The following is a 51,384-nucleotide window of genomic DNA, read 5'->3' as shown; positions in this document are numbered from 1 at the left end:
CTTCGGCGCCCTGAGCCCCGCCTCCAACCCCAGCCGCGCGCAGCGCAGCATGGCGTCCGGATCATCGAACACGTCCTCCGGCGCGCGGCGATAGTTCATCGAACTCACCCGCCCGTCATCGAAGGTGAAGGTGAAGCGATCCGCCCCTTGCGCGTCCCAGACGGAATCGCTGACCGCATCCGCCTTGAACCGCAGCACGCCGTCCGATGTCAGGATCGCGAACACCTGCCCGTCGAGGTACAGCGTCGCCCCGCCCATCATCGCGCGCTTCGTCAGCGTGCCCAGCGGCGCGGTGCATTCCGCGATCCAGTCGATCAGACCCTGGTCGATCGCCATCAGTGCCCGCTCGTCAGCTTTAGGCCGGCGATACACGCGACCGCGCCCAGGATCAGCAACAGCCGCACCGGCGTCGCGGCCTCCCCGAACCAGACGATCCCGATCACCACCGTCCCCAGTGCGCCGATCCCCGTCCACACCGCATAGGCCGTCCCCATCGGGATCGACCGCGAGGCGAGTTCGAGCAGCGCCATCGACAGGGTGACGCTGACCAGGAAGCCGATCGTCCACGGCACGTTGCGAAAGCCATCGGCGAAGCGCAGGCAGGTGGTGAAGCCGACCTCGAACAATCCGCCCAGGATCAGCCAGCCCCAGGCCATCAAGCGCGCCCCGCCAGTCGCGGCAGCGCGTCGCCCGACACGCGATACGTCCGCCACTCGTCCATCGGCACCGCGCCCTTCGAGCGGTAGAAGCGAATCGCATTCTCGTTCCAGTCGAGCACCGCCCATTCGAACCGGGTACATCCGCGATCGACGGCGATGCCGGCGAGATGGGTGAGCAGCGCCGCCCCGACGCCCTTCCCCCGCGCCTCGGGCGTCACGTACAAATCCTCCAGGTACAGCCCGCGCCACCCGGTCCAGGTCGAGAAATTGAAAAAATACAACGCCATCCCCGCCGGCGCGCCATCTACTTCGGCGATGACGGCATAGGCGGCGGGCTGGTCGCCGAAGAGCGCGTCGTCGAGCAGCGCCTCGGTGGCGACGACCTTGTCGGCGGCGCGTTCGAACTCGGCGAGCTCGCGGACGAAGCGCAGGATGGTGGGCACGTCGTCACGGGCGGCGGGGCGGAGGTGAATGGTCATGGTGTCACCTTACGGGTTGTGCGGCGAAACACGACCCCCACCCCGTTCGTGCTGAGCTTGTCGAAGCACCGTTCTTCGTGCCGCGAGCCGTGTCCGGGCGTATCGCAGTACGGTGCTTCGACAAGCTCAGCACGAACGGGTCTTGGGTTGACCTACACCACCACCGGCTTCGACCGCGCCGCGATCAGCGATCCGGCGACGATCGCCACCGCCCCCGCAACCGTCCACGGCGACAGCGTCTCGTCGAACACCAGCCAGCCGAGGATCGCCGCCCAAATGAACGAGGTATATTCGGTCGGGGCAAGATAGCTGGCCGGACCATGGCGATAGGCCCAGCCGAGCAGCAGCAGCGACGCGGTCGCCAGCACAGCGGCACCGCCGATCGCCGGCCAGTGCCCGGCGGCGGGGACGCTGGCGAACCACGGCGCGGCCGGCAACAGGCAGGCGCCGACGATGACGCTCTGCCAGAACGCGACCTCGACCGGTTCGGCCACCTGCGCCTGCGCGCGCATCAGCACGATGTTGAAGGCATAGCAGACCGCGCTCGCCAGGACCGCGATCGTCCCCGCGAAAGCCTCCGCGCCCATCTCCGCACGCGCCTGGCCAGTCAGGATCAGCGCGACCCCGACCGCGGCACAGGCGCAGGCGACGACCGATCCGCGCGGCACCCGCTCCTTCAGGATCAGCGCGGCGAGGAACAGCGACAGGATCGGCGCGATGAAGGCAAGCGCGATCGCCTGCGCCATCGGCACGCGCGCCAGCCCCCAGAAGAACCCGAGCGCCATTACCGTCGACACCAGCCCGCGGATCAGATGCAAGCGCATCGCCGCTCGCGACGGCCACGGGCTGCGCAGGCCGGCGTAGAGCACGCCCGACACGAGGATGCCGGCAAGGCTGCGCCAGACCATCGTGGTGTAGACGCCGAGCGCGATGACGAGGCCCTTCATGACCGCATCCATGCCGGAAAAGACGAGGATGCCGAGCGCAGCGACGCCGAAGGCCAGCGGTAGCGCCACGGGTCGTGTGTCGATGATTTCGCCCTCCCCGCTCGTCATGGCGGCGGCTATAGCAGCGCCATGCCCGCACGCCACCCGACGATCGGCAATCGCCTCGCCCCGCCGCGCTTTCTCGCCTTTTGCGGCATCGCGCTGGTTGCAGTGCCGATCGCGATCGCACAGACCAGCTGGTCGACGGGAACGATGATCGGCTTCGACATCGCGGCGGCGATCTTCCTCGGCTCGATCGTGCCCCTGCTTCGGACCGCCGACCCGGCTGCGATCCGCGCGTCGGCGGCGCGCAACGACGCCAACCGACCGATGCTACTGGCGATCACCGCCGCGACGTCGCTCGCGATTCTGGCCGCGGTGGTCGGGGAACTGATCGCCAAGGGTGCGCTGCCGGCGATCAAGATCGCGCTGGTGCTGGCGACGCTGGCGCTGTCATGGCTGTTCGCCAACACCGTCTATGCGCTGCACTATGCACACCTGTTCTACAGTCGCGACGAGGACGACGGCGGCGACGAGGGCGGGCTGGATTTCCCCGGCTGCCTGGAGCCCGACTATTCGGACTTCCTCTACTTCGCCTTCACGCTCGGCATGACCTTCCAGACCAGCGACGTCAGCATCACCGACCGCAGCGTGCGGCGGACGGTGACGGTCCACAGCCTGGCGGCGTTCGTATTCAACCTGGGCATCGTGGCGTTCACGATCAACGTGCTGGGGGGTGGCTAAGCCGCCGCGATCCGCTATATTCCTTGGTAGTACCGGAGACTATCGATGGCGACTTCGCTCAAGATCGACGACACGACCAAGGATCGTATCCGCCGCCTAGCCGACGCCCGGGAACGCACGCCGCACTGGATCATGCGGGAAGCGATCCGCGAGTATCTGGATCGTGAGGAAGCCCGCGAAAGCTTCCTTACCGATGCAATGACGGCCTGGGAGGCGTATCGTGAGACCGGCCGCCACCTGTCCGGAGAGGATGCGCTGGCCTGGCTCGCAACCTGGGGCACGCCCGACGAGCGACCTGCGCCAAAGTGCCGCGACTGATCCTGTCCGAGCGCGCGGTCGCCGATGTCGAGCGATGCCGCATGTTTCTGGCTGAGCGTGATAGCGCTGCGTCGGCCCGCGCGGCAGCGGCCATCAGCGACGCGTTTCGTAAACTTGGGTCGACGCCCGCGATCGGTCGTCCCGTTCGCGCCCATCCGCCGTTTCGCGAATTGGTGATCGCCTTCGGCACTACCGGCTATGTCGCACTCTACGCATACGACACCGACCGCGACGCGGTCGTCATCCTCGCGTTACGGCATCAGCGAGAAGCGGGTTACTGAACCGGCGGCTGCGACAGAATGCCGACCTTGGCGAACGTGAACCCCTGACCTTGGATTCGATATACGATACCGCCGATGCAGCGGTACGTCAGGTTCTCATCGGCGATGATCTCGATCACATATCGCTTCGGATCGTATCGAGACAGAAGAGCCGCAACAGCCTTCTCGTCGCGCGGGTCAGCACTGTCTTTGCCGATCCTCATCGTGCAGACGTCGCCAGATTGGCGCAATTCGATGCGAATGATCCACGTTGGCTGTGCAGCCAGTATCAGCGTGATCGCAGCCGCAATCACGCCGCCCGCGCCGTCGCCCCGCCCGCCTCGATCTCCGCCGCCTTCGCCTCGACCAGCTTGACGATATGGTCGAGCATGTCGGCGCTCTCGACCGTGTGATCGGTGACGCCCGACAGATAGACCATGTGCTTGCCGTTGCCGCCGCCGGTCAGGCCGATGTCGGTTTCGCGCGCTTCGCCGGGGCCGTTGACGACGCAGCCGAGGACGGAGAGCGACATCGGCGTGCGGATATGCTGGAGCCGTTCCTCCAGCGCCTGGACGGTGCGGATGACGTCGAAGCCCTGGCGCGCGCAGGACGGGCACGACACGACGCGGACGCCGCGGTTGCGGATGCCGAGTGACTTCAGGATCTCGAAGCCGACGCGGACCTCTTCCTCCGGCTCGGCCGACAGCGACACGCGGATAGTGTCGCCGATGCCGAACCACAGCAGGCTGCCGATGCCGATCGCCGACTTGACCGTCCCGCCGACGAAGCCGCCCGCCTCGGTGATGCCCAGGTGCAGCGGGCAGTCGACCGCCTCGGCGAGTTGCTGGTACGCCGCGACCGCGAGGAACAGGTCGCTCGCCTTCACCGCGACCTTGAATTCGTGGAAATCGTGATCCTGTAGCAGCTTGATATGGTCGAGCGCGCTTTCGACCAGCGCCTCCGGACAGGGCTCGCCGTACTTCTCCAGCAAGTCCTTCTCCAGGCTGCCGGCGTTCACCCCGATGCGGATCGCGCAGCCGTTGGCCTTCGCCGCGCGGACGACCTCGCCGACGCGGTCCGACGATCCGATATTGCCCGGATTGATGCGCAGGCACGCCGCCCCCGCGTCGGCCGCTTCCAGCGCGCGCTTGTAGTGGAAATGGATGTCAGCGACGATCGGCACGCGGGCGGCGCGGACGATCCCCTTCAGCGCGGCCGTGCTCTCGACGTCGGGACAGCTCACACGGATGATGTCGACGCCCGCGTCCTCGCAGCGGCGGATCTGGTCGATCGTCGCGCGGGCGTCGTCGGTCGGCGTGTTGGTCATCGTCTGCACGGTGACCGGCGCGTCGCCGCCGACGGGGACGTTGCCGACCATGATCTGGCGGCTGGGACGGCGCACGATATCGCGCCAGGGGCGAACGGACATGGGGACGGATTCCTGTGGGGGTCGGAGATCATATAGCGGCGTGCGGCTGGGAGGGGAACCGCCGCCATGCACACGCACAATCAGCAACCGTTCGTGTCGAGTAGGGATCGAGCTTGTCGAGAGCCCGTATCGAGACAGGCTTTCTCGATACGCCGTCTCGACGTCGCTCGACGGCTACTTGAAACGAACGGTGGGTGGTTGGCAGAGGTGGCCCGCCCCCGACAAACCCGCTACCGCGCGGCGATGGCGCGACATTATGGCATGGACTGGCTGCGGATCGGGGCGTTCGCGCTGTTGATCCTCTACCATATCGCGATGGTGTTCGTGCCGTGGCCCTATCATGTGAAGGCGGTGCGGACGGTCGATTGGGTGACGGTGCCGATGGCGCTGACCAGCCCGTGGCGGCTGACGTTGCTGTTTCTCGTCTCCGGCTATGCCAGCCGGGCGATCGTCACGCGGTCGCCGGGGCTGTGGCGCTTCGTGCGGTCTCGTACCAGCCGCCTGCTCGTCCCCCTCGCCTTCGGCGTCGTGGTGATCGTACCGCCGCAGGCCTGGGTCGAGTTGGTGACCCAGCACGGCTATACCGGCGGCTATCTGCATTTCTGGGCGACCGAATTCTTCGACTTCGACACGCTGGCAGGAATCGCCCTCCCGACGTGGAACCACCTGTGGTTCGTCGGCTACTTATGGCTCTACACCCTCGCACTAGCACTGCTGCTCAGCCTGCCGCGGCCGAAGGCGGTGCAGGCCGGGTTCGACCGGCTGTTCGGCGGCGTTGCCGTCCTGTGGCTGCCGATCCTGTATCTGCTGCTCGCACAGGTCTTCGTCTTCCGGCGCTGGGCCGATACCCACGACGTGCTGCACGACGGGATCGCGCATTTGGGGTTCTTCCCTGCCTTCCTGTTCGGCTTCCTGCTGGCCGCCGCGCCCAACACGATGGCGGCACTGGTGCGCTGGCGCTGGGTGTCGCTGGCGCTGGCGGCGGTCGGTTATGCGATCGTCGGCGGGGTCGCCTGGGTCTGGCCCGGCGTCAGCTCGCCGCCGTCGTGGATCGCGGAACAGACATTATGGGCGCGACAGCTGCAATGCTGGGCGACGATCGCCGCGCTGATCGGCATCGCCGAGGCGCATCTGAACCGCGACCACCCGTGGCGTGCGACACTGGCCGAAGGGGTGTTCCCCTTCTACCTCGTCCATCAGACGATCATCGTGCTGGTCGGCTATTGGCTACGGCCGACCGGCTGGCCGTTGTGGAGCCAGTTCCTGATCCTGGTCGCGGCAACCTGTGTCGGATGCGGGGCTTTCTATCGCATCGGCCGCGAAGTCGCGCCGCTGCGGCCGCTGATCGGGCTGCGTCCGCGCCCGCGCTTTGCTAGCACCACGCCGCATACTACCCTGTAAGAATCGGAGTTCGAACGATGACCGCTTCCCCCGCGACCGGCTGGACGCTCGTCATTCACGGCGGTGCCGGGATCATCGAACGCGGGCGGCTGACCGATCAGGCCGATGCTGCCGCCCGCGCCGGGCTGAACGCCGCCCTCGACGCCGGACAGGCGGTGCTCGCCGAAGGTGGCAGCGCGGTCGATGCGGTCGAGGCGGCGGTGCGGGTGCTGGAGGACGACCCCGCCTTCAACGCTGGGCGCGGGGCGGTCTTCACCTATGAAGGGACCAACGAACTCGACGCGGCGATCATGGACGGCAGCACCCGCGCGGCAGGCGCAGTGGCGGGCGTGCGGGCGACCAGGAATCCCGTCAGCCTCGCCCGCGCGGTGATGGAGGACAGCCCGCACGTCCTGCTGGCGGGCAAGGGCGCCGACGCCTTCTCGCTGGACCGCGGGCTGGAGCAGGTCGGCCCCGAATGGTTCGCCCTCCCTGAGCGCCGCGAGCAGCTGGAGATGATGAAGGCCAGCGCAGGCGACGCCTTCGACGTCGACATGAAATACGGCACGGTCGGCGCGGTGGCGCGTGATGCGGCCGGCCATGTCGCAGCGGCGACCTCGACCGGCGGCGTCACCGGCAAGCGCTGGGGTCGGGTCGGCGATTCGCCACTGATCGGCGCAGGCACCTTCGCCGACGACCGCGCCGGCGCGATCAGCGCGACGGGTTCAGGCGAATTCTTCATCCGCACCGGCGTCGGGCATGAGATCTGCGCACGCGTCCGCTTCCTGGGCGAAACGCTGCGCCAGGCGGGCGACACCGTAATGGCCGAGACTCAGGCGCTGGGCGGCACCGGCGGCGTGATCCTGGCCGGGCCGACCGGGGAGATCGGCTGGAGCTTCACGACCCCCGGCATGTACCGCGCGCGCACCTCGGCGACGGGCGAGCGGGTCGTGGCGATCTACGGCGACGAGGGGTGATCACAACCGTCGACTGACCTGCGCGATACGTCCCAGATCGGGAACAGGTCGATTCGACCGAAATTACGAATTCTGCTAAGAACTAATTATTGGAAAACAGTCCCTGGGGAGGGTTTCTTGATCAAGTTCGCAGCCATTTCCGCTCTTGCACTGCTGGCATCGACGCCGGTCGCGCAGGCCGCTTCCATCGTGTCGGGCAACACCGTGTCGCTCGACCGCACCAACGCACTGACCTGGACGACCAGCTTCGCCGGGACCGACGGCGCAGCGGCCGTCCTGACGTTCAACTACACCGGCGCCAACGCCGCCGGCACGGCGTGGAACTTCACCTATTCGGTCGACAATACGTCGGTCAGCCCTAGCTTGGCGGCACGGTTGGGCGTGTTCGGCTTCGATACGTCGGGCACACCCGCGTCGGTCGTCGTCGGCGCGAACAATTCGTTCGGTGCGAGTGCAGGCGGCAACTTCAACGGCCTTGGCAACCGCGATGTCTGTTTCTTCACGGGTTCGAACTGCAACGGGTCGGGCAATAGCGGCGTGACGGTGTCGGACATGCCGGTGTCGGGCGCGTTCACGCTGAACTACGCGACGGGCCAGACGAACCTGACGGTCGATAACTTCGCGGCCCGCTGGCAGGCTGCCGGTGCCAACAATAACCTGTCGCTGTCCGCGACCGGGACGATCACCTCCGCGGTGCCGGAACCGGCCACCTGGGCGATGATGATGCTGGGCTTCGGCGTCGTCGGCTACGGCATGCGCCGCCGCACGGCGGTTCGGTTCGCCACGGCCTGACATTTCAGGGCCTTGGCTGAAAGGGCGTCGACGGGGGGTCGGCGCCCTTTTTTGCGTCGGAAGGACCGGCGACGCCCCTTTCCCCGCCGGTCACCCCGCGCTACGCCGGTCGCCATGATCCGCAAGCTGTCCGCACTCGTCGCGCTTCTGGCGACGCTCTTCGCCGCACCGGCGCAGGCCTATTGGGAATATGGCCACGAAAGCGTCGCGGCGGTCGCCTGGGCGAATGTGACGCCGGCGACCCGTGCGAAAGTTGCAGCGCTGTTGCGGCAACAGAAACTGCTCGAGACGCCGACCTGCCCTGCGGGGACGATCGAGCAGGCGAGCGTTTGGGCCGACTGCGTCAAGCCGCTGGGCGAGCGGTTCAGCTACGCCTATTCCTGGCACTATCAGAATGTGAACATCTGCAAGCCGTTCGACCTGAAATCGGCCTGCAAGGACGGCAATTGCGTGTCGGCGCAGATCGAGCGCGACGTGAAGCTGCTGAAGGACTCCAAGGTGCCGGAGCGCGAGAAGCTGATGGCGCTGGTCTTCCTGGTGCATTTCGTCGGCGACCTGCACCAGCCGCTCCATGCCGGCGATCGGGGCGATCTGGGCGGCAATCGCGCGAAGGCGGATTATGGGATGTACGGTCCCGAACGGCTGAACCTTCATTCGATCTGGGACGGCTATCTGGCCGAGCGCGCGATCTCCACTCCGCCGCCGATCGTGAAGGCCTACCCGGCCGCCGAACGCGCGGCGATCCAGGCCGGGACGGTCGAGGACTGGAGCCGCGACAGCTGGCAGGTCGCCAAGGATGCGGTCTATGCGACCGCGATGGGCGACCCGTGCGGACCGGTGCCGGCGCGCGCGAAGCTGGACGACGCGACCATCGCCAAGCTGGTCGAGCCTGCACGCCAGCAGGTGGCGAAGGGCGGACTGCGGCTCGCGCGATTGCTGGACGAGGCGTTTGCAACGCAACCGGCCGTCGCCGCCCAATAACCAACCCGTCATTCCCGCGGAGGCGGGGATGAATTCTGGCTGGCGGTGGTGAGTCTCACTCCGTTCAGCGACTATTGATCCCCGCCTCCGCGGGGATGACGATGATTCGAGAGGGCAGGCTTCACCGCCTCGACCACCGCTTCGACCACCTCCGGCGCGATCGGCAGCGACGAGTCCGCATAGCTGCGCTGGTTGGCCAGGCGATCCCCACCGACCTGCTTCAGCACATGGTTAACCCCCGGCAACACGGTCAACCGCGCCTTCGGGTTCGCCGCGGCGATCCGCTTCGCATCATCATCGACCGAGACCTGAAGGTCGGCATCCCCCTGCACGACCACGACCGGCACCTTCGCGGTCGCCGCGAGCTGCGCCGGATCGAGCGCGATCACGCCGGTCAGATATTTCTGCACCCCGAGCGGGAACATGCCGTTCAGCGGCACCGGCAACGTCGCCGGATCGACCGTCTTCCCCGCCTCTACCGCATCGAGCATGCCAAGGGCCGCATCGAGGATCGGCGCGTTCGCGGGGTTCGCCCGGAATTGCCCGCGCATTACCGCGCCCAGCGGGCGCCCGGGCGACGCAAGCAAGACGACGCCACAAATCCCGTCCGCGCTCTGAGCCGCCTGAAGCGCGACGACCCCGCCCTCGCTATGCCCGACCAGCCAGGCGCAGGCGGTGCCGCTGCGCTTCGCCGCCAGCCGCGCCCAGGCGCGCGCGTCGTCGGCATAGCCTGCCATCGTCGCGTCGTTCGGATCGGCGACGGCCGCGCGACTGCCGAACATGCCCCGCTTGTCGATGCGGATCGACGACACGCCCTTCGCCGCCAGCGCATCGGCCAGCATCCGGTACGAGCCGGCCGTGATTCCCAGCGGGCTGTTGCCGTCGCGATCGGTCGGGCCGGAACCGGGAATGATGATAACCGCCGGCCCCTTCCCCTCCGCCAGCGTCAACGTACCGGCAAGCGGTCCCTGCGGCCCCGGTACCGCGACTTGTTCGACCTGCGGCGCGGCTGCCGCCAGAAGCATCGCCGTCAGCATCATCGTCTCGCTCCCGATTTCATGATCTTATAACCCCGCTTGTACGCCACCAAAGGCCGAAGCGCGGCGATCTGCCCCTAGCGCGCGTAACTCTCCAGGAAACCGCACCGACTGCAGCGCCACGTCTCGACGCTCAGCTTCGTTCGGCCCTTCAGCTTCAGGCCGGTCCAGAAGCTCGTCACCGGCTCGCCCTCGACCCATTGCGCGGTCTGATACTGGTGGCTGGCGTTCTGCTCGACCAGAAAGCCGCGGGTCATCGAGCCCTGGCACCTTGGACAGCCTTGCGGTTTCATCTCAATCCTCCTTCGGCGGGCGGCCGCGGCGGGCCTGTACCGGCGCATCCAGTTTGACGCCGCGCCGGGCCAGCGCCTCGCGCAGCAGGCATTCGATCTGGGCGTTGGCGCTCCGCAGATCAGCCGACGCCGACCGCTCGATCGCGGCATAGAGCGCGGGATCGAGGCGGAGCGGGAACGCCTTTTTCGGAGGAGCGGCCACGGCTGCGTCGCGCTTACTGGTACAGCGTACCCGTATTGACGACCGGCTGGGCATCGCGGTCGCCGCACAGCACGACCATCAGGTTGCTCACCATCGTCGCACGGCGTTCGTCGTCGAGCTCGACCACGCCCTTCGCCGACAACTGATCGAGCGCCAACTCGACCATGCCGACCGCGCCCTCGACCAGGGTTACACGCGCCGCGACGACAGCCTGCGCCTGCTGGCGCCGCAGCATCGCACCGGCGATCTCCTGCGCATAGGCGAGATGCGTGAAGCCGCATTCGTCGACGGTGATGCCGGCGACGCGCAGCCGGGCGATCAGTTCGGCCTGAAGCTCCGCACCGATCTGGTCATGGTTGCCGCGCAGCGTGACTTCCTGATGCTCGAAATCGTCGTAAGGGTAACGCGAGCCGATGGTCCGCACCGCCGCCTCGATCTGAACGTTCACGAACGCCTTGTAATCGTCGACGTCGAACAGCGCCTGTGCCGTGTCGGTAACGCGCCACACGACCTGCGCCGCCATCTCGATCGGGTTACCGCGCAGGTCGTTGACCTTGATCTTGTCGGAGATGATGTTGTTGGCGCGGACCGACACCTTCTGGCGCGCGAGCCACGGCAGAACCCAGCGCAGCCCCTCGGTCCGGTCGGTGCCCTTGTACGCGCCGAACAGCGTGATCGCCGCGGCCTGATTGGGCTGGAGCATGTAGAAGCCGCAGGCGACGAAGACGGTCACGATCGCGAGGATCGCGGGGGCTATCGAGAAGACGGGTGCCAGCCCTTCGTTCGCGAGCTGAAACACGAAGAACACGCCGGCCGCGAGGCTCGCGAGAGCGACCAGCAGCATCGGATAGCCGCTGGTCGTTCGCGCGACGACTTCGCTGCTATGGGTGAGCGTGCGGCTCGCACGTGACGACTCGATCATCCCTGCCTCCCTTTAATGTGATATCACATTTATATCGGGATTTCGGGAAGTCAAGGGACGACCAAAAGCCCTCTCCCTTTGGGGAGAGGGTTTGGGAGAGGGGGCGGTGTCTCACCGAGACCGGTGCTAGCGGCACTGCCCCTCTCCCAACCCTCTCCCCGAGGGGGAGAGGGCTTTTGAAGTCAATTCACCGTGACGGTCACCGCGCGGCGGTTCTGGGCGTAGCTCGCCTCGTCCGAGCCGAGCGCGGCCGGGCGTTCCTTGCCGTAGCTGATCGTGCTGATCCGGCTGGCGCTGATCCCGCGCGCGGCGAGATAGTTCTTCGCCGCATTCGCCCGGCGGTCGCCGAGAGCGAGATTGTATTCGCGCGTGCCGCGCTCGTCGGCATGGCCTTCGATCGTGATACGCACGTTCGGATAGCGCGCCAGCCACTGCGCCTGCGTGTCGAGGATCGTGCGCGCCTCCGCGTCGATATCGAACATGTCGAGCCCGAACAGCACGGTGTTGCTGCTGACCGAACGCAGGAAGTCGGCCTGGCTGCCCGGCACGATCGCGCCGCCGACGTCGCCGGTCGGCGCGGTTCCGGCGTTGGGATCGGTCGTCTGACCGCTGTCGACCGGCGCCGGCGGCAGGACAGGGGGCTTCTTCTTGGCGCAGCCGGCGAGGGCGACGGCAAAGGCGGCGGTCAGGACCAGCGCGGTCCGCTTTGTTGCCATGACTTGGGTCTCCTTTGGGTTGATCGGTCTTGGCGGAAAATTCAGGCTCCCACACCATCCGTTCGTGCTGAGCGAAGTCGAAGCACCTGGGCCTCACGCCCCCTTCGACTGCCTGCCTGCGGCAGTCGCTCAGGACAGGCTTCGACTTCGCTCAGGGCGAACGGTGGGTAAGCGAGGCTCACGGACGCAACGGACCCCATGACGGATCGCTCCCATCGAGCGGCGTCGGGATACGGCGTTCGTTGACGCCGGTCAGGTCGACCGACCAGACGTCGGCCTTGCCTGAGCCTTGCGCCGCGCGGAAGAAGGTCAGCACGCGGCCGTTGGGCGACCAGCTCGGGCCTTCGTCGCCCCAGCTTTCGGTCAACAACTTCTCGCCCCCGCCCGATGGCGACATGATGCCGATACGGAAGCGGCCACCGTCCATCTTGGTGAACGCGATCAGGTCGCCGCGCGGGCTCCAGCTCGGCGTCGCATAGCGCCCGCCGCCGAAGCTGATCCGCTGCGGGTTGGAGCCATCGGCGTTCATCACATAGAGCTGCTGCGATCCGCCGCGGTCGCTTTCGAACACGATCTTCGACCCGTCGGGCGAATAGCTGCCGCCGGTGTCGATCCCGGCCGAATTGGTCAGCCGCTGCGGACTGCCGCCGCCGGCGGGCACGCGGTAGATATTGGTCGTGCCGCCCTGCGCCATCGAGAACAATATCCACTGGCCGTTGGGCGAAAAGCGCGGCGCGAAAGTCGTCGACACGCCGCTGACCACCCGGCGCGGCCGGCCGGAGCCGAGGTCGAGCACGTAGATCGACGGCACCTTCTCGTCATAGCTCATATAGACGATCGACTGCTGGTTCGGCGCGAACCGCGGGGTCAGCACGATCGCCTGGCCGTTGGTCAGGAAACGGTGGTTGGCGCCGTCCTGATCCATGATTGCCAGACGCTTGATGCGCTTGCCCTTCGGCCCCGTCTCCGAAACATAGACGACTCGGCTGTCGAAATATGGCCCCTCGCCCGACAGGCGCTGATAGACGGTGTCGGCGCATTTGTGCGCGGCGCGGCGCCAGTCGGCGGGCGACACGACGAAGCCCTGCCGGGTCAGTTCGGTCTTGGCGAACACGTCGTACAGATAGCAGCCGACCGTCAGCGTCCCGTCGCCGTTCGCACGGACGAAGCCCTGGACCAGCGCCTGCGCGCCGGTGCCGCCCCAATAGGGGAAGTCGGGCGCAGTGACCTGATCGAAACCGACCGGCCGGAGCTGATCCGGCGCGAGCGGCTTGAACAGGCCGGAATTGCGCAGGTCGTTGGTCATGACCTCCGCCATCTGCCGGCCGAGCTGGTCGGTCGTGCCCGCCGCAGTCGATTGCGGGTTCGGCGTCGGCATCGGCGGGACGGCGATCGGCATCGGCTGGCCGACGCTGGCCCCGCCGGTCACGTCGACCTCGACCTGCGCGGCGGCGGGCGTGGTGAGGCTCGCGCCGAGTGCCAGTAATACTGCCGTCACCCCGGACTTGATCCGGGGTCCAGAGCCACGGGCGACACCGCTCTTGGCTCTGGATACCGGATCAAGTCCGGCATGACGAAAGAAGGTTGGTCGCATGATGCTCATCCCGGCAGCCGGTAGTTGATGATGATGTCCTTCCACCCGCCTTCATATAGTTCGGCGGGCAGCTTGTACGGCGCGCACTGGATCACAGCCGCACCGGCGAGTTCGCCGACGCGCTGGGCATAGCGGCGGTTCTCGTCGTCGACGCCGGTCTGGCCCGACACGACCGGGCGGCTCGCGAGCGAACCGTCGGGGTTCATGCGCAGGCGCAGCTTGGTGCGGATCTGGTTTGCGCCCGGCCCCGGATTGGGGATGCGGTTGGCGCATGGCTGGACCTGTCGCGCGATCGCGTCACCGAGGCCGGCGACCGCCTGCGCGCTGACGTTGGCCACGCGCGGCGTCTGGGCCGTGCCCTTCTCGCTCGACTGGGCCAGGCTCTTGCGGAAATCGTCGCCCAGGATCGACCCGCGCGGGCGCGCCGCCTTGGACGCAGCCGCGCTGCCGGGACGTTCGGGCGCGACGTCGGGACGGGCGAGGCCGGGTCGCGCCGGGCGTGGGGCGGCCTTGGGCTGTGCCGGCGCGGGGGCGGGCTTCGCCGCGGCCTTGGGCTGCGGCTTAGCGGGTTCGGCCTTGGGCGGCGTCGGCTTCGGCGGCGCCTTGACCGGGGCAGGCTTGGGGGCGGGCGCGGGAGCAGCCTTCGCCGGGGTCGGCTTAGGAGGTGCCGGCTTGGGCGCAGGTGGCACCGGCGCCGGGGGAGGCTGTACGGGCACCGGCTCCGCGACCGTCTCCGCCGGCGCGGGCGCGCTATCCTCGACTGGGCCGACCTCTAGCGCTTCCGCCGGTGCGGGCGCTTCGGTCGTCGCGGGGGCGGCGCTCTCCAGCGCGACCTCGTCGACCAGCGAGATGTCGATCGGCTTGGATTCGAGCTTCAGCGGATTGGGCGTGCTAAGAAACCCGACCGAGAGCAGGCCGAACAGCGCGACATGCCCCGCCGCCGCAATCCCCAGTCCGTATTTCTCGGCGCGATCCATCAGTTCTGGTCACCCACGTTGGTGACCAGCGCGACGCGGTTCAGCCCGGCGCGGTTGAGCTCACCCATCACGCGCATGACCCGACCATAGTCGAGGCCCTTGTCGGCGCGCAGCAGGATCTGCGGCGGTCGCTCGGGCGTCCCGGACCCCGCGATCTGCGCCAGCCGATCGTCGAGCGTGCCGGTCACTTCATCCTTGTCGATGAAGATGCGGCCCTGCGCGTCGATCGCCATGTCGACCGGCTTCTGCTCCTGATCGAGCGGCTTGGCGCGGCTGTCGGGCAGGTTCACCGGCACGCCCGCGGTCAGCAGCGGTGCGGTCACCATGAAGATGATAAGCAGCACGAGCATGACGTCGACCAGCGGCGTGACATTGATGTCCGCCATCGGCGCGCGGCGGCCCTTGCCGCGCTGCGAGGGAAGGTTGACGGCCATATCTTACATCCTCCCCTGCAAGGGGAGGTGGGGCGCGTCAGCGCGACGGAGGGGTGTCACGCTATCCGGAGAGGTCGATACCCCTCCGTCAGCGCGGCGAGCTGCCACCTCCCCTTGCAGGGGAGGATTGGTGCGAAGCCCTCTCACCGATCCGAATCCAGCTGGCGCGAAAGGGTCGAATGGAATCCGTCCGCGAACCGGTTCAGCCGTGCCTCGATCCGGTTGATGCCGTGGCTGAAGCGATTGTAGGCGATGACCGCCGGGATCGCCGCGAACAGCCCGATCGCGGTGGCGAACAGCGCCTCCGCAATGCCGGGCGCCACGACCGCGAGCGATGAATTCTGCTGGCTGGCGATCGCCGTAAACGACCGCATGATGCCCCACACCGTCCCGAACAGCCCGACGAACGGCGCCACCGATCCCACCGTGGCGAGCACGTTCAGCCGGTCGCTCAGCTTGTCGATCTCCGCCGCCGTCGCCGCGCCCATTGTCGTCGCCAGGCGCTCGCGCGTGCCGTCGCGGTCGATCGCCTTGCCCGATGTCGACCGCCGCCATTCGGCGACGCCGGCGGCGAAGACCTTCGCCATCGGCAGGTCGCTCTCGCGCTCGGCACGGTGGAAGGCGTCGATGTCGGCCGCGGTGCGATAGCTTTCCTCGAACCGCACGGTCTCCTTGCGCACCGTGCCCAGCCGCCGCCAGAACATCACGATGATCGCCCAGGTCCAGATGCTGGCGGCGAGCAGCCCGAGCATCACCGCCTTCACCACCCAGTCAGCCTGCAGAAACAGCGCGACGGGCGACAGCGTCGCGGCATCGGCGTTGGCGATAAGCTCCATAATCGTCCTATTCCCCCTGCCAGATCAGGCGTTCGAAAATACAGGCCCACCCGTCCGGCTGGCGGCGCGGACGGCCAGAGGGGGCAACGAACGCCGCCTCCACCGTCGCGTCGGTCAATTGGACCGTGTCCCGCATGACTCTCTGATGAATGACGACCGATGCCGCACGCACCTGGATCAGGCGCGAGACGACCGTCAGCGTGTCGTCGAGCCGGGCCGGCGCCGAGTAGCGGATCGCGAGGTCGCGGATCGCATAGGCCCCCTCGCCCGCCTCATGTGCGGCGCGCTGGTCGATCCCCGCCGCCCGCAGCATCGCCGAGCGCGCGCGCTCCATGTAGCGCAGGTAATTGGCGTGGTAGACGACGCCCGACAGATCGGTGTCCTCGAAATAGACCCGAACCGGAAACAGGTGCTCGCGGTCCGCAAAGCGGCCCTCCAGCGGCATCGGTTCCAGTGTGGCGTCCATGCCACAGGCTGTTAACCCCGTTCAGGAGTCGGCGGAACCCCGGAAGTGGCCGACGGGCAGAGTTTCGCCGAATGGCGGCCTGCCCTCCTTCCAGGCAGAGAAGTCGCATATGGTGCGCATGCGCGGCTGATTGGGATTCGAACACTATCCGTTGCTAAGCGGGGAGTGTCGGATGGATCCTGTGATGGAGGGTTCGGCAAGGTGGCCGATCCGCGAGCTGACTTCGCGCGGCATGATTTCAAGAGGTGATCTTCGTGGCGCTGGCGCTGCCCAGCCTGCCAGCCCGTCAACCTCGCCACCGGCGCCGACTATGCGCTGGCCCTGTCTGCAAGGGAGGATTCAGAGTGAGGCTTGCACGGCTTTCCCGTGACGCTAGGGTCTGCGCCCATGAGAGCCCTTGCCCTAGCCCTGCTTCCGCTGGCGGTCGCCTGCGCGCCGGCCGCCGACCGCCCCGCGACACCGACCGCCGTCGCCGATACCCAGGCCCCCGGCATGGTCAGCGCCGCCGATCCGCGCGCGGTCGCGGCGGGCGTCGAGATATTGAAAGCCGGCGGCAACGCGACCGATGCCGCGATCGCGACGATGCTCGCGCTCGGCGTCGTCGAGCCGCAGAGTTCGGGCCTGGGCGGCGGCAGTTTCTGGGTACGGCACCGCGTCGGCGGGCGGCTCGATACGATCGACGCGCGCGAGACGGCTCCGATGGCGGCCGGCCCACGCCTGTTCTACACCGCCGACGGCCAGCCGATGGACCACCGCGAAGCCGTCCCGGGCGGCAAGTCGGTCGGCGTGCCGGGCGCGTTGCGCGGCATGGCGCTGGCACACCGCTCGGGCGGCAAGCTACCCTGGGCGCGGCTGTTCCAGCCGGCGATCCGGCTGGCGAAGGACGGATGGCAATTGTCGCCGCGCTTCGTCGACGGTCTTGCCAAGAACGGCACGCATATCACGCCGGAGCTGCGCGCGATCTTCTCGCCCGGCGGAACCGCACTCCCCGCCGGCAGCACCGTGCGCAACCCGGACCAGGCCGCATTCCTCGAACGCCTCGCGGCGCGCGGGGCGGACAGTTTCTATGTCGGCCCCGATGCGCAGAAGCTGGTGACGACCGTCCGCACCGCGGTGCGCAACCTGTCGCAGATGACGACCGGCGACGTCGCCAGCTATGCGGCCAAGCCCCGTGATCCGGTGTGCGTGCCGTACCGCAGCTACCGCATCTGCGGCATGGGTCCGCCCTCGTCGGGCGGCATCACCGTGCTGATGATCCTGAAGCAGCTCGAACGCTTCGACCTGAAGGCGCTGGGCAAGGATTCGCCCACCGCCTGGCATCTGTTCGCCGAAAGCTCGCGCCTCGCCTATGCCGACCGCAACCTCTACATCGGCGATCCCGATTATGTGCAGGTGCCGGTCGCGGGGATGCTCGATCCGGCGTACCTTGCCAGCCGCTCGGCGCTGATCTCGCCGACCACGACGCTGGCGAGCGTCACCGCCGGCACGCCGCCCGGTGCCCCGCAACGCGTTCGCGCCGAGCCGGCCGAGACGCCCGGCACCACCAGCCTGTCGGTCGCCGACCGCATGGGGAACGTCGTCGCCGTCACGACCACGATCGAGGGCGTCTATGGCAGCGGCCTGACGGTCAACGGCATCGTGCTGAACAACGAACTGACCGATTTCGACACGGTGCCGGTCAAGGACGGCTATCTCGTCGCCAACCGCGTGGAGGGCGGCAAGCGCCCGCGCAGCTCGATGGCGCCGACGATCGTCTATGACGCATCCGGCCGCGTCCGTCTGTCGGTCGGTGCTGCCGGCGGTCCGACGATCATCGCGCAGATCGCCAAGGCGATCATGGGCGTGATCGATTTCGACCTGTCGGCGCAGGACGCGATCGCGATGGGCCTGCTCTATGCGCCGGGCCTAAACGCCACCGCCGAGGCCGGGACCGAACGCGCCGCGATGGTCCCCGCGCTTCAGGCGCTGGGCGAGCGTGTCACGGTCGGCGGTCTGGGCCTGAAGGCCAATGCCGTCGAATGGGTCGGCGGCCGCTGGGTCGGCGGGGCGGACCCGCGCAGCGAAGGCGTCGCCGGCGACGAGACGGGATATGTTACGAAGATCAAGCGGTTCGGGAAGGACCCGAGCCGTCCGCCGGAGTGACATGCCGTTCGTGTCGAGTAGGGTTCGAGCGTGTCGAGAACCCATATCGAGACAGAATGCTCGATACGCCGCCTCGACTTCGCTCGACGGCTACTCGAAACGAACGGTGACATAAGATCGCATCGGCCCAAGCCGAGCCCAGGAGAGACCATGCCCGCCGCCGCCCGCCTACTCGAACATTTCCCCAATCTGGTGACGATGTTCTTCACCCGCGCCGCCGAAAAGGGTGACGCCCCGTTCCTGTGGGGCAAGTCGGGCGGCACATGGCATTCGACCAGTTGGGCGGAGGCCGCGCGGCAGGTGGCGGCGCTCGCCACGGCGCTGAAGGCCTCGGGCCTGCGCGCGGGCGACCGGGTGATGCTGGTCAGCGAGAACCGTCCGGAATGGGCGATCTCCGACCTCGCGATCATGGCCGCGGGCTGCGTGACGGTACCGACCTACATCACCAATACCGAACGCGATCACCAGCATATCCTGGAGAATTCGGGCGCCTGCGCGGTGATCGTGTCGACGCAGAAGCTGGCGAAGGTGCTGATGCCCGCGGTGCTGCGGTCGCAGGCGCGGATCGTCATCGGCTTCGATGACATGAAGCTCGGCCAGCCCGGCTCGATCGACTTCTACGACTGGCGCGCGCTCATCGCCGAACATGCGACCGATCCGGCCGAGACGGCGAAGGCCGCGACGATGCAGCGCAGCGATCTCGCCTGCATCATCTACACCAGCGGCACCGGCGGCGCGCCGCGCGGGGTGATGCAGCACCACGGCGCGATCCTGCACAATGTCGCAGGCGCCGCGCGGGTCGTGTCCGAGGATTTCGGCTGGGACGACGAAGTGTTCCTGTCGTTCCTGCCGCTGAGCCACGCATACGAACACACCGGCGGGCAATTCCTGCCGATCGGGCTGGGTGCGGAAATCTATTACAGCGAAGGCCTCGACAAGCTCGCGTCCAATATCGAGGAGGTCCGCCCGACGCTGATGGTCGTCGTGCCGCGCCTGTTCGAAGTGCTGCGCACCCGCATCACCAAGGCGATCGAGAAACAGGGCAAGCTCAGCAACTATCTGCTCGACCGCGCGATCAAGATCGGCGGCAAGCGGGCGGCGGGCAAGCCGGGCTCGCCGCTCGACCTGCCGATGAAACTGGTGCTGGAGACGCTGTTCAAGCCGAAGATCGGCAAGAAGTTCGGCGGCCGCATGAAGGCGATGGTCTCGGGCGGCGCGCCGCTTAATCCGGAAGTCGGCGTGTTCTTCGAATCGCTCGGCCTCACCTTCCTCCAGGGCTATGGCCAGACTGAGGCGGCGCCGGTCATCAGCTGCAACCGCCCCGCCGCGGGGCTGAAGCACGACACCGTCGGCCCGCCGCTGGCCGATACCGAAGTCCGCATCGCCGAAGACGGCGAAATCCTGGTCCGCGGCGAACTGGTCATGCACGGGTACTGGCGCAACGAGGACGAAACCGCGCGGGTGCTGAAAGACGGGTGGCTCCACACCGGCGACATCGGGGTGATCGACGCGCAGGGCCGCATCAAGATCACCGACCGCAAGAAGGACATCATCGTCACCGACAAGGGCGATAATGTCGCTCCGCAGAAGATCGAGGGGATGCTGACCCTTCAGAACGAGATCGTGCAGGCGATGGTGTCGGGCGACCGCAAGCCGTACGTGACCGCGGTCATCGTCCCCGACCCCGAATGGACGCAGGAATATTGCGCCAAGTCCGGGGCCGGCTGCAATTTCGCGAAGCTGAAGGAAGACCGCGATTTCAAGGCCGCCATCGGCGCCGCGGTCGAGCGGGTCAACAAGGACCTGTCCCAGATCGAACGCATCCGCCGCTTCATCCTGGCCGACGAACCCTTCACGATTGAGAACCAGCAGCTGACGCCGAGCCTGAAGATTCGCCGGCATGTGCTGCGCGAGGTCTATGGCGAGCGGCTGGACGCGTTGTACAAGGGGTAGAGCGTCGCGCGGCTGATCGGGTTCACACTCTACCGTTCGTGCTGACTACCGTTCGTGCTGAGCGAACGGATCAGGTCATAGGCTTGGTGTACTAACCACCAACATCGTCATCCCCGTGGAGGCGGGGATCAATAGTCGCTGAACGTCGTGAGACTCACGAAGGGTAGCCAGTATTTATCCCCGCCTCCGCGGGGATGACGGTTGAGAGTCCAGTCTATCTACCGCAACAACCGCGCCACATCGACGATCCGCACATCGTGCATCTGGTCGAGATACGCATCCAGATACGGCTTGTGCGACGCGCCGACGATGACCAGCGTCCGCATGCCCGGCTTCACGCCCATCAGGTCGCGGATGTTGGCGGCCATTCGCAGATTGCGGACCTCCCAATAGGTCAGATAGCCGCGACCGAAGCCCTGCGGTGACGGCTCCTCCAGCGCGGCGCCGAAGTCGCTGGTATAGGCCATGCCGCCCATGTCGGGCGCATTGTAACGGCGGTACATCGCCATCAGCTTGTCCGGCGTATCGACCTGCGCCTGCAACGCCTCGAAGATCGCCATGCGGCGCTTCGTCATCGGGTTGTCCCACGCCTTGCTGATCGCCGCCTCATAGGCCTTGGGGTCGGTGTCGCCGTCCGGCCGGTCGGCGGTGTGATCGTCCATCGGCCACAGGCGCTCATGCCCAAGCCGCGCGGCCAGCGGCGCCGCCAGCAGCGTCGTTTCGTTGCGGCGGACGCGATACTTCTCGAGTCCCTCGACCAGCGCCGTGTTTAGCCCGTCGCCCGCCACCCGCTCGGCAGGGGCGAGCCGCAGCCACTGCACCAGCGCCGAGTCGCGCTCGCCCGCCGCTAGGAACGTCGCTGCCAGCTTGCGCCGCTGCGCCGGGGTCGGGTTGGCGGGCCATGCCGCCAGCATCGCCTCCGCCGCCGCGTTGGCGGCCGGCACGTCGAGCCCGGTCGCCGCCGCCGCCGCGGAGACGTCCGGACAATAGCTCTTGATCGAATCGGCGTAGCGCGACGGATAGCGCCGCATCGTGTCGCATTGCAGGCCGGACAGCGTCTCGACCGCGATCGCCTGCGGCTTCCACGCCGCCATGCGGTCGATCAGGACGCCGAGCGTCGCGGGATCGAAGCTCTTGGGCATGCCCGACAAATGCGTCGTGCCGAGCACTGCGACTTCGTTCGGCACGCCGTGCTTCGGCCCCTTGTGCGCCCGCGGGTCGAACCGCTGCGCCTGGGCCGTGCCCGCCAGCGCCACTGCCGCCAGGATCACGCCGACCGCCAAACCCCGACCCCACGCCGCCATCGTAACCTCCCATATAGTGCCTTGTCTATGCAATACACCTTGATCGAGCGCAAGCGGCGGATCATTGTGCACCGCAGCGTGTTGAGGGGTCGACCCGCCGGCCCGCCCTGCCTAGAGCCATTCGACATCATGATGACCACGCTTTCCCCCGACCAACCGAACGTCAACCGCGCGCCCATTCCCTTCGCGGAGTTCGTCGCGCTCGTCGCCGCCCTCATGGCGCTGACGGCGCTTGGCATCGATTCGATGCTGCCCGCCCTGCCGGCGATCGCGGCCGACCTTGGCGTATTGGAGGACAATCAGCGCCAGTTCGTCGTCACCGCCTTCATGATCGGCTTCGCCTTCGCGATGCTCGTCTATGGCCCGGCGACCGACCGGTTCGGGCGACGGCCGGTGCTGGTGGTGGCGCTGGTCGGCTATGTGCTGACCAATCTGCTGGCGGCGATCTCGGGCAGCTTCGTCCTGCTGCTCGCCGCGCGTGCTGCGTCGGGCGCGATGGTGGCTGGTGCCCGCACAGTCACGGTAGCGCTGGTCCGCGACTGCTATGCCGGGCGCGCAATGGCACGCGTCATGAGCCTCGCCTTCATCTTCTTCATGGCCGCCCCGGTGCTTGCGCCGACCTTCGGCCAGCTGATCCTGCTGGTCGGCAGCTGGCGCTGGATCTTCGGCGCGATCGCCGGCGTCACGCTCGTCATCCTGCTGTGGTTCCTCGCGCGGATGCCCGAGACGCTGGCGGAGGAGGATCGCAAGCCGTTCACGCTCGGTTCGCTCGGCACCGGCTTCTCGCGCATTGTGAAGGATCGCTATGCGCTCGGCTACACGCTCGCCGCGACCGCGCTCCAGGGCGCGCTGTTCGGCTTCATCGGCTCGATCCAGCAGATCGTGTTCGACGTGTTCAAGGTCCCGAACCTGCTCGCGCTCGTCTTCGCCTCGGTCGCGGGAACGATGGCGATCGGGTCGTTCCTCAATTCGCGGATCGTCATGAAGATGGGGACGCGCCTCATCTCGCACACCGCGCTGCTGGGCTTCATCGTCTTCGCCGCGCTGCATCTCGGCATCGCGCTGTCGGGGACGGAGACGCTGACGAACTTCATCATCGTCCAGGCGCTGATGATGATGTGCTTCGGCCTCGCCACGTCCAATTTCTCGGCGATGGCGATGGAGAACGTCGGCGACATCGCCGGCACCGCCGCGAGCATCCAGGGCTTCGTCTCGACATTGGGCGCGGCGCTGATCGGTGCGTACGTCGGCCAGCATTACGACGGCACGACCATCCCGCTCTACACCGGCTTTACGGCTATGGGCGTGTCCGCGCTGGTCATCGTGCTGCTGGCCGAGCGCGGGCGGCTGTTCCGTCCGGCCCATGATTCTTCGCCTCGTCGCGAAGTGGTGGAACAGGGCTGAGCCACCGCCGTTCGAACCTTCACAGGTTTTGATCGGAGAGACGACGATGGGCGGTCACCAGGTACAGGCGCAGGGCGCGGGCGACGACGGGTTCGACGAAGACGGCTTCGACGAAAGCCAGCGCGCCGAAATCCTGGAAGCGACCCGCGACGGGCCGAGCGACGGCACGATCCTGACCGATCTCGCCCCCGACCTGGGCGACGATCCGCTCGACGACGACGATACCGACGATCTCGAAATGCTGTCGGACGAGGTCGGTGAGGAAGACGAGGACGCGGACGCCGACGAGGACGACCTGTCGGAGGACGCGCTTCAGGAGGATTTTGAGGACGACGCCGAGGATATGGACGAGGAACTGGACGATGGCGCCGACACCGCACTGCGTCCATAAGCCTTGACCGCGGACGCGGGGTAGGCGCAGCATTTCGCTATGCCCCGCGACGCGAGAGTCGATAGCTACATCGCTGCACGCGCCCCCTTCGCGCAGCCGATCCTCGCGTGGCTGCGAGACCGTGTCCACGCCGCAGTCCCCGATATCGACGAATCGATCAAATGGGGCATGCCGGCGTTCCTGCTGGGTGGCCGCCCCTTCGCCAACATGGCGGCGTTCACGGCCCATGCGACCTTCGGCTTCTGGAACCGCGCCGACGCGCCCGCCGGCCGGGAGGGCGAGGCGATGGGCCAGATGGGGCGGATCGAATCGCTCGCCGACCTGCCCGACGCCGCAACGTTCGAGGCGATGGTCCGCGACCGTGCCTCTGCCACGCCGGCCAAGCGCGCCGTCAAGCCGCCCAAGCCCGAAGCAGTCGTACCGGACGCGTTGACGACCGCGCTTGCGCAGGACGATGCCGCCCGCGCCACCTTCGATGCGTTTCCCCCAAGCGCCCGTCGCGACTATTGCGATTGGGTGGCCGAGGCGAAGCGCCCCGAGACGCAGGCCAAACGCGTGGCGCAGACCGTGGAATGGCTGCGCGAAGGCAAGCGACGCAACTGGAAGTATGAAAGCTGCTGATTCGAACGGGAGACTGACGATGCAGACTCTGGCGCTTCTTCTGATGCTGGCCGCGCCGGGCGGCGAGACGATCGTGGCGCAACCGTCCGTCCCGCCGCATTGCAGCCCGACGGCCGACAAGACCCGTGGTGCGAAGGCCCCCAATTCGATGAAGCTCGGCGACCAGCCCCCCGCGGCGCAGGTTCTGACGGTGTTCCGTCGCGATGCGAGCGGGTGTCCGAAGCCGGTCGTGCTGCGCGAGGGGATCGGGGCGAATCCGGAAAAGGCGCGGCCGATCCAGGGTGGCGGGGCGTTGCTGCCGGTGCGTTGAGGTCGTCGGAAGAAGAAGACCCTCACCCTTCCGCGGCTCCACCGCTCCCTCCCTCTCCCGCGAAGGCGGGAGAGGGACCGACAAACCCCTCTCGCGCCTTCGCGGGAGAGGGAGGGGCCCGCCGCAAAGCGGTGGGAGGGTGAGGGTCTTCTTCTTACCTAGCCCCAACACCCTTTCCCCTTCCCCCACATCGGCTTATAGCGCGCGGCAATCTCATGACCGCTGCCGACACCCCGCTGACCCTGCCCGCCGAATGGCGCGACTTCCTGGCGCTGACCAAGCCGCGGGTGATGACGCTCGTCGTCTTCACAGGGCTTTGTGGCATGCTCGCCGCGCCGGTCGCGATCGATCCGGTGCTCGGCTTCACCGCCATCCTGTGCATCGCGCTCGGCGCAGGCGCCGCGGGTGCGCTCAACCAGTGGTATGAGGCGGACATCGACGCGGTGATGAAGCGCACGCAGGGCCGCCCCCTGCCCGCCGGACGGATGGACCGTCAGGCCGCGCTGCACTTCGGCGTCGGGCTGGCGATCTTCTCGGTCGTGCTGATGGGGCTGGCGGTGAACTATGCCGCCGCCGGCATCCTGACGATCTCGATCCTGTTCTACGTGCTGGTCTACACCGTCTGGCTGAAGCGCCGGACGCCGCAGAACATCGTAATCGGCGGTGCCGCCGGCGCCTTCCCGCCGCTGATCGGCTGGGCGGCGGCGACGGGGCAGGTCGCGCTTTTGCCGCTTCTGCTGTTCGCGACCGTGTTCCTGTGGACGCCGCCGCATTTCTGGGCGCTCGCGCTGTTTATCCGCATGGATTACGCCAATGCCGGCGTGCCGATGCTGCCGGTCGTCGCGGGCGAGCGGGCGACGCGGACCCAGATTGGGCTCTACACCATCCCGATGGCGCTCGCCGCGGTCGCCCCCTGGCCGCTGGGGCTGACCGGCCCCATCTATGGCGTGAGTGCGGTGGTGCTGACCGCGATCTTCGGCGCGATGGCGTTGCAGGTCGCGACGCGCACGACCGCGGACGGCGACAAGATGCAGCCGGAAAAGCGGCTGTTCAAATACAGCCTCGCGTATCTCGCGCTCATTTTCGCGGCCGAGGTCGCAGACAGGTGGATGGCATGACCCCCAACGAAGAAAGCGAAGTCCGTCGCCGGCAGAAGAGCCGTTCGATCGTGATGGCCGTGCTGCTCGGCGCGTTCGTGATCCTGATGTTCGCGATCACCATTTCCAAGATCAAGGCCGGGATGCACCCCTGATGCAGCGCACGCATCGCACCGCGCTGATCGCCGCGCTCGGCGTCTGCGGCATGACCGGCCTCGGCTTCGCAAGCGTGCCGCTCTACAACATGTTCTGCGAAGCGACCGGCCTGAACGGCACGACCAACCGCGCCAATGCCGCTCCGGGCGCGTCGGGCGGCAAGATCACCGTCGCGTTCGACAGCAACGTCAGCCCGAAGCTCGCCTGGGCCTTCAAGCCCGAGGTCGAACAGACCAAGGTCGACATCGGCGCCCGCGACATGGAATTCTTCAGTGCGACGAACAAGTCCGACAAGCCGATCACCGGCACCGCGACCTACAATGTGTCGCCGGCGCAGGCGGGGAAATATTTCACCAAGATCGAATGCTTCTGCTTCACCGAACAGACGCTGAAGCCGGGCGAGACGGTCCGCATGCCGGTCATCTTCTTCGTCGACCCGAAGATCAAGGACGACCCCGACGCGCGGGACATCGACACGATCACGCTCAGCTACACCTTCTATCCGGTCGAGAACGGCAAGACGAAGGGCTGAACCCTATTTCGTCATGCCGGACTTGATCCGGCATCCAGGGCGATACGCGGCGCCGGGTTTTAAAGAAGAAGGCTGTTCATGTGCCCTGCGGGCACAAGGCGCAAAGGCGCTAAGAGCTCAGCCCGCTTGGCTGCGTAGCAGCCCTACCATCGACCGCCAGAGGTGTCTTCCGATCGCGAGCGTCAGGCACGACACCTTCGCGCCTTCGCGCCTTCCGCCCCGCAGGGGCGCCCGAACATCCTTCTTCCTTACCCCCTTCTTCCTTCGTTTCTGCCACCTTGCCCTCAGCGCGCCTCCGCCCTAGAGCATCCCGCAAACACGTCGAACAGGGACGCCCTCATGGCCGGTGCCAAGAATCACGATTATCATATTCTGCCCCCCAGCCCCTGGCCGCTGATGGGGTCGCTGACCGCCGGTCTGCTGGCGGTGGGTGGCCTGCTGTGGATGAAGGGGCATCACTTCGGCCCGGCCGTCTTCGGTCTCGGCTTCGCCGGCGTGCTGGCGACGATGTATTTCTGGTGGGCCGACGTCATCCGCGAGGCGAATGCCGGTGACCATACGCCGGTCGTCCAGCTGCACCTGCGCTACGGGATGATCCTGTTCATCGCCTCCGAAGTCATGTTCTTCGTCGGCTGGTTCTGGGCGTTCTTCGACTTCTCGCTGTTCCCGGCGATGGTCGGGTACACGCCGGGCGCGCATGGCGAGGCGGGATCGGTCGAGCTGTTGACCGAAGGCGTGGCGACCTGGCCGCCCAAGGGCCTGGAGGTCATCAACGCCTTCGAACTGCCGCTGCTCAACACCTTCATCCTGCTGCTGTCGGGAACGACCGTCACCTGGGCGCACCATGCGCTGATCCACGGCGACCGCGAGGGGCTGAAGAAGGGTCTGTGGTGCACGATCCTGCTGGGCGCGGTGTTCAGCTGCATCCAGGCGTATGAGTACATGCACGCGCCCTTCCCCTTCAAGGGTCTGAACTACGGCGCGTCGTTCTTCATGGCGACCGGCTTCCACGGCGTGCACGTTCTGATCGGCACGATCTTCCTCGCCGTCTGCCTGATCCGCGCGTACAAGGGCGACTTCACGCCGCGCCAGCACTTCGGCTTCGAAGCCGCCGCCTGGTACTGGCACTTCGTCGACGTCGTGTGGCTGTTCCTCTTCGTCTCGATCTACGTCTGGGGCAGCTGGGGTGCGCCGGTCCACGGCGGCTGATCACGGCATGACCGCGCCCGGCCTTGCCGAGGCGGCTGTAAAGGGTCTGTGTCCCCGCTGTGGGGCGCGGACCCTTTTCGCAGGCGCCGTCCGCTTCGCCCCCCGCTGCTCGTCGTGCGGGCTCGACTTCGCCAGCTTCAACGTCGGCGACGGCCCCGCCGCCTTCCTGACATTGGGAGTCGGCGGACTCGTAACGCTGCTCGCCGTGCTGCTCGAACTCGGCGCCGAACCCCCGTTCTGGGTTCACCTGCTGCTGTGGCCCGCGCTGACGCTGGCGTGCGTGCTCGGCGGCTTGCGCCTGGCCAAGGCGGCGTTGATCGCCGCAGAATATGCCCAGGCCGCGCGTGAAGGCCGGCTGGTGAAGGACGACGAATGAAGCGCTGGCCCGTGATCCCCACCCTCGTCGTCGCGATCGCCATCGTGGCGATGATCGGCCTCGGCTTCTGGCAGCTTGCGCGCCGCCAGGAAAAGGAGGCAGCACTCGTCCAGCTTGCCGCCAATGTCGATCGGCCGCCGGTCCTGTTCCCGGCGGGCGGCACCGGCGACGACCTGTTGTTCCGCAAGTCGGCGATCGACTGCCTGTCCGTCACCGACATCGCGCGCCAGAGCGGACGCACCGCCGGCGGCACGCCGGGCTGGCGCGTCATCGCCGCCTGCCGCACGCCGACCGCGGGCATCGTGGCGGTCCAGTTGGGCATCGCGAGCGACTTCAACACCGCCCCCGCCTTCTCGGGCGGCCCGGTGACGGGATACCTCAGCTATGCCCCCGATTCGCAGCCGCTGATTACCGACCTGTTCAATCGCAGTCCCAAGCGCCTGATGCTCATCTCCGACGCTCCGCCGATCGGCCTCACCGCCAATCCGGGGCCGGACCTGTCGTCGGTGCCGAACAACCACCTCGCCTATGCCGTGCAGTGGTTCCTGTTCGCCGGTGTCGCGGCGATCATCTACCTGCTCGCGCTGCGGCGGCGGCGTCCATGATCACCCTGCTCCCGCGCAGGCGGGAGCCCAGGGCGGCAAGCTAGATCCTTCGAGACTCTGGGCTCCCGCCTTCGCGGGAGCGCTGACGGGCCTTGGTAGTGGTGTCGCCTTCGCGGGAATGACGGTCGATAGGGTTCGGCACACCCTCCACCACCCAGCTTTACCCGCCCGCCAGCCAAGCTTTCTTGCCCCCCGCCCCCGCCGACGCTAGTCCGCGCGATCATGCGCTACGAAAGCACCCGCGGCACCGCCCCGACCCTCGATTTCCGCGACGCGACCCTCGCGGGTCTGGCGAGCGACGGCGGGCTATACGTGCCGGAAGCCTGGCCGACGTTGAGCGCAAACGAGATCGCCGCGCTCGCCGGTCTCTCCTACGCCGAAACCGCCGCGCGGATCATGACGCCGTTCGTGGGCGACACGCTGAGCGCGGACGAACTGCGCGCGATGTGCGAGGCCGCTTATGGCCGCTTCAGCCATGCCGCGGTGACTCCGCTGGTCCAGCTCGACCAGCAGCATTTCCTGCTCGAATTGTTCCACGGCCCGACGCTTGCCTTCAAGGACGTCGCGCTCCAGTTCCTCGGCCTGCTGTTCGAACGCTTCCTGACCGGCAGCGATACTCACCTGACGATCGTCGGCGCGACCAGCGGCGACACCGGGTCGGCCGCGATCGACGCGTTGGCGGGTCGCGAGCATGTCGACATCTTCATGCTCCATCCGGAAGGCCGTGTCAGCGACGTGCAGCGCCGCCAGATGACGACGGTGCTGGCGCCCAATGTCCACAACATCGCGATCCGCGGCGATTTCGACACCGCGCAGGCGCTGGTGAAGGCGATGTTCAACGACGACGCCTTCTCGCAGCGCTTCACGCTCAGTGCGGTCAATTCGATCAACTGGGCGCGGCTGATGGCGCAGGTGGTCTATTATTTCTACGCCGCCGTCCGCCTCGGCGCGCCGGATCGCCAGGTCGCCTTCTCCGTCCCCACCGGCAATTTCGGCGACGTGTTCGCCGGCTATGTCGCGGCGAAGATGGGGCTGCCGGTCGCTCGGCTGATCGTCGCGACCAACGTCAACGACATCCTCCACCGGGCGCTGTCGGCGGGCGATTATTCCGCCGGCACGGTCACGCCGACCGCGGCACCGAGTATGGATATCCAGGTCAGCTCGAACTTCGAACGCCTGCTCTACGATCTGGCCGCGCGAGACGGCGGCGCGATGGCCGACCAGATGCGCGGCTTCGAATCGACCCGCGCGATGCGCCTGACCAACGCCCAGGCCGAGGGCGCCGCGGCACTGTTTACCAGCGATCGGGTCGAGCCCGGCGACATGTCGGAGACGATGCGCTGGGCCTGTCACGAGGCCGGGCAGGTCATCGATCCGCACACCGCCATCGGCCTCGCCGCGGCGCGCCGCGCGGGCTTGCCCGCCGATGTGCCGGTGGTGACGCTGGCGACCGCGCATCCGGCCAAATTCCGCGACGCGGTCGAGCGCGCGACCGGCAGCCGACCCACCCTGCCCGGCCGCGTGGGCGACCTGTTCGATCGCGAGGAACGCTATGCGACGCTCGACGCGACGTTCGAGGCGGTGACCGCGTACATCGCCGAGCGCGCGGTGGCGAAAGTGCGCTGAGCCAAGTTTCCGTTCGCCTTGAGCTTGTCGAAGGGCTGTCCTTCCTAGAAAGAAAGGGCAGGGCTTCGACAGGCTCAGCCCGAACGGAGTTGGTTTGGACAATCTAATTTCTCTCATCGGCGAGCCCTGGGCCGATTATGGCCTGATCGATTCCGGACATGGGCGAAAGCTGGAGCGCTACGGCCGCTTCCGCTTCGTTCGGCCCGAACCCCAGGCGATGTGGGCGCCCTCCTCCGACGACTGGCAGGCGGACGGCGAATTCATTCCCGGCGCGGACGAGGATGGCGGCGGGCGCTGGGAGCTGTCGCGCGACGTGCCCCAGGGCGGCTGGCCGCTGTCGTGGCGCGAGGCGCGCTTCACCGCCAGCAACACGCCCTTCCGGCACCTGGGCTTCTTCCCCGACATGGCGCCGGTCTGGGACTGGATGCGCGGGCGGATCGCCGACGCAGCCGATCCGGAATGCCTCAACCTGTTCGGCTACACCGGCGTCGGCACGCTGGCGCTGTCGGCGGCAGGCGCGCGGATGGTGCACGTCGATGCGTCGAAGAAGTCGGTCGAGGCGGCCCGCGCCAATGCGGCGCTGTCCGGCATGGCCGACCGGCCGGTACGCTGGCTGGTCGAGGACGCCGCGAAGTTCGTCGCCCGCGAGGTCCGCCGCGAGCGCCGCTACGACGGGATCATCCTCGACCCCCCGAAATGGGGCCGCGGTCCGAATGGTGAGGTCTGGAAGCTGGAGGAACACCTGCCCGCACTGATCGCCGACTGCCGCCGCCTGATCGACGCCGACTCGCGCTTCCTGTTCCTGACCGTCTATGCCGTCCGCCTGTCGGCGCTCGCGATCGGCGAGCTCGTCCGCCAACACTTCGCTGACCTGCCGGGCCGGGTCGAGTGCGGCGAACTTGGCGTTCGTGAAGAGAGCCGCGGCCTGACCCTCCCGACCGCGATCTTCGCGCGCTGGTCGCGGGACTGACGACGCAGCTGTCGATGAAGGGCCGTCAGGCCACTCGGGCAATATTTCGCACAGGGGTCGCATGCGGACGCCGCCGCTCGCCGATCCGTTCCGCCATATAGACCAGGTCCGAACAGGCCCGCCGCATACGGCGCAGATCCTCCTGCACGACCGGAGAGAGGGATTCCGTGGCCAGGATCAGGTCGATCGATCCCGAGATGATCCCCAGCTTGTTGCGCAAGGCATGCTGGAATTCGGCGGAGTCATAATCCGTTACGTCGTCGTGTTCAGCCATGCGCGACGGCGTCCTCGACGCTCGATCGTTCCGTGAAGACATAGCCGCAGCCGCGGGCGGCCCGAAGCGGCAGCATCTGACCGGTCATGGCTTCCGTCTTGCGGCGGATTCGCGAAACCATCACGTCCAGACTGCGGTTGTCCGCATCGAGCCGCGGCTTGCCGAGACGCGCATTGATCGCATCACGCGAATGGACCTGCCCGGGCTGTTCGATGATCGGGCCGAAAGCCGTATATTCGGCCGAAGACAGGTCGACGGAGCCCCCGTTTGGAGCCGTCAGCCGCCATTCCGTCCGGTTCAGGACCCAGACGGGCTTGTTCGCCGGCTCGGCCGGGCGAGCGTCGTCCAAAGGACCGCCGAGCCGCTTGGCGAGATTGCGGATCACGCTTTCCAGTTCGCGCAAATCGACCGGCTTGGCCAGATAATGGTCGACGCCCATCGACAGCCCCAGCAGGCGGTCGGCCTGCTCGCTGCGCCCGGTCACCATCACGATCCCGAGCATCGATCTGGCGCGAAGCCGCGCCGCCGCCACGAAACCGCTCTCGCCCGGCAGATTGACATCCAGGATGACGATGTCCGGGGAGGTCTCATCGAGGATTTGTTCAAGTTCGGCGACGCTTTCGCATTCCGTCACGGTCATCCCGGCGCTCCTCAGAAAGCGCGCGATGATCGCCCGATGATCGCCATCGTCCTCGACGAGGATGATCGAGATATCGGGCTGCACGTTCAGGCGGTGCCCTTTGCGCAATGTCCGCATGTCGTTGGTCATATCGATATCACCAGGATTTGAAGAGAGTTCGACCGATTGACGCAAAATCCGCGGATCGACCCATCAGGTGGTTATGCTGCCGCGGCACCGGTTCGCGGACGACCCAGGATCGCCTGGGCCTCCGCACATCGCGCCTCGATCGTCTCGACAGCACTTCGCGCCGCGTCGGACGTCTCGATCGCGCGCAACGTTGCGCATGTCTGCGCGATCGTGCCGACAAGGCTAGAGACCTTCGCCAGTTCCTCGTCGAGCGGGGAGCGATCGCGCTGGAACGTCTCCTGCAACACCTTGCGCACCTCGCCGAGCTCGACCGCCTGGGCGGCGGCGCGCGCGTCGAGGCGGCTGTTGGCCTCGCTCAACGACAGCGCCTTTTCCCGTTGCAGCAGGCAAGCGTCGATCCGCGCCTTCAGCACCGCAAAATCGATCGGCTTCACGACATAGTCGTTCGCGCCATGATGCAGCGTGGTCGAGATCGAGGCGCTGTCGGTCCGGGCCGTCAGCATGATCACCGGCAGGTCCGCCAGCCCGGGCGTCGCGCGGATTTCGCGCAGGACCATCGGCCCGTCCATCTCCGGCATCATAAAATCCAGCAGCACCAGGTCCGGCGACATGACGCGGATCATGTCGAGCGCCGCCGGGCCGCTGTCGGCCACTAGGCATTCATAGCCCATCCGCTGCAACCGCCGCTGAACGATCGAGCGATTTTCCAGCACGTCGTCGACGACCAGAATAAGCGGCGGCGACGCTTCCGACGTCGTGATCTGCAATGTCATATTACCATGTCTTTCAGAGGGAGCGCTGCGCGCCGGTCACGCCCGCGGGCAGACGCTGGGGAAGGATCATCGTAAATTTCGAGCCGACGCCGACCGTGCTGGACACCTCCATCCGACCGGACATCAGGCGGACGAATTCGTCGGTGATCGCCAGGCCCAGCCCGGTCCCGCCAAACTTGCGCGTCGTCGACGCATCGGCTTGCGAAAAGGGTTTGAACAGCCGGTCGATCAGCTCCATGTCCATGCCGACCCCGGTGTCCTCGACCGAAATGCGGACGCATTCGGTGTCCGGCATTTCCTCGACCGTCACCGTGATGACGCCGTTGCTGGTGAACTTGCAGGCGTTGGCGCCGATATTCATGATGCACTGGCGCACCTTCGTGGAATCCAGGATCACCGGCCGCATCCGGGACGGCATGTCCAGTACCAGACGGTTTCCATTGCGCGCCGCCAGCGGGCGCAACGTCGCCTCCACTTCGCGGACGAGCGCGAGCATATCGAAGCCGTGCAGGTCCAACGACACCTGACGCGCCTCGATGCGGGCGAAGTCGAGTACGCCGTTGATCAGCGTCAGCAGGTGGCGGCCCGAGGCACTGATGACCCGCAGATCCTCCACATGCGGGCTATCTTCCTCCGCCAGATCCTCCTCGACGATCTCGGCATAGGCGATGACTGCGTTCAGCGGCGTGCGCAGCTCGTGGCTCATCGCCGCCAGAAAGTCCGACTTCGCGCGATTGGCCTCCTCCGCCGTGTCCCGCGCGTCTTCGAGCTCGGTCAGCGTCTTCGCCAGCGTCGCCTCGCGCCGCTGCACTTCCTTGATCATCTGATTGAAGCCCGCGAGCACCCGGTTGATCGCCGGATCGCTGGAGGACGATGCCCGCAGCGAATAGTCCCCCGACCGCGTCACACCTTCGATCGTGGCGAGCAGCTTGTTGAGCGGCCCCATCAGCATCGGCATCAGCTGACGGGTCGCCAGCGTCGCCATGACAGCCGCCCCGATGAGCAGGATGACCGCGACTCCCGCCGCCCGCGCGGCCAGGGTCGACAGGCTCTCGCCCTCACTGGTCAGATCCAGCCAGCCGACGACCTCGTTCGTGACGATGATCGGCATCACAATTCGCGTTGCCGGACCCAATACCGAAATGCCGACCTTGGCGCTGCGCGATGGCGAAGGGGGAAGCTCGATCGTGCCCGGGCGACGGCCGCTGGCCAAGGCTTGGTTCTGTCTGTCGACGATCGAGATGGCGACGGCGCTCTTCAGTGCTGCGGTCACGATTTCGTTGGCCGCCGCGCGATCCCCGAACACGACCGGGGCGCTGGCCGCCGAAGCCAGGACCTCAGCGATATGACGGTTCTGGCTCTCTGCCCGATCGCGCGCATCATTATATTGCCACAGCGCGAGCGCGGAACAGCTGATCGTCAGCGCGAATACGGTCGACAGGGTCGCGACGAGCGTGACCCGCATCCGGAAATTGGGGCGGATTAGGCGCCGCACTATTGATGGACTACCGACGCCAGGTTCAACAGGCGTGCGCTGAACTGCACGCCTTTTCGTGCCGCCGCCTGGTTGTTGACCTCGAAGACGATCTGGCGACCGAAGCGGCGCAGCTCGACCATTCCGCCGCGATCGATGAACCGGTCGACATCGCCGATCGTCACCGTCGCGCCCGACAACGCCGACGACGGCATGTCGCCCTGGACGAATGCGATGGCACAGCCGGACCGGATCTCTTCCGGGCGCGAAATGAAGCGGATGGACAGCCGGCCGTCCGGCACGCCCCGCCCGTCAAGATGCTCGAAGGCGCGGGCCGTCTCGCCATTCGCCAGAACGCACATGGTCAGCCGCGACGACGGCTGCGGCGGCAGCCGAGTGAAGCGGATGATATTATAGACGATGGCCGCCTTCAGTTCGCCGGTGTTCGGGGCGGTCGTGGCCGTGGCGGCGGGTGGGGACAGCGCGACGGATAGCATCAGCGCGATTGCGGTCAGGAAACGCATCACGGCTTACATCCGCAACCGCAGATCGAACGCGATCTGTCGGCTGATCACCGCCGGAGCCGCGGAAACCAGGCTCTCGCGGAACTCCAGCCTGTTCTTGTCGAGCAAATTCTGACCGACAAGCGACAGGGTAACATTGCCGCTCAGCTGGACCGCGGCCCTGAGATCGAAGGTCGTATAGGCCGGAACGCCGACGTTCTTCAGTTCGCCGACGTGCCGGAGCCATCCATCGATCTCCACATTCGGTCCGACATCCCAGTGCGCGCGCACACCGCCTTGCTGACGCGGGGTCGTCATCAGGCCCGGCTGGGGGAACAGCGGCAGGCTGTATCCGAATTGCGCCAACAGAGGCGTCAGGCCGGACGCGTCGAATACGGGTCTGACCTGAAAGCGGCTGTCGATGAACGAATAATATCCATCCATCCGAAGCGATGATGTCGCGGTCCAGGTGACGGCAGCTTCCACGCCGGTGCTGGTTGAGTCGCTGTTGTTGACGAGCGCATAGTTCGCGGTCACCCGCGGCATGCCGCCGTCGAAGCGGATGTCAGCCCCGAGCGGCGCGGCCCCGACCAGATCCTTGTAGCGGTTATGATAGGCCGCGATATCGAACTTCAGCGACTCGCCGATGTTGAAGCGGACGCCGGCCTCCAGCGAGTCGAGGCGCGCCGACCGCAGCGATGGCGTGCCGGACGCAGTGACATCGACGAAGATTGGGCTGTAGAAGCGCCCCGTCGGCCCGGCGGTCGTCGAGAGATGCGCGTCGCGCTCCAACAGCGAAGGGGTCCGGACCGCCCGCGATGCCGACAGCCACAGGCGCGCGTCGCCGATCCGGCCGAGCAGGCGCACGCTGGGTTGTACGTTGAAGCCGGTGATGCTGCTGTTTTCCAGCTTGGTGCCGACCGTCAGCCGCACTTTGTCCGAAACGAGCCAATGGTCATATTGCACGAAGCCGCTGACCAGATTGTCGCTCGAACCGTCGCTCAGGAACCCAATCGACGATGCCTGCGACTTGAGAATATTCTGGGTCAGTCGATAGTTGATGCCGAACCCCAGTTCGTCGCTGCCGACCGCGATATTTCCGTTGGCCTCGACATTGTAGATCGATTCCCGAATGCTGATCCCGCTTTCGTCGCGGGACACATGGTTCACGAAGCCCTGTGCCATGAACGAGGACGCGTCGGCCTGACCGCGAGACCAGCGGACCAGGACGTTGCTGTCGGTAAATCCTCCTGCGGTCAGCCCCAGATCGCCGAGGCCGGACTTGGCAGGCCCGAACTTGCCGACGCCGATCCCGGCCTTGAAGGTCAGCGCATTGTCGGCATCGGGTGCGGCGTCGATCTGCGCGCTCAATTGTGCGCCTTGCGTCTCGATCGGTGCCGTACCGCCGTCACGGGTCAGGGCCGAGGCGAGCTTGCGCCGCGCCGCACCGGTGACGCGATAGCCTGTCTCCGCATCACCGCCGCCGGCTTGTAGCGCGACATCCTGACCGTCCGTCCCGCTGCGGGTATTGGCGGTGACGCCGCGCGCCTGGGCGGTATCCTTCGTGATGATGTTGATGATGCCGTTGACCGCATTCGCGCCCCACAGCGTCGCGCCGGGGCCGCGCACCACTTCGATCCGCTCGATCTGGTCGAGAGGGTCGAGCAACTGGTCCCACAGCACGCCGGACAGTGCCGAGACATAGATCGCGCGCCCGTTCACCAGCACCAGCACGCTGTTGGCGAAGCGGGTATTGAACCCGCGCATCGAAACCGCGGTGGAATTGCCGTCGATCGATCCGACCTCGACGCCCGGCACCATCCGCAACAGGTCCGGGATGGTCCGCGCGCCGCTGCGCCGGATGTCCTCCTGCGTGATGACGAACACCGCGGCGGCGGCGTCGGCGACACGCTGCCGCTTCTTCGCCACCGACGTCGCCTGCAGCGTCAGCAGGTCCTCAAGCGAGTAACGGGTCAGATCCTCGGCGGCGGCCGGTGCGGCACTCGCCAGCAAGGCGGCCGCGACGCCGACCGCGAAATTGGTCCGGCGCATGGTTCAGGCCCGCCCGTCGTCGCTGTGCGGGCGCGAATTGGCGAGCCAGGGCAGAACCGCGTTCTCCGGCAGCGGAAGCGAATAGTGGTAGCCTTGCAGCAGATGGCATCCCATCGCCGTGAACAGCGAAACCTCGGCCTCGGACTCGATCCCCTCGATCACGACCTCGTGCCCCAGCGCCCGGCCGAGTTGGACGATGCATGACACCACTTCGCGCTGTGCCGTGTTGCCGCTCGCTTCGCGCGCCAGCGACTGGTCGACCTTGAGCCGGTCGAACGGGAGCTGGGACAGCCGCGCGAAATTCGAATGGCCCGTCCCGAAATCGTCGATCGCCAGTCGCACGCCGAGCGCGCTGAGCTGCTGGAGGTTGTCGAGTGCGACATGACTCGCGGTCGTCACCGCCGTCTCGGTCACCTCGATTTCCAAGGCCCGCGGGTCGGCGCCCGTGCGCACCAGCCATTCGCGCACGAAGCCGATGAATTCCGGTTGCGCCAGCTCCTCCGCCGCGACGTTCACCGCGATCGTGCACGGACACCCCGCCTCCTGCCACTTCACGATCGTCTTCATCGCCGTCGCCAGCACCCAGCGCCCGATATCGCCGATCAGACCGCAAGCCTCGGCCAGCGGAACGAAGTCGGCCGGCATGATGATGCCGTGTTCCGGATGCCGCCAGCGGATCAACGCTTCCATGATCGGTTGCGCGTTCGCGTCGCCGATCCGCACGATCGGCTGGAAATAGAGCTCGAACTGCTCCTCGATCAGCGCTTCGCCCAGCGCGCTCTCCAGCGCCGCCCGCCGCTGCGCCTCGTCCGCCATCGCCTGGTCGAACGTCGTCACGCGATTCGGCCCCTTGCGACCCGAATCTTGCAGGGCGAGCTTCGCATGGCGCAGCAGCGGGTCGTAGGACAGCGCATGATCCGGCACCATCGCCAGGCCGATGTTCGAACCGATCAGAATGGCGCGTTGCGATACGTAGAACGGCTCGCGCAGCGCGTTGATGAGCGCCACCGCCTGGCCCTCCGCGTCCTGCACTTCCTCGACCTCGACGAGCGCCACGAATTCGTCGCCCCCCAGCCGCCCGATCAACGGCGGATCGCCCCGCCCCCCAGCCTTCAGGTGGATCGTATCGAGCACATGCGAGATCCGCGCCGCCGCGAGCGCCAGCAGCTGGTCGCCTGCCGAATAACCCGACGTGTCGTTGATTCGCCCGAGGTCGACGAGATCGATCAGCAGCAGCGCGTGGCAGCGATCGGCCCGCACCAGCCGCTCCGTCGCGGTCTGCTTGAAGCATGACGTCGACAGCAGCGCGGTCAGTTCGTCACGGCTTTCCGCCAGCGAACTCGCGTTCCGGCGCGCGCGGATCGATCGGATGAGGCGCTGGAACGCATCGCGCAGCACCGGCGGAAGTGCCTGTTCCCGGCGGGGCGAAAGATGCAACTCGCCACCAGCGATATCGCCAATGATTTCCGCGATTTCGGCAACCGAAACCCGACCGGACTGCCAGTCTACAACGTCCATCGCCCCGCCCGAAATACGAGAGCGGCGCCATAGCCGCAATCGACCGGCTTCTTGATCCTGGCGATTAAGAATCTGTTAAATCAAGGGTATGGATGAATACCGTCCGTGCCGTTAACTAAGCAAGTTCCGGCTATCTATGCAGCGACAAGCGAAGCAGGCTAATCTTATGCTTGTTAAGCCTGCGCTACATACGACTGATTTTCAGCATTTTATTCATTCCGGACCGGAATCATCACCGCGGCCAGCTTAATTACATTAGCCGCACAGGATATCATTAGCTCAGATATTACCTAATGTAACAAAGCGATACGCGAGCACGTATCACCCAAACGTCGAGTTCCGGATCCTTCGGCAAGCACACGCCAGGTTCGATCCCGCTTGCCCAGCCCACCCTCCGCTAACTCCGCCCACCCACGCCGCACGACGACCTGAGCGTCGTTTTTTCGTCGAGCAATGCTGTCGCGGCGGCGGGTAACTTTCAGTTTCGTCTGCGCAATCGGCGCGCTGGCGAACATCGGAGTTGCGGAATGGCTTTTTGCGCGGAAAACCTATTAAGTATTTTCCGCGGTCGCCGAAGTTCTCATCGGCGTTGTATAGAATTACACCATGCCCTCACTGCTCACTTGGTAACGACGACGACGTCTTAAATCAATCAGCATCATTACGCAGCCAGAAGCAGCAAACACCAGCAGCGGATAACTAAGGTAGGTGTAGCGCTGGACTGGTTGAAAAAACGCCATTTCCATTGCCGGGACGACGATAAGTATCGCGGGATAGATCCAACTACTTCGCCGGGACACCAGCATCAACGCAATACCGACGACACCCAGCGTGGCCAGGGTTCGGATGAGGTAGGCTCGGAGACGGCCTCCGCGTTCACTACCGCCGAGGGCACTGAATTGCCAACCGTCGGGAAATATGGCTTGTCGGATGTGGCGCACGGCAAGTGTTGCCGCCGCCGCTGGATGCGCGCCAATCCAGCGCCACGTTTCTCTGCCGAGCTCATTAGCGTAGCTCGCCTCGCCCCCGGCCGCCTTCATTGCGCGATAAGGCGCCGAGCCCATCGTCGGATGAATCTCCCGGAGCCGCTTCATAAACGTGCCGCCGGGATCGGTCGTGTCCACGGCCGCCGGATGCATAGCCAAGGCAAGTTCCAGTCCGCTGTTGCTACGTAGCAAGACCGGGCGATCCATGACGATCGCATTCCGGATTGCCCATGGCCCGACAACGGCGACGAGGGCCAAGGCCGCCACTGCCGCGACCAGGAACGTGCGGGTCAGCGGCACGCGAGCCAGGCAGTAGATCGTCACGCAGAGGTAGCCGGCCACTCCCCAGACAGGATTCACGAAAAACAGGAGTGCGGCTATCACCGCTAACGGCCATGTCTGGCGGACGCTGATTTCTTGCGTAGCCATCATTCGGTTGAATAACAGCGCCGTAAGACAGGCGGCCAGACCGCCATCCCACACCCGAAAATCAACCGTCTCTGGCCAGAAATAGACGGGGACGAGGCAGAGAAAGGCAAGCGCACCAAGCCGAAGGATTGCTGGAACACCGAGCCGGCCGAAAGCGCCATACAGCAGAAAATAGGTCGCGAGCGCCAATCCGATCGACCAGCACCCCAGGATGGTCTCCGACACGACGCTGCCGGTACCGAAAATGCTATAAACCGCGGCGGCGATGCCCGGCGTGATTGGTGTGACGTGCGCCGTCGCGCCCTGTCCCGCGTGATAGGCGTCGGCGAAGCCACGGCCATCCGCCAGCGCCGCGGCGACATTATATGCCTCACCCAGCGCCCGGCTCTCGGTAAAGGAGACGTAGAATAGCCGCAGCGCCGCTCCGGCAGCGAGAAGAAGGGTCACGGCGGCCCTCTCATGCGCCGCCGCCAATGGTGCTCGAAGCCTCGCGATCATCGGTTTGCACTTTCGCGCGTCGAGCGCTTCACAGCATATAGAATGGTGGCACCATCGTCGTAGACGGGGCGTAGCCAAGGACGCGATGGCCAATCGGAACGCGGCACGTCGAGAAGCCAGACGAAATCGAAAGCATCGCGCGGCAGCGCGTCAAGTCGATCTGCGAAGAGCGGCGGATAGTCACCGACGCATCGCTCGGTGGACACCACCTCTGATGGTGAGTGCCGAAACGTTCCGGCCGATGCATAGCGGACGCGAAGAAGCTGCAGAGAACCAGCCTCGAACTGATCATTCACGAACGCGTTTCGGCGGATAACCGCTATCCCGCCAAGATGTTGGCGACGACTGTTCGTCCAATTTGCCAATGTCGGCCGGCAAGCATTGACGGTGAAAGTGGCGATCCGGCTACCTTTCGGCACTAGATCCAGAGCACGCAGCGTGGATGCGTAAGACGCGTCGTAGGCGAGCAAGCTCGCGGCCGTAGCGCTCAGCCGCAGTAGCAAAACCCCGAAAGACAGCGCTGCCCAGCGCGCGATGTCTCGCGACACAGGCACTTTGATGGCGAGCAGCGCGTACGCGACCGCCCACGGCAGCAACCGTGTTTTCAGATAGGCCGAATCGTTGACCGAGTCCGGGATTGCAATGAACAGTGCCAGCAGCCCGAAGGCAGGCCAACCAAGGTCTGGAATTACGGCGAGGCCCCGAAAACGGCATAATGCAAGCGCCAGAATTGCCAGCAAGACAGCACTTGTCAAAAGATCTATTGCGATCCAGCGGTCGCGGTTGAGTGAGATCAGCGCTTTCGCAATTCCGCCAACATCAAAGACACCTCCAATAGTGCCCGGCGCGCCGCTCGCCGATAAGAGCGTCAACACGGCACCCGTACCCAACGGCACCGCGGAAAGGATCGTTTGCAAAAGAGCGCGAGGTATCGGTTCGTTCTTCTTCAAACGGCGGAAAAGCTCGAAGGCGAAGCAAAGTACACAAAGTGCGAGCCATGCGATCGCGTGTGTAACCCAGATCACCGCGGCAATAGCGGCAAAAACGGCGGACCGCCGCCAGGCCGGGCCATTCGACCAGCGAATCCACAGCGGAAACGCTAGCGCAACAAACGCCATTCCAAGCGCATAATTCACGAAGCCGTAGTGAAAAGGGTATGCGTAGCAAAAGACCAAAGCCAGCGGCGTCGTAGCCTGCAATTTACCGTGCACTTCATATGTGACCCACAGGAAGCCGGCGGACATCAACATTGGTATCGCGAGGACGGTTAGTTTCGTGGCGGTTTCGACTTCGATCCACCGACCAAGCAAGGTGACGATCAAATCGACGCCAAGATTTCCCAGCAATGCCCATTGATAATCGTAATAACGCGCAATCGGCGCTTCTCCGCCGCCGAGCGACACAGCATAGCGACCCATATGGCCAGGCAGGTCAAGCAGCGGCGGGATTGCGGGCCAGAGCAGCGGAACTGCTGTCACCAACACCAATGCCGCGAGGATCGCTTTCCGCTCCCACCAGTGTTCGGTCATAAAATCGCAGCCCCCGCCCTGAAAATCAGCGTAGCGCTCGCGGGCCTTAGTTGTCGAGAGCGAGGCAGGTAAATAGCCGCCAAGGCGGGCAACTGGCGCTATTCGGCCCGAGATGCGCGGCCTCGACCGAAGGCGATCACCACCGATGGTCTACGCAGCCGCGATGCTACCATGGACGAGCTCGTCCGCCACGAGAGCCAAGAGATAGGTCGCCGGGCCGACAACCGGGTCGAGAACACCCACCCCCATCCCGACCTCAAACGCGAGCCATGCTGCGCTTGAGGCGCATAAGTGGCGCACACAAGTCCGTCCACAACCATTTCCGGCTCGAGAGCCACCTCGTCGACCGACACACATGGAAAGAGCGCCGCTCAGCCGCCCGGACGGAGTGTCAGACCCTGGCAGGCGAAGGCTGACGAGTGCAAAGCATTGCGTGCATCGTCGAGAAGGCGGTTCGCAAGCGGCTGACAGCACCGCCCCGATCCTTTCCGAACCGACAATCCTATACAGACTTCAAAATGGGGGCGTGGTAGGGCGATGCTGCTGATGTCTCGGAGATATCCTGAACCTCAGAGTTTGCTTTGAATTTCGCAGTCACAGCGGGGAGGCGACAGCGTGAGGCGTGAAGAAATCACCGACCGCAAAGAAGTATATGACCGCGTCGGTCTTAATCGCGTCGGAATTGTCATCATTGGCAAGAACGAAGCGAAGAATATAAAAAGATGCCTGGACTCAGTAGCTAATTATAAGAACATCGTCTATGTCGATTCCGCATCCAGCGACGACAGTGTGTCCATTGCTAAAGAACACGGCGTTGACGTCATTGAGTTGGAGGCGTCTAGTTTGCTCACAGCAGCGCGCGGTCGTAACGAGGGCGCTTGGTATTTTGCGGGCAATGCCGATATAGATTTCATCCAATTTATAGATGGCGACTGCGAGCTAGCTCCCGATTGGATCGAGACTGCTGTGAAATTTCTGGACTCTGATCCGACCGTTGCAGCCGTTTGTGGCCGACGGATGGAGCGTTATCCTGCCGCCTCCATTTACAACAAGCTCGCGGATCGCGAGTGGGACACCGCTGTTGGTCAGGCAGAGTCCACGGGGGGCGAATCGCTCGTACGTTTAGCAGCGTTTCGTGAGTGCAACGGCTTTGCTGCCGATCAGATCGCTCATGAAGAGCCTGAGTTTTGCGCGAGACTGCGGGATAGAAACTGGAAAATCTGGAGACTTGATAAGCTGATGTCGGTCCACGACGCCGCTACATTCAGATTTAAGGAGTATTATCGCCGCAGCCGCCGAGGCGGCGCTGGCATGATGCAGGCCATTTTGCGACGAAATGCGAAAATGGATAAGGCCGGTGCGACCATCCTTGCGCGCGCATTTGTCTGGGCCGTATTCCTTCCCGTCGCAATCGTAATTCTGTTCGTTTTAGAGTGGAAGATTGCGACGATTTTTATGTTCCTGTATATCGTGCAGCTAATTCGGTCGACCTGGCGGACGGCTAAATCTGGACATTATAGTAACGGTGAAGCGCTTCGTGTTTCGCTGTTGGGCCTTTCTGCAAAATTTGCAGAGGCGGATGGCGCAATGCGATCCCTTTACCGTTTTGCTCGTGGTCGACTATTCGAGTCGCAGACCAAACTAAAGGAACTTTGATTCCCTCTTGGCGCCATCGATCAATGTAAAGCCATCCATTTCCGAAAGGGTGTGCAAGCCGTCAATATAAGCCCCTTCAGGAACCGGTTTAATAACCGATCTCCGAATCTCGCGATAGTCTGTAGGAGTAATTCTGACAATCTCGTTAATGGTTACTGCGCCACCGTAAATTCTTGAGCAGTCCTGGGCCGGCCGATAAAGCTTTCCATTGTGAAAAAACGGTGTGCCCGCCGGACGAGCCGACGTAACATCTGATTTGACGGGATTGAGTGGATGAGCCGTCCAGGGTCCATCCAGCGTATCACCGTATAGGATATGCAGATGTGTGTTCTGAGCATGGCCATCGACAATCGCAAAGATCCAATACCTGCCATCATGATAAAGAATCGTGGTATCAATCAGATCGGTATCGCCTAAAATAGTGCATTTCGATTGAATGACCCCAAATTCGTCGAAGGTGAAAGACGAGACATCACGAGCTTCGCTATGCTCCGGAACGAACACCCAACCACCCTCTTTTTTTGTTACAAAGGGGTAAGACAAGTGGGTTGGCGCATTCAGAGCTGTTGCGACGTCGCCAAACTTCTTTCCGTCGAAAAGTGACGTGGCAATATCACCCCTGCCTACGCGCCAATCAAAGCGTTCGAAAAAAACACGAAATAGACCGCTCTCGAGCTTTAGACCGAATGGGTCGGCGAAAAATTCTCCTGGTCCAGGTGTCATCCATATTGCCGAGCCGAGCGCCTTCTCCTGTCGGTTCTTGCCCTCCAGCCCGGCGACCGCCGCGATCGAGTCGGGTATCGCCGCACAATTCCACGTTTGGCGACGCAAGCGATAGTTGACGAACGTCTTCCATCGAGAAATCAAACCAGTGAAGGCAAACCTGATGACCTGAGGCGTAGTGGGCTGCTTATAGACCTTTCCCAAACTATTTGCCGCCTCGGGATCGATAGACGGAAAACCATTTAAAAGGATATCATTGCAAGCGCGCGCTACAAACGACGACGCGCCAAAATAGAGCGTATCGCGGGTTCGTGCATATGAATGTGCCGTGACGGAAAATTGCCCCTTGTGTAAAACCCGGCCGGCATCGAGCTTTTCACTAAGAACCTGAAGCATTGCGCCTGCAGTGGACTCGCGATTGTATATCTCCCAAAAGCCGGGAGGTTGGCCTCGGTAGCTATGATGGTCTCCATGATGATAAGACCACAGACCATATCTCGCTATGGAAAGTATATCACCCGTGAGAATACCAAAGCCGAAGCGCAATATAAAGTCTGGCTCTAGTTCCTGAATCTTTGCTATCGTATCATGGTCGAATTTTTCCGCGAAACGGCCAGCCGAGAGTGTTTTTGCGTACAAAACTGGAACTTGATCGTCGAGAACCAGGCTACTCGCTCTTGTTGCCTTACTAAATGGGGTAACAAAAAGCCGGTTGAAAAGACGCCATGTCAGGAGCCGCCTATCGGTCCACCGCCCCTTCCACTTTTCAAAAACGCTTTGCGCAGGGGCAGGCGCCTTCACCACGACGCCAACCAAAGTGCCCACATTTGCGGCCAGAATTTGCCGGACGCAATCTGCCTGCCATTCGTCTATACGCAGACCGTTACTTAGAACAACAAACCGCAGAGGTCTCATGCCGCTTTGCATAATGTGTGAATTCCTCGAGCGCGAGCGAAGCGCTCAGCGTTAGCAGTTGGTTGCCGGGGGGGCGTTCTCGTGGCGTTGCACCTCGCGCCTACAGAAATTCAGGCGCTGTCGCATCGGGATGCTCGGGGTCTGTGAGCATGTCACTTTCGTCGAGGTGAGTAAGCTGGCGCTTAAGGATATGTAGCGGGTTTGGCAATCTGCGAAAGTCCACGGCCTCGCGGCATATGGAAGGCGAAACGGGGGATTTTTTCGTTGCCCAGGAACGGGTCGACGTCAGGTGACCGACCGAATTACGGTCTTGTCCCTACCCTTCCTGAAGCGCCCCAAGCAGGACCCAAGGCAGCACCCCGCCGAACGCCTATTCGCTAGCCAGCGTCCGCTCGCCCGTGTTTCAACGCTGTAAATAGGATGGTGCCCCGTGCACCACCCTAGAGGGCACTCGGATTGCTGGGAGATTTTAGTTCAATTATGACGCACTCTATCTCCGACTTGACGTGCTTCCCTGAAACTCCGCCAGTCTGAGCTAGAGTCCTTCACGAAGGACGACGAAGATGAAGCGCAGCAGGTTTACCGAAGAGCAGATTATCGGGATCTTGCGGGAGCAGGAGGCCGGGTCGAAGACCGCGGACGTGTGCCGTAAGCATGGTGTGAGCAGTGCGACGTTCTACAAGTGGAAGGCGACCTATGGCGGCATGGACGTGTCGCAGGCGCGCAAGCTGAAGGTGCTCGAGGACGAGAACGCACGACTTAAGCGGCTGCTGGCCGATGCCATGCTCGACAATGCCGTTCTGAAGGAGGTGGCCTCAAAAAACTGGTGAGGCCTGCCGTTCAGCGGAGGGCTGTCGAGGATGTTCGGCAGCTCTTCGGCATCAGCGAGCGTCGGGCCTGTGCCATCCTTGGCGTGGATCGATCGTCGATGCGCTATGCGCATCGGCGGTTTCATTGTCCCACAGGTGCGCCGCTAGCGACACCTTCGCCGCCCACGCCGCCCGCTGCACCCGGGAGTCGGACGAGGCGACGCTGGACAAGGTCCGCGATCGCGCGCTGCGCGCCGCCGCGGCCTAGCGCGCGATGGGCGAGCGCAGCCTCAAGACGGAGGCGACCCGCGCCGCGCGGGAGGCGCGCCCGGCGCCCGAGCCCGTCGCCGTCGACTGAACCGCCGTCGACTGAGCCGGCGCCGCCGCCTCGGCCACGCCCTGATCCTGCTTGCCGGTGCCGCCCGACACGCCCACCGCGCCGATCACCGTCTCGCCCTCCTTGATCGGCACGCCGCCGGCGAAGATCATCACCTTGCCGTCGTTGGAGGCATGGATGCCGTAGAAGTCGGCGCCCGGCTGGGCGAGCTTCGCCAGCGCTTTGGTCTCGACGTCGAACGCGCGCGCCGTCCACGCCTTGCCGATCGCGATGTCGACGCTGCCGCGCCACGCATCGTCCATCTGCGCGAACGTTAGGAGGCAGCCGCCCGCGTCCACCACCGCGATGTTCATCGGGTTGCCGATCCGCTCGGCCTCCGCGATCCCTGCATCGATGATCGTCCGCGCGTCGTTCAGGTCGAGCGTCTGGGTGGTGTGCATCGATATCGCCGAGGTGCAGACCGCCGAAGGCAAGCTCTACCTGTTCGTCGGCATCGACTGCACCAGCAAGTTCGCGGTCACCCAGCTGGTCGACAAGGCTGACAGGCGAACGGCTTGGGAGTTCCTCGAGCACCTGCTGAAAGCCGTACCCTACCGCATCCACACCATTCTGACGGACAATGGCATCCAGTTCGCCGAGCAGCCCCGTAACCGAAACACCGCCTGGTCCCGCCAAATGCGCTTCGACATGATCTGCGAGGCCAACGACATCGAGCACCGGCTCACCAAACCGAACCACCCATGGACCAACGGTCAGGTCGAGCGGATGAACCGGACCATCAAGGAGGCGACAGTCAAACGTTTTCACTACGAGAGCCACGACCAGCTAAGGACGCACCCCGACGACTTCATGGCCGCCTACAATTTCGCTCGCCGGCTCAAGACCGTAAGCGGCCTCACCCCTACGAATACATCGCCAAGATCTGGACGTCTGAGCCAGACCGGTTCATCGTCGACCCGATCCACCAAATGCCGGGACTAAACACCTAGGTCTGCCGACATACTTGGTCGCAAGGTGATCGACACCGCCGCTACACGTGCTCCACGGCGGCGGTGTCGATCGGCATCGATAAGCGTCCTGTTCCCCGTTATTCCGCCAATCAGCCGTGCGGGCGCATAACAACCTTGATCACACCTTCTTCCTTGTCGCGGAATTTAGCGTACATTTCTGGCGCGTCTTCAAGACTGGCCGGGTGGGTGATCACGAAGCTGGGGTCGATCGCGCCCGCGACGATTCTTTCCAGCAACGGTCTAGTATAGCGCTGCACGTGGGTCTGCCCGAGCTTGATCGTCAGCCCCTTGTTCATCGCTGCACCGATCGGAAGCTTGTCACCCATCCCGACGTAGACGCCGGGCACGGAGACCGTGCCGCCCTTGCGGCAGCTGATGATCGCCTGCCGCAGGACGTGGACGCGATCAGTGGCGAGCATCATGCTTGCCTTCACCTTGTCCATGACCGCATCCGCCGCCCCGTGTGCGGCCGCCTCGCAGCCGACAGCATCGATGCAGCTGTCGGGGCCCCGGCCCTTGGTTCGCGCCTGCAGCTCGTCATAGACATCGGTTTCGGCGAAGTTAATCGTCTCAGCGCCACCGGCCTCCGCCATGGCGAGTCGCTCGGGCACCTCGTCGATCGCGATCACGCGGCCCGCGCCCATCATCAGCGCGGAGCGGATGGCGAACTGGCCGACCGGACCGCAGCCCCAGATCGCGACGGTGTCGCCATGCTCGATCTGCGCATTCTCGGCGGCCATGTAGCCGGTCGGGAAGATATCCGATAGGAAGAGGGCCTGCTCATCGGTAACGTTGTCGGGAATCTTGATCGGACCGACATCCGCCATCGGCACGCGGAGATACTCCGCCTGGCCGCCGCAGTAGCCGCCCAGCATGTGGCTGAAGCCGAACAGCCCGGCGGGCGAATGGCCCATCGCCTTGGCGGCCATCTCGGCGTTCGGATTGGTCCGATCGCAGGCCGCAAACAGACCCTTCTTGCAGAACCAGCAATCGCCGCAGCTGATCGTGAACGGCACCACCACCCGGTCCCCGATCTTGAGGTTGGTGACCTCAGACCCGAGCGCCACGACCTCGCCCATGTTCTCGTGGCCGAGGATGTCGCCGGCCTCCATGGTAGGCTGATATCCATCCAGCAGGTGAAGGTCCGACCCGCAGATCGCGCAGGCGGTTACTTTGATGATCGCATCGCGCGGGTGCTTGATCTCGGGATCCGCGACGGTGTCGACGCGGACATCGCCCTTACCGTGCCAGCATAGTGCGCGCATGTCGTTTCCTCATCTAATCGGACGTCCCCGTCGTAAGGACCTCGTCTAAGGCGCTCAACGCCTTGGGCTGCGGCGTGGTTCCCGTCTGACGGATCCGTGAACGAGCAGCCATTTTCGGGCAGCGATCGGCGAGCTCACCCGCGACATCAGGCTCAAACTGTTCGTAAAACGGGCCGTTTCGCGGCCCACCCCGACTCTCAAAACCGAGTCCGAGCTGCTAATTGGCGCGACCCGCAAAGAACCCGTGCGCCAATCTATCTCCGGAAAACGGTTCGGTTGCGACACCGGCCTGATCGTCGAGAAGGACAGAACCGGCACCTAGCGATCGACATCATGCGGGGCGGGATGCCAACACCAAACCCAAGCAGGTTTCGCGCGGAGTTCACATAGGCATGTCCATCACCGGCCCTTTGAAAACCAGCGTTCAGCTCCTTCGTGGGAGTGACCCGGCGATCGGCCCGGGCAAGGCGATGGTGCTGGATGCGATCGAGCGGACCGGCTCGATCTCGGCGGCCGGACGCGATCTCGGCATGAGCTATCGATGCATCTGGCTGTTGGTGGACAGCCTGAATGCGGATTGGTGTGAGCCGGTCGTCTCAGCCCGGATAGGTGGCGGGACCAAACGCGGCGCGAGCCTGACGGACTTCGGCCGCGAATTGCTGGCGCGCTACCGAAAGCTTGAAAGCGATATGGTGGCGGCTGCCGAGGGCGAGGAGCTGGACTGGCTCAAGGCGGCGATCAGATCACCCGGCGAGCGCGACGGGCATGGCGACGAGCGGGCGGGATGATAACCGCCGGTGCCCTGCCACGGCGCGATCGGATCGCGTTCTAACGGGTGCCCATAGGCAATTCCCCGGCGTGAAGCCTCTGTCAGCATCCTTCCGCATGAGGATGGTCCCGTCAGGCCGTTCGCCCATGTCGGCAAGAAAGCGGGTGAAGTCGGCGATCCAGTAAGGGTGAACCATGACCCCTCGTCCACCGAAATCACGGTGACGCGGCGAGGCGGCATTGGCGCAGACGGTGTTCATCTCCTGCCAGGCCCGGTAGGTCGGATCGTGGCGTTTGGCCGCACGCCGCCCGTGCGTGGTCAGGCGCGCAGCGCATATCTCCCGATGCAGGCAGCCGCAGCTTGAGGTGCTGCCCGAGCGGACGTTACCGGCATCGGCGACGACCTCGTTGCCGCAGTGGCAGGCGAACAGCCATTGCGCCTTACCCCCGCGACTGACCCCGGCGAATGCCAATCCGATCAGACGACCGAAGCGCAGCCCCGTCATATCGATCCGAACCTTGCGCCACACGCGGGCTGAAGGTTCGATCAGTCCTTTGCGCAGGGTCGATCGGGATAAGCGAAGGCCGAGTTTTCCATGAAGCCGCGATCGGTTAACGCCTCCAGATAAGCGAGCAGTTGATCCGTCTCGGATGCGTCGAGCGTGACAGGGTGGCGTGTAACGGCCTGCCGGAGAGTGCGCGCGGAACCGTCGTGAAACCAAGGGCCGGTCGCTGCGACATTGCGCAGCGTGGGGGTGCGGAACCGTCCCTCGTCTTCCGCCTTCCCCGTCACCTCCGCCAGACCGCGGTCCGCCGCATTGACCGGCAGGATCGTGTGGAAGCGGCCATCGGTAAATTGGGGGCCGGCGTGGCAGGACGCGCAAACGCGGCCGAACACCGCCTTGCCTGCCTTGGCTTCAGATGACAGCGCACCGCGATCGGCACCCGAATGCGGATCCTGCGCCAGCACTGCTGCACCAGCACTGCCAGACCGTCGAACCCCTTGCGCATGTCGGTCACGCCGCATGCCAGGAACACCCGTGTCGGCAGCGGTATTGGCGCCGGGTTCATCGCAGCACCGACAGCACCCGTGCCAGCGCCCCCGCATCCACGGCAGCATCCACGCTCACCCGTACGCCAGCCGCCCGAGCAGATCACCGCCAAGCTGGGCGACTCAGACCTGCCGACCGCCCCGGTCGAAGGTGGATCGTGGGGGGCGGCATCGACCGGTGCGGCGGTACAGCTCGCATGCCAGGCGGTCGGCAAGAAGCTCCTGAAGGCGGCCGGCAAGATCGCCGGTGCACCGCTTGGCGACGCGAAGATAGACGACGTGTTCTTCGAGGACGGCTGCATCGTGCTGAAGGACGCGCCGACCGTTCGGGTGCCGTTCAGCGACGCGATGCGCGCCGCGGACCTGACGGAGATCGCGGAAGAGGAGACCGCGGCGCCCGGGTTCGGCGACATGTGGAAGGGTCTGCACAAGTCAAAGAACACCCACAGCGCGATCTTTGCAGAGGTGAAGGTGGACGAGGAACTGGGTGTGGTGCGCGTCACCCGCATCGTCGATGCGGTCGCCGCAGGCCGCATCATCAACCCGAAAACCGCGCGCAGTCAGATTCTCGGCGGCGTGGTGATGGGCATGGGCATGGCGCTTCACGAGGAGACCTTCCCCGACCACCGGCTGGGGCGCTGGATGAACCACAATTTTGGCGAATACCATGTGCCCGTGCATGCCGACATCCACGATATCCAGGTGATCTTCGTCGATGAACCCGATTCCGAAGTGACCCCGCTCGGGGTCAAAGGACTTGGCGAGATCGGCATCGTCGGCACCGCCGCTGCGATCGCCAACGCGATCTATCACGCGACCGGTAAGCGGGTGCGGTCCTTACCGATCACGATCGACAAGATCCTGGAT

General features: G+C 65.2%; 55 protein-coding genes and 3 pseudogenes (1 of these 58 only partly in view). 26 read left to right on the top strand and 32 right to left on the bottom strand.

Translation table 11 applies throughout. The features are described 5' to 3' along the window. The 4 genes from ACFSC3_RS11340 to ACFSC3_RS11325 all read right to left on the bottom strand — a co-directional run. Window positions 1-336: TfoX/Sxy family protein (locus ACFSC3_RS11340; RefSeq protein ID WP_380940533.1), on the bottom strand; the 336-nt coding region annotated here is incomplete at its 3' end. Continuing rightward, complete coding sequence (locus ACFSC3_RS11335; protein ID WP_380940531.1) at window positions 336-656, bottom strand: DMT family transporter; 321 nt, start codon at window positions 654-656, stop codon at window positions 336-338. The genes ACFSC3_RS11340 and ACFSC3_RS11335, both read right to left, overlap by 1 nt. Continuing rightward, window positions 656-1,138 (bottom strand): GNAT family N-acetyltransferase, encoded by a 483-nt coding sequence (locus ACFSC3_RS11330; protein ID WP_380940529.1) that lies wholly within the window; start codon window positions 1,136-1,138, stop codon window positions 656-658. The genes ACFSC3_RS11335 and ACFSC3_RS11330 overlap by 1 nt, the downstream gene beginning before the upstream one ends. A 152-nt stretch (window positions 1,139-1,290) precedes the next feature. Then, window positions 1,291-2,193, bottom strand: coding sequence for a DMT family transporter (locus ACFSC3_RS11325; RefSeq protein ID WP_380940527.1), 903 nt, complete (start codon window positions 2,191-2,193; stop codon window positions 1,291-1,293). Between the two features lie 21 nt (window positions 2,194-2,214). On the opposite strand from ACFSC3_RS11325, the gene ACFSC3_RS11320 reads away from it, so the two are divergent. The 3 genes from ACFSC3_RS11320 to ACFSC3_RS11310 are packed head-to-tail and all read left to right on the top strand — an operon-like array spanning window position 2,215 to window position 3,467. Next, window positions 2,215-2,868 carry a DUF1345 domain-containing protein gene (locus ACFSC3_RS11320; RefSeq protein WP_380940526.1) on the top strand — a complete coding sequence of 218 codons (654 nt, stop codon included), beginning with the start codon at window positions 2,215-2,217 and terminating at the stop codon, window positions 2,866-2,868. Between the two features lie 45 nt (window positions 2,869-2,913). Next, on the top strand, window positions 2,914-3,186 hold the full coding sequence (locus ACFSC3_RS11315) for a CopG family ribbon-helix-helix protein (protein WP_380940525.1): 273 nt from the start codon (window positions 2,914-2,916) through the stop codon (window positions 3,184-3,186). 41 nt (window positions 3,187-3,227) lie between these two features. Beyond that, the gene (locus ACFSC3_RS11310; RefSeq protein WP_380940524.1) at window positions 3,228-3,467 is read left to right on the top strand and encodes a type II toxin-antitoxin system RelE/ParE family toxin; all 240 of its coding nucleotides are present in this window, start codon (window positions 3,228-3,230) and stop codon (window positions 3,465-3,467) included. Here the strand turns inward: ACFSC3_RS11310 and ACFSC3_RS11305 are convergent. Beyond that, on the bottom strand, window positions 3,461-3,760 hold the full coding sequence (locus tag ACFSC3_RS11305) for a hypothetical protein (RefSeq protein WP_380940522.1): 300 nt from the start codon (window positions 3,758-3,760) through the stop codon (window positions 3,461-3,463). The genes ACFSC3_RS11310 and ACFSC3_RS11305 overlap by 7 nt on opposite strands. After that, entirely contained in the window at window positions 3,757-4,875 is a 1,119-nt protein-coding gene (gene ispG, locus ACFSC3_RS11300; RefSeq protein WP_380940521.1) for a flavodoxin-dependent (E)-4-hydroxy-3-methylbut-2-enyl-diphosphate synthase, read from the bottom strand. The genes ACFSC3_RS11305 and ispG overlap by 4 nt, the downstream gene beginning before the upstream one ends. Before the next feature lie 243 nt (window positions 4,876-5,118). Between ispG and ACFSC3_RS11295 the strand changes: the two genes are divergently transcribed. From ACFSC3_RS11295 to ACFSC3_RS11280, 4 genes are all read left to right on the top strand, one after another. Further along, window positions 5,119-6,276: an acyltransferase family protein gene (locus tag ACFSC3_RS11295; RefSeq protein ID WP_380940519.1), complete on the top strand. Its 1,158-nt coding sequence runs from the start codon at window positions 5,119-5,121 to the stop codon at window positions 6,274-6,276. A gap of 17 nt (window positions 6,277-6,293) precedes the next feature. After that, a complete protein-coding gene (locus tag ACFSC3_RS11290) occupies window positions 6,294-7,232 on the top strand; it encodes an isoaspartyl peptidase/L-asparaginase family protein (RefSeq protein ID WP_380940518.1) in 939 nt (312 codons plus the stop codon). 117 nt (window positions 7,233-7,349) lie between these two features. Further along, window positions 7,350-8,024: a cistern family PEP-CTERM protein gene (locus tag ACFSC3_RS11285; protein ID WP_380940517.1), complete on the top strand. Its 675-nt coding sequence runs from the start codon at window positions 7,350-7,352 to the stop codon at window positions 8,022-8,024. Between the two features lie 114 nt (window positions 8,025-8,138). Beyond that, window positions 8,139-9,005: a S1/P1 nuclease gene (locus ACFSC3_RS11280; RefSeq protein WP_380940515.1), complete on the top strand. Its 867-nt coding sequence runs from the start codon at window positions 8,139-8,141 to the stop codon at window positions 9,003-9,005. A gap of 71 nt (window positions 9,006-9,076) precedes the next feature. Here the strand turns inward: ACFSC3_RS11280 and ACFSC3_RS11275 are convergent, their stop codons facing one another. From ACFSC3_RS11275 to ybgC, 10 genes are all read right to left on the bottom strand, one after another. Further along, complete coding sequence (locus tag ACFSC3_RS11275; protein WP_380940514.1) at window positions 9,077-10,045, bottom strand: alpha/beta hydrolase; 969 nt, start codon at window positions 10,043-10,045, stop codon at window positions 9,077-9,079. A 74-nt stretch (window positions 10,046-10,119) separates the two neighbouring features. Continuing rightward, on the bottom strand, window positions 10,120-10,299 hold the full coding sequence (locus ACFSC3_RS11270; RefSeq protein WP_465270254.1) for a hypothetical protein: 180 nt from the start codon (window positions 10,297-10,299) through the stop codon (window positions 10,120-10,122). Window positions 10,300-10,336: 37 nt separating this feature from the next. Further along, a complete protein-coding gene (locus ACFSC3_RS11265) occupies window positions 10,337-10,537 on the bottom strand; it encodes a type II toxin-antitoxin system antitoxin (protein WP_205493124.1) in 201 nt (66 codons plus the stop codon). A 13-nt stretch (window positions 10,538-10,550) separates the two neighbouring features. Further along, window positions 10,551-11,459 carry an SPFH domain-containing protein gene (locus tag ACFSC3_RS11260; protein WP_380940512.1) on the bottom strand — a complete coding sequence of 303 codons (909 nt, stop codon included), beginning with the start codon at window positions 11,457-11,459 and terminating at the stop codon, window positions 10,551-10,553. Between the two features lie 182 nt (window positions 11,460-11,641). Next, window positions 11,642-12,175 (bottom strand): peptidoglycan-associated lipoprotein Pal, encoded by a 534-nt coding sequence (gene pal / locus ACFSC3_RS11255; protein WP_380940510.1) that lies wholly within the window; start codon window positions 12,173-12,175, stop codon window positions 11,642-11,644. A gap of 178 nt (window positions 12,176-12,353) precedes the next feature. Next, the gene (gene tolB, locus ACFSC3_RS11250; protein WP_380940509.1) at window positions 12,354-13,673 is read right to left on the bottom strand and encodes a Tol-Pal system beta propeller repeat protein TolB; all 1,320 of its coding nucleotides are present in this window, start codon (window positions 13,671-13,673) and stop codon (window positions 12,354-12,356) included. Between the two features lie 101 nt (window positions 13,674-13,774). Beyond that, window positions 13,775-14,746, bottom strand: a complete 972-nt coding sequence (locus ACFSC3_RS11245; protein WP_380940508.1) for a cell envelope biogenesis protein TolA — start codon at window positions 14,744-14,746, stop codon at window positions 13,775-13,777. Continuing rightward, window positions 14,746-15,180, bottom strand: a complete 435-nt coding sequence (tolR, locus tag ACFSC3_RS11240) for a protein TolR (RefSeq protein ID WP_380940507.1) — start codon at window positions 15,178-15,180, stop codon at window positions 14,746-14,748. Before tolR ends, ACFSC3_RS11245 begins: the two co-directional genes overlap by 1 nt. 143 nt (window positions 15,181-15,323) lie before the next feature. Beyond that, window positions 15,324-16,016, bottom strand: coding sequence for a protein TolQ (gene tolQ / locus ACFSC3_RS11235; protein WP_380940506.1), 693 nt, complete (start codon window positions 16,014-16,016; stop codon window positions 15,324-15,326). A gap of 7 nt (window positions 16,017-16,023) precedes the next feature. Further along, window positions 16,024-16,482 carry a tol-pal system-associated acyl-CoA thioesterase gene (gene ybgC / locus ACFSC3_RS11230; protein ID WP_380940505.1) on the bottom strand — a complete coding sequence of 153 codons (459 nt, stop codon included), beginning with the start codon at window positions 16,480-16,482 and terminating at the stop codon, window positions 16,024-16,026. A 387-nt stretch (window positions 16,483-16,869) separates the two neighbouring features. On the opposite strand from ybgC, the gene ggt reads away from it, so the two are divergent. Together ggt and ACFSC3_RS11220 are read left to right on the top strand one after the other, a co-directional pair. Continuing rightward, window positions 16,870-18,624: a gamma-glutamyltransferase gene (ggt, locus tag ACFSC3_RS11225; RefSeq protein ID WP_380940504.1), complete on the top strand. Its 1,755-nt coding sequence runs from the start codon at window positions 16,870-16,872 to the stop codon at window positions 18,622-18,624. A gap of 150 nt (window positions 18,625-18,774) precedes the next feature. Then, window positions 18,775-20,577: an AMP-dependent synthetase/ligase gene (locus ACFSC3_RS11220; RefSeq protein ID WP_380940503.1), complete on the top strand. Its 1,803-nt coding sequence runs from the start codon at window positions 18,775-18,777 to the stop codon at window positions 20,575-20,577. 218 nt (window positions 20,578-20,795) lie between these two features. On the opposite strand, the gene ACFSC3_RS11215 is transcribed toward ACFSC3_RS11220, so the two are convergent. Further along, entirely contained in the window at window positions 20,796-21,881 is a 1,086-nt protein-coding gene (locus ACFSC3_RS11215; protein WP_380940502.1) for a DUF5694 domain-containing protein, read from the bottom strand. Between the two features lie 129 nt (window positions 21,882-22,010). Between ACFSC3_RS11215 and ACFSC3_RS11210 the strand changes: the two genes are divergently transcribed. From ACFSC3_RS11210 to ACFSC3_RS11155, 12 genes are all read left to right on the top strand, one after another. Next, on the top strand, window positions 22,011-23,285 hold the full coding sequence (locus ACFSC3_RS11210) for a multidrug effflux MFS transporter (RefSeq protein ID WP_380940500.1): 1,275 nt from the start codon (window positions 22,011-22,013) through the stop codon (window positions 23,283-23,285). Between the two features lie 46 nt (window positions 23,286-23,331). Further along, on the top strand, window positions 23,332-23,676 hold the full coding sequence (locus ACFSC3_RS11205; protein WP_380940498.1) for a DNA primase: 345 nt from the start codon (window positions 23,332-23,334) through the stop codon (window positions 23,674-23,676). Window positions 23,677-23,715: 39 nt separating this feature from the next. Next, entirely contained in the window at window positions 23,716-24,297 is a 582-nt protein-coding gene (locus ACFSC3_RS11200; RefSeq protein ID WP_380940497.1) for a YdeI/OmpD-associated family protein, read from the top strand. A 19-nt stretch (window positions 24,298-24,316) separates the two neighbouring features. Further along, window positions 24,317-24,607 carry a hypothetical protein gene (locus ACFSC3_RS11195; protein ID WP_380940495.1) on the top strand — a complete coding sequence of 97 codons (291 nt, stop codon included), beginning with the start codon at window positions 24,317-24,319 and terminating at the stop codon, window positions 24,605-24,607. Window positions 24,608-24,822: 215 nt separating this feature from the next. Continuing rightward, entirely contained in the window at window positions 24,823-25,725 is a 903-nt protein-coding gene (locus ACFSC3_RS11190) for a heme o synthase (protein ID WP_380940494.1), read from the top strand. Continuing rightward, window positions 25,722-25,859 (top strand): hypothetical protein, encoded by a 138-nt coding sequence (locus ACFSC3_RS11185; RefSeq protein ID WP_380940493.1) that lies wholly within the window; start codon window positions 25,722-25,724, stop codon window positions 25,857-25,859. Before ACFSC3_RS11190 ends, ACFSC3_RS11185 begins: the two co-directional genes overlap by 4 nt. Next, entirely contained in the window at window positions 25,859-26,392 is a 534-nt protein-coding gene (locus tag ACFSC3_RS11180) for a cytochrome c oxidase assembly protein (protein ID WP_380940492.1), read from the top strand. The genes ACFSC3_RS11185 and ACFSC3_RS11180 overlap by 1 nt, the downstream gene beginning before the upstream one ends. A gap of 339 nt (window positions 26,393-26,731) precedes the next feature. After that, on the top strand, window positions 26,732-27,601 hold the full coding sequence (locus ACFSC3_RS11175; RefSeq protein WP_380940490.1) for a cytochrome c oxidase subunit 3: 870 nt from the start codon (window positions 26,732-26,734) through the stop codon (window positions 27,599-27,601). Window positions 27,602-27,608: 7 nt separating this feature from the next. Further along, window positions 27,609-27,977 carry a DUF983 domain-containing protein gene (locus tag ACFSC3_RS11170; RefSeq protein ID WP_380940489.1) on the top strand — a complete coding sequence of 123 codons (369 nt, stop codon included), beginning with the start codon at window positions 27,609-27,611 and terminating at the stop codon, window positions 27,975-27,977. Next, window positions 27,974-28,582, top strand: a complete 609-nt coding sequence (locus tag ACFSC3_RS11165) for an SURF1 family protein (RefSeq protein ID WP_380940488.1) — start codon at window positions 27,974-27,976, stop codon at window positions 28,580-28,582. Before ACFSC3_RS11170 ends, ACFSC3_RS11165 begins: the two co-directional genes overlap by 4 nt. Window positions 28,583-28,804: 222 nt before the next feature. Continuing rightward, window positions 28,805-30,208, top strand: a complete 1,404-nt coding sequence (gene thrC / locus ACFSC3_RS11160; RefSeq protein WP_380940487.1) for a threonine synthase — start codon at window positions 28,805-28,807, stop codon at window positions 30,206-30,208. Window positions 30,209-30,302: 94 nt separating this feature from the next. Next, window positions 30,303-31,178: an RsmD family RNA methyltransferase gene (locus ACFSC3_RS11155; RefSeq protein ID WP_380940485.1), complete on the top strand. Its 876-nt coding sequence runs from the start codon at window positions 30,303-30,305 to the stop codon at window positions 31,176-31,178. A 25-nt stretch (window positions 31,179-31,203) separates the two neighbouring features. On the opposite strand, the gene ACFSC3_RS11150 is transcribed toward ACFSC3_RS11155, so the two are convergent. The 9 genes from ACFSC3_RS11150 to ACFSC3_RS11110 all read right to left on the bottom strand — a co-directional run bounded on the left by ACFSC3_RS11150 (window position 31,204) and on the right by ACFSC3_RS11110 (window position 41,983). Further along, the gene (locus ACFSC3_RS11150; protein ID WP_380940484.1) at window positions 31,204-31,452 is read right to left on the bottom strand and encodes a hypothetical protein; all 249 of its coding nucleotides are present in this window, start codon (window positions 31,450-31,452) and stop codon (window positions 31,204-31,206) included. After that, a complete protein-coding gene (locus ACFSC3_RS11145) occupies window positions 31,445-32,221 on the bottom strand; it encodes a response regulator transcription factor (RefSeq protein WP_380940482.1) in 777 nt (258 codons plus the stop codon). Before ACFSC3_RS11145 ends, ACFSC3_RS11150 begins: the two co-directional genes overlap by 8 nt. A 71-nt stretch (window positions 32,222-32,292) precedes the next feature. Continuing rightward, a complete protein-coding gene (locus ACFSC3_RS11140; protein ID WP_380940481.1) occupies window positions 32,293-32,994 on the bottom strand; it encodes a response regulator in 702 nt (233 codons plus the stop codon). Between the two features lie 13 nt (window positions 32,995-33,007). After that, window positions 33,008-34,489, bottom strand: coding sequence for an ATP-binding protein (locus ACFSC3_RS11135; RefSeq protein ID WP_380940479.1), 1,482 nt, complete (start codon window positions 34,487-34,489; stop codon window positions 33,008-33,010). Beyond that, window positions 34,489-34,992, bottom strand: coding sequence for a YfiR family protein (locus tag ACFSC3_RS11130; protein WP_380940915.1), 504 nt, complete (start codon window positions 34,990-34,992; stop codon window positions 34,489-34,491). The genes ACFSC3_RS11135 and ACFSC3_RS11130 overlap by 1 nt, the downstream gene beginning before the upstream one ends. Window positions 34,993-34,998: 6 nt before the next feature. Beyond that, on the bottom strand, window positions 34,999-37,023 hold the full coding sequence (locus tag ACFSC3_RS11125) for a TonB-dependent receptor plug domain-containing protein (RefSeq protein WP_380940477.1): 2,025 nt from the start codon (window positions 37,021-37,023) through the stop codon (window positions 34,999-35,001). 3 nt (window positions 37,024-37,026) lie between these two features. After that, a complete protein-coding gene (locus ACFSC3_RS11120; protein ID WP_380940475.1) occupies window positions 37,027-38,541 on the bottom strand; it encodes a putative bifunctional diguanylate cyclase/phosphodiesterase in 1,515 nt (504 codons plus the stop codon). A 599-nt stretch (window positions 38,542-39,140) separates the two neighbouring features. After that, on the bottom strand, window positions 39,141-40,403 hold the full coding sequence (locus ACFSC3_RS11115) for a hypothetical protein (RefSeq protein WP_380940473.1): 1,263 nt from the start codon (window positions 40,401-40,403) through the stop codon (window positions 39,141-39,143). Between the two features lie 47 nt (window positions 40,404-40,450). Then, window positions 40,451-41,983 (bottom strand): hypothetical protein, encoded by a 1,533-nt coding sequence (locus tag ACFSC3_RS11110; protein ID WP_380940472.1) that lies wholly within the window; start codon window positions 41,981-41,983, stop codon window positions 40,451-40,453. Window positions 41,984-42,598: 615 nt separating this feature from the next. Here ACFSC3_RS11110 and ACFSC3_RS11105 point away from each other — a divergent pair. Beyond that, window positions 42,599-43,639, top strand: a complete 1,041-nt coding sequence (locus tag ACFSC3_RS11105) for a glycosyltransferase family 2 protein (RefSeq protein ID WP_380940471.1) — start codon at window positions 42,599-42,601, stop codon at window positions 43,637-43,639. Here the strand turns inward: ACFSC3_RS11105 and ACFSC3_RS11100 are convergent. Beyond that, window positions 43,625-45,289 (bottom strand): glucosamine inositolphosphorylceramide transferase family protein, encoded by a 1,665-nt coding sequence (locus ACFSC3_RS11100; RefSeq protein ID WP_380940469.1) that lies wholly within the window; start codon window positions 45,287-45,289, stop codon window positions 43,625-43,627. The genes ACFSC3_RS11105 and ACFSC3_RS11100 overlap by 15 nt on opposite strands. Before the next feature lie 551 nt (window positions 45,290-45,840). Between ACFSC3_RS11100 and ACFSC3_RS11095 the strand changes: the two are divergent. Beyond that, window positions 45,841-46,226 (top strand): annotated as a pseudogene (locus tag ACFSC3_RS11095) (transposase); the annotation flags it as partial. A 124-nt stretch (window positions 46,227-46,350) separates the two neighbouring features. On the opposite strand, the gene ACFSC3_RS11090 reads toward ACFSC3_RS11095, so the two are convergent. After that, window positions 46,351-46,863, bottom strand: a complete 513-nt coding sequence (locus ACFSC3_RS11090; RefSeq protein WP_380940468.1) for a GlcG/HbpS family heme-binding protein — start codon at window positions 46,861-46,863, stop codon at window positions 46,351-46,353. On the opposite strand from ACFSC3_RS11090, the pseudogene ACFSC3_RS11085 reads away from it, so the two are divergent. After that, window positions 46,862-47,412 (top strand): annotated as a pseudogene (locus tag ACFSC3_RS11085) (DDE-type integrase/transposase/recombinase); the annotation flags it as partial. The gene ACFSC3_RS11090 and the pseudogene ACFSC3_RS11085 overlap by 2 nt on opposite strands. Window positions 47,413-47,522: 110 nt before the next feature. Here ACFSC3_RS11085 and ACFSC3_RS11080 read toward each other — a convergent pair. Continuing rightward, entirely contained in the window at window positions 47,523-48,698 is a 1,176-nt protein-coding gene (locus tag ACFSC3_RS11080; protein ID WP_380940467.1) for a zinc-dependent alcohol dehydrogenase, read from the bottom strand. Between the two features lie 392 nt (window positions 48,699-49,090). Here ACFSC3_RS11080 and ACFSC3_RS11075 point away from each other — a divergent pair, with 392 nt between their 5' ends. Then, on the top strand, window positions 49,091-49,486 hold the full coding sequence (locus ACFSC3_RS11075) for a winged helix-turn-helix domain-containing protein (RefSeq protein ID WP_380940466.1): 396 nt from the start codon (window positions 49,091-49,093) through the stop codon (window positions 49,484-49,486). Here ACFSC3_RS11075 and ACFSC3_RS11070 read toward each other — a convergent pair. From ACFSC3_RS11070 to tnpB, 3 genes and pseudogenes are all read right to left on the bottom strand, one after another. Then, window positions 49,442-49,972, bottom strand: a complete 531-nt coding sequence (locus ACFSC3_RS11070; protein WP_380940464.1) for a hypothetical protein — start codon at window positions 49,970-49,972, stop codon at window positions 49,442-49,444. The two genes, ACFSC3_RS11075 and ACFSC3_RS11070, sit on opposite strands and share 45 nt — an antisense overlap. 41 nt (window positions 49,973-50,013) lie before the next feature. Beyond that, window positions 50,014-50,394, bottom strand: coding sequence for a cytochrome-c peroxidase (locus ACFSC3_RS11065; protein WP_380940914.1), 381 nt, complete (start codon window positions 50,392-50,394; stop codon window positions 50,014-50,016). A 12-nt stretch (window positions 50,395-50,406) separates the two neighbouring features. Then, a pseudogene (gene tnpB / locus ACFSC3_RS11060) lies at window positions 50,407-50,537 on the bottom strand (IS66 family insertion sequence element accessory protein TnpB); the annotation flags it as partial. Between tnpB and ACFSC3_RS11055 the strand changes: the two are divergent. Beyond that, on the top strand, window positions 50,476-51,384 hold the 5' portion of the coding sequence (locus ACFSC3_RS11055; RefSeq protein ID WP_380940463.1) for a xanthine dehydrogenase family protein molybdopterin-binding subunit. It continues 3 nt past the right edge of the window; only the first 909 of its 912 coding nucleotides appear in the window; its start codon is at window positions 50,476-50,478; the stop codon falls past the right edge of the window. The pseudogene tnpB and the gene ACFSC3_RS11055 sit on opposite strands and share 62 nt — an antisense overlap.

The sequence above is a fragment of the Sphingomonas floccifaciens genome, assembly GCF_042681125.1.
Lineage (GTDB): Bacteria > Pseudomonadota > Alphaproteobacteria > Sphingomonadales > Sphingomonadaceae > Sphingomonas > Sphingomonas floccifaciens.
The sequence above is the reverse complement of the archived record's forward strand: the minus strand, read 5'-3'. Positions and strand labels throughout refer to the sequence as shown.

What these genes read in the sequence shown, in the direction of transcription:
- ACFSC3_RS11335 (WP_380940531.1), bottom strand. Translation starts at nt 656, where the DNA reads ATGGCCTGGGGCTGGCTGATCCTGGGCGGATTGTTCGAGGTCGGCTTC.
- ACFSC3_RS11330 (WP_380940529.1), bottom strand. Translation starts at nt 1,138, where the DNA reads ATGACCATTCACCTCCGCCCCGCCGCCCGTGACGACGTGCCCACCATC.
- ACFSC3_RS11325 (WP_380940527.1), bottom strand. Translation starts at nt 2,193, where the DNA reads ATGACGAGCGGGGAGGGCGAAATCATCGACACACGACCCGTGGCGCTA.
- ACFSC3_RS11320 (WP_380940526.1), top strand. Translation starts at nt 2,215, where the DNA reads ATGCCCGCACGCCACCCGACGATCGGCAATCGCCTCGCCCCGCCGCGC.
- ACFSC3_RS11315 (WP_380940525.1), top strand. Translation starts at nt 2,914, where the DNA reads ATGGCGACTTCGCTCAAGATCGACGACACGACCAAGGATCGTATCCGC.
- ACFSC3_RS11310 (WP_380940524.1), top strand. Translation starts at nt 3,228, where the DNA reads ATGTTTCTGGCTGAGCGTGATAGCGCTGCGTCGGCCCGCGCGGCAGCG.
- ispG (WP_380940521.1), bottom strand. Translation starts at nt 4,875, where the DNA reads ATGTCCGTTCGCCCCTGGCGCGATATCGTGCGCCGTCCCAGCCGCCAG.
- ACFSC3_RS11295 (WP_380940519.1), top strand. Translation starts at nt 5,119, where the DNA reads ATGGCGCGACATTATGGCATGGACTGGCTGCGGATCGGGGCGTTCGCG.
- ACFSC3_RS11290 (WP_380940518.1), top strand. Translation starts at nt 6,294, where the DNA reads ATGACCGCTTCCCCCGCGACCGGCTGGACGCTCGTCATTCACGGCGGT.
- ACFSC3_RS11280 (WP_380940515.1), top strand. Translation starts at nt 8,139, where the DNA reads ATGATCCGCAAGCTGTCCGCACTCGTCGCGCTTCTGGCGACGCTCTTC.
- ACFSC3_RS11275 (WP_380940514.1), bottom strand. Translation starts at nt 10,045, where the DNA reads ATGATGCTGACGGCGATGCTTCTGGCGGCAGCCGCGCCGCAGGTCGAA.
- ACFSC3_RS11270 (WP_465270254.1), bottom strand. Translation starts at nt 10,299, where the DNA reads ATGACCCGCGGCTTTCTGGTCGAGCAGAACGCCAGCCACCAGTATCAG.
- ACFSC3_RS11260 (WP_380940512.1), bottom strand. Translation starts at nt 11,459, where the DNA reads ATGATCGAGTCGTCACGTGCGAGCCGCACGCTCACCCATAGCAGCGAA.
- pal (WP_380940510.1), bottom strand. Translation starts at nt 12,175, where the DNA reads ATGGCAACAAAGCGGACCGCGCTGGTCCTGACCGCCGCCTTTGCCGTC.
- ACFSC3_RS11245 (WP_380940508.1), bottom strand. Translation starts at nt 14,746, where the DNA reads ATGGATCGCGCCGAGAAATACGGACTGGGGATTGCGGCGGCGGGGCAT.
- tolR (WP_380940507.1), bottom strand. Translation starts at nt 15,180, where the DNA reads ATGGCCGTCAACCTTCCCTCGCAGCGCGGCAAGGGCCGCCGCGCGCCG.
- tolQ (WP_380940506.1), bottom strand. Translation starts at nt 16,016, where the DNA reads ATGGAGCTTATCGCCAACGCCGATGCCGCGACGCTGTCGCCCGTCGCG.
- ybgC (WP_380940505.1), bottom strand. Translation starts at nt 16,482, where the DNA reads ATGGACGCCACACTGGAACCGATGCCGCTGGAGGGCCGCTTTGCGGAC.
- ggt (WP_380940504.1), top strand. Translation starts at nt 16,870, where the DNA reads ATGAGAGCCCTTGCCCTAGCCCTGCTTCCGCTGGCGGTCGCCTGCGCG.
- ACFSC3_RS11220 (WP_380940503.1), top strand. Translation starts at nt 18,775, where the DNA reads ATGCCCGCCGCCGCCCGCCTACTCGAACATTTCCCCAATCTGGTGACG.
- ACFSC3_RS11215 (WP_380940502.1), bottom strand. Translation starts at nt 21,881, where the DNA reads ATGGCGGCGTGGGGTCGGGGTTTGGCGGTCGGCGTGATCCTGGCGGCA.
- ACFSC3_RS11210 (WP_380940500.1), top strand. Translation starts at nt 22,011, where the DNA reads ATGATGACCACGCTTTCCCCCGACCAACCGAACGTCAACCGCGCGCCC.
- ACFSC3_RS11205 (WP_380940498.1), top strand. Translation starts at nt 23,332, where the DNA reads ATGGGCGGTCACCAGGTACAGGCGCAGGGCGCGGGCGACGACGGGTTC.
- ACFSC3_RS11200 (WP_380940497.1), top strand. Translation starts at nt 23,716, where the DNA reads ATGCCCCGCGACGCGAGAGTCGATAGCTACATCGCTGCACGCGCCCCC.
- ACFSC3_RS11195 (WP_380940495.1), top strand. Translation starts at nt 24,317, where the DNA reads ATGCAGACTCTGGCGCTTCTTCTGATGCTGGCCGCGCCGGGCGGCGAG.
- ACFSC3_RS11190 (WP_380940494.1), top strand. Translation starts at nt 24,823, where the DNA reads ATGACCGCTGCCGACACCCCGCTGACCCTGCCCGCCGAATGGCGCGAC.
- ACFSC3_RS11185 (WP_380940493.1), top strand. Translation starts at nt 25,722, where the DNA reads ATGACCCCCAACGAAGAAAGCGAAGTCCGTCGCCGGCAGAAGAGCCGT.
- ACFSC3_RS11180 (WP_380940492.1), top strand. Translation starts at nt 25,859, where the DNA reads ATGCAGCGCACGCATCGCACCGCGCTGATCGCCGCGCTCGGCGTCTGC.
- ACFSC3_RS11175 (WP_380940490.1), top strand. Translation starts at nt 26,732, where the DNA reads ATGGCCGGTGCCAAGAATCACGATTATCATATTCTGCCCCCCAGCCCC.
- ACFSC3_RS11170 (WP_380940489.1), top strand. Translation starts at nt 27,609, where the DNA reads ATGACCGCGCCCGGCCTTGCCGAGGCGGCTGTAAAGGGTCTGTGTCCC.
- ACFSC3_RS11165 (WP_380940488.1), top strand. Translation starts at nt 27,974, where the DNA reads ATGAAGCGCTGGCCCGTGATCCCCACCCTCGTCGTCGCGATCGCCATC.
- thrC (WP_380940487.1), top strand. Translation starts at nt 28,805, where the DNA reads ATGCGCTACGAAAGCACCCGCGGCACCGCCCCGACCCTCGATTTCCGC.
- ACFSC3_RS11150 (WP_380940484.1), bottom strand. Translation starts at nt 31,452, where the DNA reads ATGGCTGAACACGACGACGTAACGGATTATGACTCCGCCGAATTCCAG.
- ACFSC3_RS11145 (WP_380940482.1), bottom strand. Translation starts at nt 32,221, where the DNA reads ATGACCAACGACATGCGGACATTGCGCAAAGGGCACCGCCTGAACGTG.
- ACFSC3_RS11140 (WP_380940481.1), bottom strand. Translation starts at nt 32,994, where the DNA reads ATGACATTGCAGATCACGACGTCGGAAGCGTCGCCGCCGCTTATTCTG.
- ACFSC3_RS11130 (WP_380940915.1), bottom strand. Translation starts at nt 34,992, where the DNA reads ATGCGTTTCCTGACCGCAATCGCGCTGATGCTATCCGTCGCGCTGTCC.
- ACFSC3_RS11125 (WP_380940477.1), bottom strand. Translation starts at nt 37,023, where the DNA reads ATGCGCCGGACCAATTTCGCGGTCGGCGTCGCGGCCGCCTTGCTGGCG.
- ACFSC3_RS11120 (WP_380940475.1), bottom strand. Translation starts at nt 38,541, where the DNA reads ATGGACGTTGTAGACTGGCAGTCCGGTCGGGTTTCGGTTGCCGAAATC.
- ACFSC3_RS11110 (WP_380940472.1), bottom strand. Translation starts at nt 41,983, where the DNA reads ATGACCGAACACTGGTGGGAGCGGAAAGCGATCCTCGCGGCATTGGTG.
- ACFSC3_RS11100 (WP_380940469.1), bottom strand. Translation starts at nt 45,289, where the DNA reads ATGCAAAGCGGCATGAGACCTCTGCGGTTTGTTGTTCTAAGTAACGGT.
- ACFSC3_RS11090 (WP_380940468.1), bottom strand. Translation starts at nt 46,863, where the DNA reads ATGCACACCACCCAGACGCTCGACCTGAACGACGCGCGGACGATCATC.
- ACFSC3_RS11080 (WP_380940467.1), bottom strand. Translation starts at nt 48,698, where the DNA reads ATGCGCGCACTATGCTGGCACGGTAAGGGCGATGTCCGCGTCGACACC.
- ACFSC3_RS11075 (WP_380940466.1), top strand. Translation starts at nt 49,091, where the DNA reads ATGTCCATCACCGGCCCTTTGAAAACCAGCGTTCAGCTCCTTCGTGGG.
- ACFSC3_RS11070 (WP_380940464.1), bottom strand. Translation starts at nt 49,972, where the DNA reads ATGACGGGGCTGCGCTTCGGTCGTCTGATCGGATTGGCATTCGCCGGG.